The sequence below is a fragment of the Kitasatospora atroaurantiaca genome (assembly GCF_007828955.1).
GTDB lineage: Bacteria > Actinomycetota > Actinomycetes > Streptomycetales > Streptomycetaceae > Kitasatospora > Kitasatospora atroaurantiaca.
In genome coordinates this window covers 7,262,099-7,317,966 of sequence record NZ_VIVR01000001.1, presented here as the reverse complement: position 1 = coordinate 7,317,966, position 55,868 = coordinate 7,262,099, and the positions used below count along the sequence as shown (strand labels likewise).

Genomic DNA, 55,868 nt, shown 5'->3' with positions numbered 1-55,868 from the left:
GTCACCGACGGGCTACGACCCGATCGCCAACCCCGAGAATGCCAAGGCACGGCGTGACACCGTGCTGCGCAAGATGGCGCAGTACGGCACCATCACCCAGGCCCAGGCGGCCGAGGCGATCGCCCGCCCGCTCGACCTCAAGGTCAGCCGTCCGCGGCAGGGCTGCATCACCGCCGACCAGGGCGCGGGCTTCTTCTGCGACTACGTGCACAAGGTGATCGTCAGCGACCCGGCGTTCGGCGCCACTTCGGCCGATCGCCAGGCGCTGTGGAAGCACGGCGGCCTGCAGATCCACACCACGCTCGACCCCAAGGCGCAGGCCGCCCTGCAGAAGTCCGTCACCAGCCATGTGTACGCCTCCGACAAGGCGGCCACCGCGATGACGGTGGTGCAGCCGGGCACCGGGAAGATCGTCGCGATGGGCCAGAGCCGCCCGTACGGGTTCGCCGCCAACCAGACCCAGATCAACCTCAACGTCACCAAGGCGATGGGCGGCGGTCTCGGCTTCCCGACCGGCTCGACCTTCAAGCCGATCGTGGCCGCCGCCGCGCTGGAGAACGGCATCACACCCGCCCAGTCGTACCCCTCCCCCTACAGCATGGCCTGGCCGGCCATGAAGGACTGCAAGGGCGGCAGGTTCCCGGAGAGCGGCGAGGTGCACAACGACGCCAAGTCGCTGTACGGGCCGTTCACCATGGCACCCGCCATGGCGCAGTCGGTCAACACCTACTTCGCCTCGCTGGAGGCGGACACCGGCCTGTGCAACGTGGTGCAGATGGCCAACAGACTCGGCATCACCCAGCAGGCCGGCGGCGAGAAGCTGAGCGCGGTGCCGTCCATGGCCCTCGGCAGCAACGACCTGACCCCGCTGGAGATGGCCAACGTCTACGCGACATTCGCCGCGCACGGCACCTACTGCACCCCGACCGCGATCACCTCGGTGACCACCGCCGACGGCAAGCCGCTTCCCGTCCCGGCGAGCAGGTGCGGCGAGGTGATGTCGGCGCACACCGCCGACGCCCTCACCACGATGCTCAAGGGCGTGGTCCAGGACGGCACCGGCACCAAGGCCGGTCTGGGCGACCGCGACAGCGCGGGCAAGACCGGTACCACCAACGCGGGCAAGCAGGTCTGGTTCGTCGGCTACACCCCGGAGTTGTCGGGCGCCACGGTGGTCAGCGACACCGACCACCCGACCTCGCTGGACGGGCAGAGCATCGGCGGTGAGATCGTCGACCAGGCCTTCGGCGGGACGCTGGCCGGGCCGATCTGGCGCGACGCCATGAGCGGTGCGCTCGAGGACACCACGCCGGGGAGGCTCGCTCAGGTGCCGTTGCAGTAGTCGATGCGGTCCTCAGGTCTATGCCTGTCGCGCCTCCCCGTTGATAATGTGCATGGCAGGCACACCTGAGGCTCAACGACGGGATGCAGCAATGGACTTGACGGACACTCCGATCAGTCGGCGCACCTTCGCCCGTTCGACAGTGGTCCTGGCCGCGGTAGGGGCCGGACTCGGCCCCTCGGTGCAGCCGGCCCGGGCCGCCGACGTACCCGGCGGCGCCGACTGGCTGGGTGCCGTCTCCTCCGACACGTACCTCTCGCAGCTCACCGTCCCGGGCACGCACGACACCTGCTCGCTCTACGGCGGTGCGATCACCCAGACCCAGACCCTCTCGCTCCCCGACCAACTCGCCGCGGGCGTAAGGTTCCTGGACATCAGATGCCGCGCGATCGACGGCGTCTTCGCGATCCACCACGGCTCGTTCTTCCAGCACATCTTCTTCGGTGACGTACTGAACCTCTGCCGGGCGTTCCTGGCCCAGCACCCCGGGGAGACCCTCCTGATGAGGGTCAAGCAGGAGTACTCGACCGTCCCCGCCGCGGACTTCGCGGCCATCTTCGCAGGTTACCGCTCGAAGTGGCCGGACCTGTTCTGGGCCGAGGACCGCGTCCCCCGGCTCGGCGAGGTGCGCGGCCGGGTCGTCGTCCTCGCCGACAGCTCCGGCCTGCCGGGCATCCCGTGGGGCGGCGGGCGCATGGACATCGAGGACGACTACCAGATCGGGACGATCTTCGAGCTCAACTCGCGGAAGTGGCCCGAGGTGTCCGCACACCTCAACGCGGCCCGCGCCTCGAGCGACCCGCAGCGGCTGTTCCTCACCTTCACCTCCTCCTCCGGCTGGGGCCTGTGGCCGCAGCAGGCCGCGCAGGCCATCGCCCCCAAGCTCAGCGGCTACGTCTCGGCCCTGAACGCCGCCACCCGCCCGCACCTGGGCACCGTGCCGATGGACTTCGTCACCCCCGCCACCGTCCGGCCGCTGTACGCGCTGAACTTCGCCGGCTGAGAGCGGCTGAGGGCATCCAGAGCGCCGAGAGCGCGGCAGAGCGGTCCCTGTACTCAGGGCGCGTCGGCCGGGTCCGCCGCGGTCTTCGGGACGTCCGGGTAGCGGAACCAGGAACCCTGGACGGCCCACTGAATCAGCATCAGCACGAAGCCGATCACCAGGGCACCGATGCCGATGACGGTCACGCCACCGGTTTCTCCGAAGATCGGCAGGTCGATCGAGGTGGCGCCGTACTCGGGGTCGGCGTAGACGTCGAAGGCCCCGTAGCAGAAGAAGTACAGCAGGCTCAGCCCGCCGAGGCCCGGGAGCAGGCCCTTGAACACGAAGTCACGGACGCTCCGGGTCAGGACCCGGCGGTAGTACCAGAGGCAGGCGAAACCGGTGAGGCCGTAGTAGAAGGCGATGCCCAGGCCGACCGAGGCGATGGAGTCGGTGAGGACGTTGCCGCTGATCGCCGTCAGCAGGACGTAGAAGGCGATCGAGGCCAGCCCCATGCCGAGGGTGGACCAGGTCGGGGTGAGGAACCTGCGGTGCACCCGCGCGAACTGCGAGGGGATGGCCTTGTGCGCGGCCATCGAGAACGTCGTGCGGGCCGTGGGCAGGATGGTGGTCTGGGTGGAGGCTGCGGACGAGGTCAGCACCATGAAGATCAGCAGCTTGTTGAGGAACCAGCCGAACCCCGTGGTGCCGAAGATCGCATCGCCCAGCCCGGAGAGCACGTCCCCTTCGTTGTCGGGGTTGGCCAGTCCGATGCCCTCCGTGCCGACCCCGGCGAAGGCCTGGGCGGACGTGGAGACCAGGCCGTAGATGAGCAGCAGCAGGACGGTCGAGATGACCGCCGCCCGCCCGGGGGTGCGCGCGCTGTCGGCGGTCTCCTCGTTGACCGAGACGGCGGTGTCCCAACCCCAGTAGATGAACACGGCCGCCAGGATCCCCGAGGTCAGGGCACTGGCCGAGGGCACGTTGAAGGGGTTGAACCAGGAGGCGTCGATGTGGATCGCGGTCTCCGGCGGGTTGCTGCCGTAGGCCTTGACCAGGGCGGTGACCGAGAACAGGATCAGTACCGCGACCTCGATGCACAGCAGCCAGCGCTGCAGGGCGGCGGAGATCTCGATGCCGATGTAGCAGATCAGGGTCATCACGACGATCCACGCCACACCGGCCAGGGTGGTCCAGGTGGTGTTCTCGGCGAGCGAGTCCAGGCCGAAGAGCCGGAAGCCGTAGATGCCGGCGATCTGAGCCAGGTTCGCCATGACGATGATGTCGGCGAAGACGATGCCCCAGCCGCCCATCCAGCCCGTCCGCGGCCCGAACGCCCTGGCGCCCCAGACGAAGGTGGTCCCGCAGTCGGGGTCGGAGGCGTTGAGCTCCTTGTAGGCGTACGCGATGAGCAGCATCGGGATGAACGCCATCATCGTGATGATCGGTGCCTGGAGGCCGACGCCGACCACGATCAGGCCGAGGGTCGCGGCCAGGCTGTACGCGGGCGCGGTCGAGGCCAGGCCGATGGCCACCGAGGAGAAGAGGCCGAGCGCGTTGCCCTTGAGGCCCTTCTCGCCCGCGCCCGAACCGGTCGCCGGGGCCCCCGTGGAAGGTGCCGCATTGCCGGAAGGACTCGACACGAACCCCACCCCGCTCTCTCGCTCGGGCCGAACGCCATGGTGGAATCACGAGATCCCGATCGTACGTCCGCCGGTCGCCGCGCTCCGGACAGGACACGGGGCCGACCGGGGGATTCCGAGGAGCTGACCGCGAGATGTTCGACAGTCACCTGCACATCGTCGATCCCCGGTTCCCGCTGGTGGCGAACGCCGGCTACCTGCCCGAGGCCTTCACGGTCGCCGACTACCTGCAGCGCGTCCGCACCCTCGGGGTCACCGGCGGGGCCGTCGTCTCCGGCTCCTTCCAGGCCTTCGACCAGTCCTACCTGGTCGACGCGCTGGCCCGGCTGGGCCCGGGCTTCGTCGGGGTGACCCAGCTCCCGGCCACCGCCTCCGACCGGCAGATCCTCGACCTGGACGCCGCCGGAGTCCGGGCGATCCGCTTCAACCTCTACCGCGGCGGCTCCGAGGGGCCCGCCCGGCTCGACCGCCTGGCCCGCCGCGTCTTCGACCTGGCCGGCTGGCACACCGAGCTGTACGTCGACGCCGCGGACCTGCCCGGCCTGGAGCCGGTGCTGACCGCGCTGCCCAAGGTCAGCATCGACCATCTGGGCATGTCGGAGGCCGGGCGCGGCGCACTGCTGCGGCTGGTGGAGGCCGGCCTGCGGGTGAAGGCCACGGGCTTCGGCCGGGTCCGCCTGGACGTGCCCGCCACCCTCAGGGCGATCCACGCCGCCGACCCCGGCGCGCTGATGGCCGGCACCGACCTGCCCTCCACCCGGGCCGCGCGTCCGTTCGCCGACGCCGACCTCGCTCTCCTGGTCGACGCCCTCGGGGAGGAGGCCGCCGAGGCGGTCCTGGTCACCAACGCCCGTGACTTCTACGGCGTGGGCGCCTGAGCTGCCAGTATCGTTTCGCATCGGCGATGCCCCGGCCGGCCAGGAGCGGGGGCACGGGACGGGAGGCGCAGTGACCCACCGAAGCAGTGACGAGCAGGACGAGGGCTCCGGCGGGCCGAACACGGTCGCCGAACTGCTGCGCAGCAGGCCGCCCATGGCCCGCGAGCTGCCGCGGTTCGACCTCGACCGGGCGCCCTCCGATCCGGGGAGCCTCTTCGTCGACTGGCTGATCGGCGCCTTCGACGCCGAAGTCCTCGACGCCCAGGTGGTGACCCTGTCGACGGTCGACGCCGACGGCCTGCCCGATGCGCGGGTACTGGTCCTGCGGGACGTCGATGTCGAGGGCGCCGGATGGCTGTTCGCGGTCGACTCCGACAGCCCCAAGGGGCGGCAGCTCACCGCGCACCCCGTGGCCGCGATGACGCTGTACTGGCCGCCGCTGGGCCGGCAGGTCCGGATCCGCGGCACCGTGGCGGCCGCGCCGCCCGAGGTCTCGGCGGCCGAGTTCCTCACCCGCTCGCCCGCGGCCCGGACCGCGGCCCTGGTAGGCCGGCAGAGTCGGTCGCTCCCCTCCCTGGAGACGTACGACGAGGCGGCCGAGGCAGCCCGGCTGCGCCTGGCGGCCGAGCCCGGTGTCATCGCCCCGAGCCACACCGTCTACACGCTGTGGGCACAGGAGGTGGAGTTCTGGCAGGGCGATCCGAACCGTCGTCATGTGCGGCTGCGCTTCACCAGGACGGGCCCTGGCACGGGGTCGGCGGCCTGGACCCGGACCCTGCTCTGGCCCTGAGGTCGAACGGCCGTACGAGCTGTCGACCGGTCAGGAGCCGCCGTTCGCACCGGGTTCCCACTCCCCCGGGTGAACGGGGGCTGCGCCCGGCTGACCGCCGGCGGAAGTGGTGCCAAGACTGGAACCGGGATCAACCCGTGCCGGACGTCGGCCTGCGGTGGTCCCGGAACGACCAGGCACCACCCCCTCAGGAATGGAGAAGACCGTGAAGGACATCCGCAGGGCTCTCGTGCTCGCCGGGGCCGCTTGTGCGCTCGTACTCGGCTCGGCAGGCGCAGCCGGCGCCTCTGCTACCGCCGAGGGCGTGGCGGTCGGTTCACCGGGCGTCCTGTCCGGCAACGTCATCCAGATCCCGATCCACATTCCGATCAACATCTGCGGCAACAGCATCAATGTGATCGGTGCGCTCAACCCCGCCTTCGACAACACCTGCATCAACGAGGGCTGACCTGGCCTGACGCCGTGACGGAGACGGACCGGCGCCGCCCACTGCGGGCGGCGCCGGTCCGCGTTCGTGTCAGGGTCCGCATCCGTGTCCGTATGCGTGTCCCGTGAGGTCAGCGGGCCCGGGCCTCGATCCGCTCCACGATCTGCTCGCACAGCTCATGGGTCTGCAGGGCATCGCGCGCAGACAGCGTCTTGCCCACCCGGACGGCCTCCAGGAAGGAGAGCACGACCTGTTCGATCCCGCGCTGGCGGGCGACGGAGACCCAGTCCCCGCGGCGGCGGACGGTCGGCTGCCCCTTGTGGTCGATGACCTCCGCGAGGTTGACCACCACGCGCTTGGAGTCGCCGCCGGAGACCTCCAGGACCTCCTCGGTGGAGCCGCTCACCCGGTTCATGATGCCGAGCGCGGTGAAGCCGTCCCCGGCGAGGGTGAGCACCAGGTGCTCCAGCAGGCCGTCCTTGGTCCGCGAGCGGACGTCGACGTGCTCGATCTCGCCCGGGACGAGGAACCGGAGGGTGTCGACCACATGGATGAAGTCGTCGAAGACCGCCGAGCGGGGAGCCTCCGGCAGCCCCTCGCGGTTCTTCTGCAGGACGATCAGGTCCCGTGGCCGCTCCGTCGCCAGCAGGTAGCCGGGCGCGTGCCGCCGGTTGAAGCCCACCAGCAGCGAACGGCCGGTCCGCTCGGCGAGTTCGACCAGGTGACGGGCGCCCTCCAGGTGGTGGTCGAGCGGCTTGTCGACGTACACGTCCACCCCGGCCGTGAGCAGCTGCTCGACGATCGGGACGTGCTGCTCGGTGGCGGCGTGCACGAAGGCGGCCCGCACGCCGCTGTCGATCAGCTCGCCGAGGTCGGTGTACCGGTGGGTGATGCGGTACGCGTCGCCGATGCGGTCGAGCTTGGCGCGGTCCCGGGTCATCAGCCGCAGGTCCAGACCCGGCTGGGCGGTGAGCACCGGGAGGTACGCCTTCTGCGCGATGTCGCCGAGGCCGATCACCCCAACCGGGATCGCCGCACTGTCGAGGTCGAGATCGTGGTCGCTCATCGGGACGCTCCTGCCGAGGGTCTGATGGCCGCCCCGCCTCGTTGCGGGGCCCAGCCGCGCCAGCAGCATATGCCAGAAAGGGTGCTGAGCAGTCAGGATGCAGTGAGATCAACGGACATGACACCCGCACCCCGGGGCCGGGGCAGAATGGGCCCATGGCTACTGCGCGATGGAACGGCGAGGTGCTCGCCGAGAGCGACGAGACCACGATCGTGGAGGGCAACCACTACTTCCCTCCCGGCTCGGTCCGGATGGCGCTCCTGAGCCCGTCCGCGACCAGCACGTACTGCTCGTGGAAGGGCACCGCCTCCTACTACACGGTGCGGGTCGCGGACGCGGAGAACCCGGACGCCGCGTGGTTCTACGCCGACCCGAGCCCCGACGCCGCGCACATCGCCGGTCATGTCGCCTTCTGGCGGGGCGTCGAGATCAGCGACTGACGCCGGGTCAGTTCTCCGAGACTCCGCCCGCCGCCTCGGTGAGCGCCTCGAGGACGGGGCGGATCAGCGGGTGCTGCTCGGCGCCGCTGCGCACGGCGGCGAAGACCTTACGGGTGGCGAGCGCGCTGTCCACCGGCCGTACCGACACCTCGGTGAGGTCCGCGCCGCGCAGCGCCGACCTCGGGACGAGCGCGACCCCCGCCCCCGCCGAGGCGAGTGCGACCACCGCACGGAAGTCGTCCGAGGAGTGCACCAGCCGGGGCTGGAAGCCCGCGTACTCACAGGCCAGCAGCACCACGTCGTGGCAGGGGTTGCCCGGGTACGGGCCGATCCACGGCTCGGCCGCGAGGTCGGCGACCGCGATCGGGCCCTCGCCGGCCGCGAGCGGGTGGGCGAGCGGCAGCACCGCCTCGAAGGGCTCGGCGTAAAGCGGGACGCGGGTCAGGCGCTGGTCGTCGGCGCGGGGCGCGCCCCGGTACTCGACGGCCACGGCGATGTCGGCCAGGCCGTCCAGCAGCATCGGGAGGCTGGCGTCGCCCTCGGCGTCGAGGACCTTGAGCCGGACGCCCGGTGCGGTGGTGGCCAGCGCGGAGATCGCGGGAGCGAGCACCAGAGCGATGCCGGTCGCGAAGGAGGCGACCGTCACCTCGCCGGCGACGCCCGCGCTGTACGCGGCGAGGTCGGCCTCGGCGCGCTCCAGCTGGGCGAGAACGGCGTCGGCGTGGGCGAGCAGGATCTCGCCGGCGGCGGTGAGCCGGACGCCCCGGCCCTCGCGGGCGAGCAGGTGGTGGCCGGTCTCCTGCTCCAGCGCGGCGAGCTGCTGGGACACGGCCGAGGGGGTGAGGTACAGCGCGGCGGCCGCGGCCGTCACCGTACGGTGGTCGGCCACGGCCCGCAGGGTCCGCAACCGTCTTGCGTCGATCACGCCGCCATTGTGCCAGCGTGCGGGCGGTACGCGGGCCGGGGGCGGGCCCGGCCGCCGCCCGCCCGGAACGCCCCGCAGATCTCCCGCAGGAAATCCTTCACAACGGCCGATTCTCTGCTACGGTTATAGCAGTTGCAGTTTTGGTACCCATGAACCTATGTGCGCCTGACGGGTTGTAACCGTGAGGCGCATTTTGTTTTTACCGGTTTAGCCGCCGGACTGGGTCATTGCGGCGACACGGGATTCGCGAGGTGCGGATTCCAGCATTGCCCCTGTGAAGGAGAAAAGTATGGCTACCGGTACCGTGAAGTGGTTCAACGGCGAGAAGGGCTTCGGCTTCATCGAGCAGGATGGTGGCGGCGCCGACGTGTTCGCCCACTACTCGAACATCAACGCGCAGGGCTTCCGCGAGCTCGTTGAGGGCCAGAAGGTCGAGTTCGACGTCACGCAGGGCCAGAAGGGCCCGCAGGCCGAGAACATCCGCGTCATCTGATTTCAGTGACGCGTGCGTGGCGCATGCCATGCTCCGCGGGGCTCGCACTTCGGTGCGGGCCCCGTTTTTGCGTTCCACCACTGCTGTCGCGTTCCTCCGCCGCTGTTCTGCCGCCGCTGCGGGGGCGGACATACGTCAGACGGCGCCCACCGGGATGGTGGGCGCCGTCTGACAGCAGGTCTCAGAGCTTGACCAGCTTGGCGAACGGGCTGAGGCATCGCATCTGCTGAGAACCGAAATCGACGAGTACGGCGATTCCCTCCTCAACACCGATGACCCGGCCCAGTCCGAATCGGTCGTGGCTGACCCGGTCACCCAGCTCGAAGTTCTCGATCGGGGCTACCGGCTGGGCACGGAAGGGACTGGTGGGCAGAGAGCGCCGGGCTGCGGCTGTCCTGGTCATTGAGTCCAGTATGCGCCCTCGAAGCCCCCGCGAGCCCGGTGCTCCCGATACCAACTTGGGATCGGATCCCTCGACCATGGTCATCCGCACGCCCGGGAGCCGGCGAACGCGGTCAGTTCTCCAGGGCCGCGCGGGCGTCCACGAAGGCCGCCACGGCCCGCTCGACGTCCTCGGTGGAGTGGGCTGCCGACAGCTGCACCCGGATCCTGGCCTGGCCGTGCGGCACCACCGGGAACGAGAAACCGATCACGTACACGCCGCGCTCCAGCAGCAGCTCGGCGAGTCGGCCGGCCTTGGCCGCGTCGCCGATCATCACCGGGGCGATCGGGTGCTCGCCGGGCAGGATCTCGAAGCCTGCCTCGGTCATCCGGGTACGGAACAGCTTGGTGTTGGCGGCGAGCTTCTCGCGCAGCTCGGTCGACTCCTCGACCAGGTCGAGCACCTTGAGCGAGGCGGCGGCGATCACCGGGGCGAGCGAGTTGGAGAACAGGTACGGGCGCGAGCGCTGGCGCAGCAGAGCCACGATCTCCCGGCGCGCCGCGACGTAGCCGCCGGAGGCCCCGCCGAGGGCCTTGCCGAGGGTGCCGGTGATGATGTCGACCCGGTCCATCACGCCGTGCAGCTCGGGCGTGCCGCGGCCGCCGGGGCCGACGAAGCCGACCGCGTGCGAGTCGTCGACCATCACCATCGCGTCGTAGCGGTCCGCCAGGTCGCAGATCTCGCGCAGCGGGGCGATGTAGCCGTCCATGGAGAACACGCCGTCGGTGACGATCAGGCGCCGGCGGGCGTCCTGGGTGTCCTGGAGCTGCTTCTCGAGGTCGGCCAGGTCGCGGTTGGCGTAGCGGTGGCGGCGGGCCTTGGAGAGGCGGATGCCGTCGATGATGCTCGCGTGGTTGAGGGCGTCCGAGATGACCGCGTCGCGCTCGTCCAGAAGGGTCTCGAAGACACCGCCGTTGGCGTCGAAGCAGGAGGAGTACAGGATGGTGTCCTCCTGGCCCAGGAAGGCCGAGAGGCGGTCCTCCAGCTGCTTGTGGACGTCCTGGGTGCCGCAGATGAAGCGGACCGAGGCCATGCCGTAGCCCCAGCGGTCCAGCGCCTCCTTGGCGGCGGCGAGGATCTCCGGGTGGTCGGCGAGGCCGAGGTAGTTGTTGGCGCAGAAGTTGAGGACCTCGCCGGGGCGCCCGCCAGCGGTGACGGTCACGGCGGCGCTCTGCGGGGTGCCGATCACCCGCTCGGGCTTGAAGAGGCCGGCCTCGCGGATCTCTTCGAGGGTGGCGGCGACGTCGTCGCGCACGGAGTCGAACACGGGGGCTCCTAGGGGGTGTCAGACGGTCCAGTCGAGGATGATCTTGCCGCAGCGGCCGCTGGCGGCCTCGTCGAAGGCGGCCTCGAAGTCGGCGGCGGGGTAGCGGCCGGTGATCACCGGGCTGAGATCCAGCCCGCCCTCGAGCAGCACCGACATGGCGTACCAGGTCTCGAACATCTCGCGGCCGTAGATGCCCTTGAGGGTGATCATCGAGGTCACGATCCGAGCCCAGTCGACCGGGAAGTCCTCGGCGGGCAGGCCGAGCATGGCGATCTTGCCGCCGTGGGTCAGGTTGGCGATCATCGACTGCAGCGCCTCGGGGCGGCCGGACATCTCCAGGCCGACGTCGAAGCCCTCGCGCAGGCCCAGCTGCTGCTGGCCCTCCTCGATGGTGTGCTCGGCGACGTTCAACGCGAGCGTGACACCGACCTTGCGGGCCAGGTCGAGGCGGTACGGGCTGACGTCCGTGATCATCACGTTGCGGGCGCCGGCGTGCTTGGCGACGGCGGCCGCCATGATGCCGATCGGGCCGGCGCCGGTGATCAGCACGTCCTCGCCGACCAGCGGGAAGGAGAGGGCGGTGTGCACGGCGTTGCCGAACGGGTCGAAGATCGCGGCGACGTCGAGGTCGACCGGGACGCGGTGCACCCAGACGTTGGCGGCAGGCAGCGCGACGTACTCGGCGAAAGCGCCGTCGCGGCCCACCCCGAGGCCGATGGTGTTGCGGCACAGGTGGCGGCGGCCGGCCAGGCAGTTGCGGCACTTGCCGCAGACCAGGTGGCCCTCGCCGCTGACCAGGTCGCCCACCGCGATGTCCACGACGGCCGCGCCGATCTCGGCGACCTCGCCGACGAACTCGTGACCGAGCGTCAGGGGCGTGTTGATGGTCTGCTGCGCCCAGCCGTCCCACTTGCGGATGTGCAGGTCCGTTCCGCAGATGCCGGTGCGGAGCACCTTGATCAGCACCTCGCCGGGGCCGATCTCCGGCTTCGGGACGTCCATCAGCCAGAGCCCGGGCTCGGCCTTCTGCTTGACGAGTGCCTTCACGGCGAGGGCTCCTGACGCATGGTGGGGCAGACCTGGTGTGGGCAGGTCGGGGGCAGCCCGGCGGACGGCGCCTGCCGGGGACCGGGCACCTGCAATCTGCCTGGTGGGAGTGGGTGCGGTCCATCGAGGAATTCTTAAGGGCCGCCACAGCTGGGCTTCACGATCGTCCCCGAGCTGCACCCGGGCACCCCCGACGCCGTGCCGGGCACACCCGGATGGCCCACCCGCACGGCTTACCGGCAGGGTGCCGGCCGATCAGGATCGGGCAACCCAGGGGCGCGTGGGGGCACCTCCCGGCCGAAGGCTGGGGGAGAACTGCGCGAAGCGGAGGCTGTTGCCTTCCGATCTCGCGCAGTTCCTCGCGCCCCTCGGGGGTTGCCCCGCTGCCTACCGATTGCCATGAGGCCTTACTCGCCCGACGGGCGGCCGAGGCGGGCTGCTCGGGACTCCAGGTAGCGGCGTTCGGGGAGGCTGGTGGTGCGGCGGGCGGCGGCCCGGTAGGCGGTACGGGCGGCCTCCGGGTCGCCGGCCTGTTCGAGGAGGTGTGCGCGGACGGCGTCCAGGCGGTGGTGCCCGCGCAGGGTGTCGTCCAGCTCGGCGAGCAGGGCGAGTCCGGCCAAGGGGCCGTCGACCATCGCGAGGGCGACAGCCCGATTGAGGGTGACCATCGGGCCCGGGGCGAACCGTTCCAGCAGGCCGTAGAGGCCGAGGATCTGCAGCCAGTCCGTGTCCTCGGCGCGCTCCGCCTCGTCGTGGACGGCTGCGATGGCCGCCTGCAGCTGGTACGGGCCGGGCACGGCGTGCGGAAGGGTGGCGGCGACGAGGTCGGTGCCCTCCTTGATCGCCGCCCGGTCCCACGCCGCGCGGTCCTGCTCGGCGAGCGGGACGAGCGAACCGTCGGTGCGGGTACGGGCCGGGCGCCGGGCGTCGGTGAGGAGCATCAGCGCCAGCAGTCCGGTCGTCTCGCCGTCCTCGGGCATCAGTCGGTGCAGCTCGCGGGTGAGCCGGATCGCCTCGGCCGTGAGGTCGGTGCGCTGGAGGTCAGGGCCGGCACTGGCGGTGTAGCCCTCGTTGAAGATCAGGTACAGCACCTGGAGGACGACCCGCAGCCGCTCGGCCCGCTCGGTCTCGTGAGGCAGGTCGAAGCGGGCCCCGGCGGCCCGGATCCGCTGTTTGGCCCGGCTGATCCGCTGCGCCATCGTCGACTCCGGCACCAGAAACGCATGCGCGATCTCGGCCGTGGTGAGGCCGCCCACCGCACGCAGGGTCAGCGCGAGCTGCGAGGGAGCCGACAGCGCCGGGTGGCAGCACAGGAACAGCAGCGTCAGGGTGTCGTCGCGGTCGGGCGTCTCCCCCGGCGGCGGTTCGAGCGCCGCGACCGCCTCCTCCCGGTGCCGCCGGGCCTCCTCGCTGCGCCAGTGGTCGGCCAGCCGCCGTGAGGCGACGGTGATCAGCCAGCCGCGCGGCGACTCGGGCAGCCCCTCCTGCGGCCACTGACGCGCAGCGGCCAGCAGCGCCTCCTGCACCGCGTCCTCGCAGGCGTCGAAGTGCCCGTACCGGCGCACCAGTGCGCCGAGGACCTGCGGCGCCAGCGAGCGCAGCAGGTCCTCGGCGCGGGCGTCGGCCGTCACATCTCCAGCCCGCCGGACTCCATCACGGCGCGTACCTCGATCGCGGTGAGCCGCGCGTCCGGCAGCTGCGCGGCCAGCTCCTCGGCCCGCTCGGGCGTCTCGCAGTCCACCACGTAGTACCCGGCCAGGAACTCCTTGGCCTCCACGTACGGACCGTCGGTGACCGCCGGGACACCCTCGCGCACCCGCACCGTACGGCTGGTGGAGGGGTCGGCGAGCGCGGCGAAACCGACCAGTTCGCCGGACTCGCGGATCGGCTTCTGGAAGGCGTCGTGCTCGGCCATCACCGCATTCTGCTCGGCCTCGGAGAGGCTCTCGAACACCGCCGGGTTCATGTAGATCATCAGCAGGTACTTCACGGCCGGCTCCTAACGGGCTGCGGGACGGTAGCTGAGCAGGACGTTGCCGGAACCGAAGGCCCTGGTGCCCAGCAGCTCCAGGTGGATCCTGCCACCGGTCGTGCGGAAAAGGGACTTGCCGCCGCCGAGCACCACGGGATTGACCATGATCCGCACCTCGTCGAGCAGCCCGAGCTCCAGCAGGCTCACCGACAGGGCGGAACTGCCGAAGACGGCGATGTCCTTGCCGGGCTGTGCCTTGAGCGCCGCGATCTCCTCGGCGAGATTCCCGCCGATCACGCGCGTGTTGGCCCATTCGGCGCGCTCCAGCGTCCGCGAGACGACGACCTTGGGGATGCTGTTCATCACCCCGGCGACCTTCGGGTCGTTCTGCTGGGCCTCGGCGGTCGGCCAGTAGGCCGCCATGCCCTCGTAGGTGACCCGGCCGAAGAGCAGGGTGTCGACGGAGTCGAGCTGCTCCAGGGCGAAGTCGTTGAACTCGTCGTCCACGACCGGCCAGTCGAACTCCTGGTGGGGGCCCTCGTAGAAGCCGTCGGCGGACGCCACCATGAACAGAAGGATCTTCCTCATCGGAACTCCCGGTGATCTCGTTCGGATGCCTTGCACAAGGGACGTCGGAACCGGTCGACGTTTCTCGACATCCGTCAGCCGAGAAGTTCCGCGAGATCGTAGGAGACCGGTTCCTCCAGCTGTCCGTACGTGCAACTGCCGGGCTCCCGGTCGGGGCGCCAGCTGCGGAACTGGGTGGTGTGGCGGAAGCGGGTGCCCTCCATGTGGTCGTACGCGACCTCCACCACACGTTCCGGGCGCAGCGGGACCCAGGAGAGGTCCTTGGTGCCCGTCCAGCGGCTGACCGCCCCGGGCAGGCGCGAGCTCGCCTGGGCGGCCTCGTCGGCCCAGGCCGCCCAGGGGTGGCCGGTGAGGTCGTCCATGCGCAGCGGCCGCAGCTCCTCCACGAGTTCGCGGCGGCGGGCCATCGGGAAGGAGGCGCAGACCCCGACGTGCTGCAGCTGCCCGGTCGCGTCGTAGAGGCCGAGCAGCAGGGAGCCGACCACCGGGCCGCTCTTGTGCTCGCGGTAGCCGGCGACCACGCAGTCGGCGGTGCGCTGGTGCTTGACCTTGTACATCGTCCGTTCGCCGGGTGCGTACGGCTTGTCGAGGGGCTTGGCGATCACGCCGTCCAGCCCTGCGCCCTCGTACCGGGAGAACCAGGTCCGGGCCACCTCGACGTCGGTGGAGGCGGGCGCGAGGTGGATCGGCGCGGCCGCGCCTGCGAGCGCCTCCTCCAGGGCTGTGCGCCGCTCGGCGAGCGGCTGCCGGTCCAGGGCCGTGGCGCCGAGGGCCAGCAGGTCGAAGGCGACGAAGGAGGCCGGGGTGCGTTCGGCCAGCGTACGGACGCGGGAGGCGGCGGGGTGGATACGCTCCAACAGCTCCTCGAAGCGCAGCCGGCCGTCGCGGGCGATCACGATCTCGCCGTCCACCACGCAGCGCTCGGGCAGCTCCCGGCGGAAGGCCTCCACCAGCTCGGGGAAGTAGCGCGTCAGCGGTTTGGCCGTCCGGCTGCCGATCTCGATCTCGTCGCCGTCACGGAACACGATCGCGCGGAAGCCGTCCCATTTGGCCTCGTACTGCATGCCCGGCGGGATCTCGGCCACCGACTTGGCGAGCATCGGCTGCACGGGCGGCATCACGGGAAGGTCCATGCTCCGATGGTGTCCCGGGCCGAAGCCGCCCGCGCGCCGGACCGGGCGGCCCGGCCTAGCGTGGAGGGCATGGCAGGAGCTGTGGAGCTGGAGGTGGACGGCCGGACGGTACGGCTGTCCAACCCGGACAAGGTCTACTTTCCCGAGCGCGGTTACACCAAGCGCGACGTGGCCGAGTACTACCTGGCGGTCGCGCCCGGTGTGCTGCGCGGGCTGCGCGACCGGCCGACCACGCTGCAGCGCTTCCCGGACGGCGTCGAGGGCGAGTTCTTCTACCAGAAGCGCGCCCCCAAGAGCCTGCCCGACTGGCTGCCGACCGCCCGGATCGCCTTCCCCAGCGGCCGTACCGCCGACGAGATCTGCCCGAACGAACCGGCCGCGGTGATCTGGGCCGCCAACCTCGGCTGCCTCACCTTCCACCCCTGGCCGGTGCGCCGGAACGACACCGAGCACCCGGACGAGCTGCGCATCGACCTCGACCCGCAACCGGGCACCGACTTCCACGACGCCGTCCGGGCGGCGCACGAGCTTCGGGTGCTGCTGGACGAGCACGGGATGCGGGCCTGGCCCAAGACCTCGGGCGGGCGCGGCCTGCACCTCTACGTCCCGCTGGAACCGCGCTGGACCTTCACCGACTGCCGGCACGCGGTGATCGCCCTCGGACGCGAGCTGGAGCAGCGGATGCCGGGCAAGGTCACCACCGCCTGGTGGAAGGAGGAGCGCGGCGAGCGGATCTTCGTCGACTACAACCAGATGGCTCGCGACCGCACCATCGCCTCGCCGTACTCACTGCGCGCCCGGCCGGAGGCGACCGCCTCCACCCCCCTGCGCTGGGAGGAGCTCGACGGGGTCTCACCGAAGGACTTCGACCTGCGGACGGTACCCGAGCGCTTCGCCGAACTCGGCGACCTGCACGCCGACATGGACGAACACTCGTTCACCCTGGACTCCCTGCTGGAGCTCTACGCCCACCAGGGCGCCGCCGACCTGCCGTACCCACCCGACCACCCGAAGATGCCGGGCGAGCCGGCCCGTGTCCAGCCGAGCCGGGCCCGCAAGCACTGAGCCGCGTGACGGGTCGTAGGGTGGGCCCATGCTGGCGAAGATCCTGGCCGAGGCCGCAGGCGGACTGTTCCCCCCGCCCGACGGATCGGTGACGGTGGTGCCGCAGCCCTCCGCACGCGAGGCCGGGGTGATCGCCTTCAGCGCGCACGCGGTGGTCTTCACGGACGAGGACCCGGCCTGGGTGCGCGAGGCCATCGCGGCCTCGCCGGCGGATTCGCTGGCGGCGCCCCTCTCCCCGTTCTTCCTGAGCGCTTTCGCCGAGCGCACCGGGCGCATCATGAACACCATCGACCTGCTGACCGCGGCCACCCGCCTGGCCGGCCGGCCCCCGGTCGCGGTCGAGCCGGTCGAGGACCGCGAGCACCCGCGCATCGTCCGGGCCCTGCTCTTCCGCGAGGACGTCCGCGCCTGGACGGCGCCCGGCGGGGTGGTCATCCTCGGCCGTGGGGTGGCGGGCCGCTGGGAGGCCGCGATCGAGGTCGACCCGGACGCCCGGGGCCGAGGGCTCGGCCGGGCCCTGGCCCTGACCGCGCGTCACCTGCTCCCCGAGGGCGACCTGCTCTGGGCCCAGCAGTCACCGGGCAACGCCAGGAGCGTCCGCGCCTTCCAGGCCGCGGGGTACCGGCCGGTCGCGGCGGAGGCCCTGCTCGTCCACCATGCGGGCTGAGGCCCGCGAACGGCTGCTGCGCCGCTTCGGGCCCGCCGCGCGGCGCCCGTTTGCTGTTCGGGTCAGACGGGGCGTGAGGTGGCCGGCCGTGGCGTGCCGTACCAGCGCCAGGTGGTGAGGCGCGGGCGGCCGGGCAGTTCGCCGCGGCCGGTGGCCCAGAGCAGGGTCGGCCAGCGGTCGGTGTCCGTCGGCGCGTCGGGGAAGAGGCGGGCCAGGACGCGGTCGCAGAGGTCGGCGGGCGGGGCCCAGGCGAGGCCGAGGCCGCCGGCGAGGTCGTGCGTGTGCACCAGGGTCTCCACGACGCCCATGGCGGCGAAGCCCTCCGGGTCGGCCGCGCCGAAGCCGTGGTGGGCGCGGACCTCCGGCGGCGTCGTGCGCACCATCGCCACCAGCAGGGCGCCGCTGGCCTCCAGCACCTGCAGCAGCCCGGCGGGGCCGGCACTGCGATCTGCGAAGATCACGTTCGCGGGGCCGCCCGGCCGCTCGCGCACCCACCGGAACGGCACCTCGCCGTCCATCGGAGGCTTCTCGGGGCCCAGCTGGGCCGCGTAGGCGAACAGGTCGTCGCTGAGGTGCTCGACGGTCTCCCAGCAGTCCCAGTCCAGCGAACCCGCTCTCGCGCTCCAGTCCGCCCCGACCGCTCCCCGCAGGGCGGCGACCGCCAGCCGGACGGCGAGTTCGACATCGGCCGCGGTGACGGGGCCGCTCAGGGAGTCATGCGCTTCGGACATGGCGCGACGGTATCAGCGATCACCGACGGCCGACGGTGCCGCCGAGGTCACGCGCCTGCCGGGGCCGTACGGCTGATGATCCCGACCGCTTCGGCGATCTGAGCATCGGTCAGGTCGCCACGGGCCGTCAGCCGCAGGCGGGAGACACCGTCCGGCACGGACGGCGGGCGGAAACAGCCGACGGCGAGGCCGGCGGTGCGGCAGTCCGCCGCCCACCGGACGGCAGCCTCGGGGCCCGGGGCCCGGACGGAGACCACGGCCGCGTCCGGGGTGCTCGCGTGCAGACCGGAGGCGGTGAGCTGGGCCGACAGCGTACGGGCCACCTCGCGGGCCCGCTCGGCGCGGTGCGGCTCGGCGCGCAGCAGGCGCAGGGCGCCGAGCGCCGCTCCGGCGGCGGCGGGGGCCAGACCGGTGTCGAAGATGAAGGTGCGGGCCGTCTCGATGAGGTGCCGGATCACCCGCCGCGGGCCGAGCACCGCGCCGCCCTGCGAACCGAGGGACTTGGAGAGCGTGACCGTGGCCACCGTGTCGGGCTCCCCCGCCAGGCCCGCCGCGGCCAGGGCGCCGCTGCCGCCGGGGCCGAGGACGCCGAGACCGTGCGCGTCGTCCACCAGCAGGGCCGCGCCGTGGGCGCGGGCGGCGGCCGAGAGCTCGGCCAGCCGGGCGGCGTTGCCGTCGACGGAGAAGACCGAGTCGCTGACCACCAGGGCCCGGCGGTGGGTACGGGCCGCCAGTGCGTCCCCGACGGCCGCCGGGTCGTTGTGGGGGGCCCGGTGGACGTCGCTGCGGGAGAGGCGGCAGCCGTCGATCAGGGAGGCGTGGTTGTACGCGTCCGAGACGATCAGGGTGTCCGGGTCGGTGAGGGCGGTGAGGGCGGCGAGGTTGGCCGCGTACCCGGAGGAGAAGACCAGGGCGGCCTCGGCTCCGCAGAACTCGGCCAGCTCCGTCTCGAGCTCGGTGTGCAGGGCGGTGGTGCCGGTCACCAGGCGGGAGCCGGTGGCGCCGCCGCCCCACCGCAGCGCGGCCTCGGCGGCGGCCCGGGTCACGGCGGGGTGGTGGACCAGGCCGAGGTAGTCGTTGCTCGCCAGGTCCAGGACGGGATCGTCGGCCGGGCGGCTGCGCAGGGTCCTGGTGAGCCCGGCCCGGGCGCGGAGCTCGGCCGCCTCGTCGAGCCAGTCGAAGACGGCGGCGGGAGCGAGGGCCTGCTCGGTCGAGGGCGAGGAGGAGTGGACCATGGTCGCACTCTGTCACCTGGGGTGCGGACCGGGCAATGTGCGTCTGGGCACACCCGCAGCACCCGGGACGGGCCCGTCGGCGGCTGCCCGCTCTGAACGGCCGTCAAGAGGCACCGCCGGAAGGTGGGCAACCGATGCCTCACGTACAGGTTGATGCTCCACGACGCCGGTAATACCGCGCGGAACGGGCATAGACTCCGTCGATCATCGAAGGGGAGGTCAGGTGACCGACGAGACACCCCCCACGGCCGCCCGGCTGACCGTACGGGACGTGCTGGCGCTGGAGCTGGTGGCGCAGTGGGACGCCGAGGTGGTGGCCTGCGCCGGGAAGCTGGACCGGCCGGTGCGGTGGCTGCACGTCGCGGAGGCGCTCGACGTGGGGGTGATGCTGTCCGGCGGCGAGATGGTGCTGACCACCGGGCTGCTGCTGGCCGGCGACGAGCGGGCGCAGGTGGAGTACGTCGAGGCGATGCAGCGGGCGGACGCCGCCGCCGTGGTGATCGGGCTCGGCCGGGCGTTCCGGACCACGCCCGAGGCGATGCGGCGGGCCGCCGAGCGCTGCGGGGTGCCGCTGATCGTGCTGCACCGGCCGGCGCCGTTCGCCCGGCTCACCGAGGAGGTGCACGCGCGGCTGGTGCACGGCCGGTTCGCCGCACTCGACCTCTCCGAGCGGATGCGCACCTCGCTCACCGCGCTCAACCTCTCCGGCGTCCCGCTGCAGCGGCTGCTGGACGAGATCGCCTCCTACAGCAGCGGCCCGGCGGTGGTGGTCAACCTGGCCCACCGGGTGCTGGCGACCTCCGGTGACCGGGCGGCGCTCGACGATCTGCTGCGGGACTGGGACCGGGTCTCCCGGCAGGTCGCGGGCCTGGTGGGCAACGGTCCGGTGACGGTCGGGCCGGACGGCTGGGTGGTGGCGCGGTTGGAGGCCCGGGGCAGCCAGTGGGGGCACCTGGTGCTGTTCGGCCACCCGGGCCCGGCGGAGGCCGGGCAGGTGCTGGCGCAGCGGGCGGCCGAGGCACTGGCGATGCACCGGCTGCTCGGCGACCGCGACCGGGGCTGGGAGGACCAGGCGGCCGAGGCACTGCTGACCGAACTGGCCTCCGGTACGGCCCGGCCCGAGCAGCTGCTCCCCCGGGTCCGGGCGGCCGGTCTGCCCGCCAACCGGCGCATCTTCGTGCCGGTGGTGTTCCGGGCGGCCGGGGATGATCTCCGGGAACTGATCGAGCGGGTCCTGGAGGAGGAGTCGCTGGCCGGTCTGGTGGCACGGATCGGCCCGGACGCGACGGCGGTGCTGCTCAGCGTCCCGTACGAGGGGAACGCCGACGCGGAGGTCTGCCGCCTCGCGGAGCGGGTGCACGAGCGGCTGGCGGCGCGCGGCGTGACGGCGGTGGCGGGCGCGGGGTTCGGCTGCCCGGTGCTGGACGAGGTGCGCCGCTCGTTCGTGGAGGCGGTGCACGTCGCGGACGCGGCCATGGCAGGCCCACCGGCGGGACCGGTGGCCCGGCTGCGCGACGTACGGCTGCGCGGGCTGGTGCGGCTGCTGCGGGACGAGCCGGAGCTGCAGGGGTTCATCGAACGCGAGCTGGGCCCGCTGCTCGGCCGGCCCGTGCTTCTGGACGTGCTGCGGACGTATCTGCGCACCGGCCGGAACAAGTCCCTGGCCGCGCAGGAGCACCATGTCAGCCGGCCCGCGCTCTACCGGCGGCTGCAGAGCATCGAGGAGCTGCTCGGGGTGGACCTGGACGACCTGGAGCAGCTGACCTCGCTGTACGTCGCGCTGCTGGCACACGACGCGCAGCGAGGTCCCTGAGCCGAGGAGCTACCGGAACGCGGCCTGACCGGTGAGGGCCTGACCGATGACCAGGGTGTGCATCTCGGGCGTGCCCTCGTACGTCAGCACCGACTCCAGGTTGTTCATGTGCCGGATCACCGGGAACTCCAGCGAGATGCCGTTGGCGCCCAGGATCGTGCGCGCGGTGCGGCAGATCTCCAGGGCTTTGTTCACGTTGTTGAGCTTGCCGAGGCTCACCTGCTCCGGGCGGAGCCCCACGGTGTCCTTGCGGCGGCCCAGGTGCAGGGCCAGCAGGGTGCCGTTGGTCAACTCCACGGCCATGTCCGCGAGTTTGGCCTGGGTCAGCTGGAAGCCGCTGATCGGGCGGCCGAACTGCGTGCGGTCCCCGGCGTAGGCCAGCGCGGTCCGGAAGCAGCTGCGGGCGGCCCCCAGGGCGCCCCAGAGGATCCCGTAGCGGGCCTCGTTGAGGCAGGAGAGCGGGCCGCCGAGGCCGCGCACCTCCGGGAAGGCGGCCTCGGCGGGCAGCCGTACGCCGTCCAGGACCAACTCGCTGGTCACCGAGGCCCGCAGGGACATCTTGTGCTTGATGGTGACGGCGGAGAACCCGGGGGTGCCGGTCGGGACGACGAAGCCGCGTACGCCCTCCTCGGTCTGCGCCCAGACCACGGCGACGTCCGCCACCGAACCGTTGGTGATCCACATCTTGGTGCCGTCCAGCACCCAGTCGGAGCCGTCGTGCCGGGCCCGGGTACGCATGCCGCCCGGGTCGGAGCCGTGGTCGGGCTCGGTCAGGCCGAAGCAGCCGATCGCCTCGCCGGCCGCCATCCGGGGCAGCCACTCCCGCCTCTGCTCCTCGGTGCCGTGCCGCCGGATCGCGTACATCGCCAGTGACCCCTGCACGCTCACCAGGGAGCGGATGCCCGAGTCGGTGGCCTCCAGCTCGAGGCAGGCGAGGCCGTAGTCGACCGCGCTCATGCCCGCGCAGCCGTAGCCCTCCAGGTGCATGCCGAGCAGTCCGAGGCTGCCCAGCTCCTTGGCCAGCTCGCGGACCACGGGCAGCTCGCCGTCCTCGTACCACCGGGCGATGTACGGCTCGATCGAGACGTCGCAGACCTGGCGGACGGCGGCCCGTACCGCCTTCTCCTCCGGGCTCAGGAGGTCGTCGGTACCGGCCAGGTCGAGTGGGTCGGTCATGAGGAGGCCTTTCGGAGCGGGGGACATGCCGGGTCGGAGAGCCAGCCGCGGACGAGGGCGTCGTCGGCGCCGAGCGCGGGTGGCGGTGCGGGCGGCTGGACCAGGCCGGTGGAGTACGTCGCGGCGTGCCTGGGGGTGGGCGGGCCGCCGGTCGGCGGGGTGACGGTGGGGGCGAGCCCGAGGCTCTCGGCGAGGGCGAAGCCGTCCGCGACCGTGCCCACCATGCCCGCCGGGACGCCGGCCGCGGTGAGGCGCTCCTGCCAGACGGCGGAGTCGGCTTCCGCGAGCAGCTTCTCCAGGGCGGCGACCAGCTCCTCGCGGTGGCCCACCCGGGCCGCGTTGGTGGCGAAGCGCTCGTCCTCGGCCAGCAGCGGCGCCCCGAGGGTGGCCGCCAGACGGGCGAACTGGCCGTCGTTCCCGCAGGCCACCGCGAGCAGCCCGTCGCGACAGCGCAGGGTCTCGTACGGCGCGATCGAGGGGTGACGGTTGCCGAGGCGACCCGGCGGCCGGCCGGTCTCCAGGTAGCTCTGCGCCTGGTTGACCAGGGAGCCCAGCAGGCTGGAGAGCAGGTTGACCTCGACCCGGCAGCCGCGCCCCGTCCGCGCCCGCTCGGCCAGCGCGGCGAGCACGCCGATCGCGGCGTCCTTGCCGGTGAGGACGTCGACCAGGGCGACGCCGGCCTTGGTGGGCCCGCCGTCGGCGTCGCCGGTGATGCTCATCAGCCCGCCGAGCGCCTGGACGACGAAGTCGTAGCCCGGCCGGTCGGCACCGGCCCCGCTGCCGAACCCGGTGACGGAGCAGTAGACGATGCCCGGGTTTCCGGCGGCGACCTGGTCGTGGCCGAGGCCGAGGCGGTCGAGGGTGCCGGGCTTGAAGTTCTCCACCAGGACGTCGGCGCGACGGGCCAGTTCCCGCGCCATCGCGCGGTCCCCGTCGTCCGCGAGGTCGAGCGTGACGCTCAGCTTGGACCGGTTGACGCTCTCGAAGTACGTGGTGCCGGTGGCCGACCACGGCGGACCCCAGGCGCGGGTGTCGTCACCGGAGCCGGGCCGCTCCACCTTGACGACGGTCGCCCCGAGGTCCGCCAGGGTCATGGTGCAGAGCGGCCCGGCAAGCACCCGGCTGAAGTCGGCGACCAGTACGCCCGCCAGAGGCCCACCGCTCGCGACCGGTTCGAAGAGATCCATGGTCAGCCAACCTAGGGCCCGCAGGGCTGGAACTCTCTGGATGTTCCGACCCACAATCTGTGGTACCGGTGCAGAATGCACCGGATCCCGAAGGAGGGACCGATGCCCACCCTCGACGTCCTCGCCCGCGTGCTGGGCGCCGACCTGGCGCCCGTGACGCCTTCGAGCCCGCCACCGCGCGAGGTCACCGGGGTCCACGTCAGCGAGCTGACCGACCCCACGCCCTACCTGACCGGCGGCGAGCTGCTGCTCACCACCGGAATGGGCCTCACCGGCCAGACCGCCCAGGCGCGCGCGTACGTGGCCCGGGTGGCCGGCCACGGGATCGCCGGGCTGGGGATCGGCCTGGGCCCCGTCCACGACACCGTGCCCGACACGCTCGTCCAAGCCTGCGAGGCCGAAGGGCTGCCGCTGCTGGTGGTGCCCGCGCCGACACCGTTCCTGGTGGTCGCCCGCCGGTACTGGTCGCTGCTCGCCGCAGCCGGGCGCGCGGAACTCCACGCGGCGCTCGGCGCCCATCGCGAGCTGGTACGGGCAGCGGCCGGCCCCGATCCCGTCCCCGCCGTGGTCCGCACCCTGGCGAGCGCCGTCGAGGGGTGGGCCGCGCAGTTGAGCCCGGACGGCGAGGTCATGGAGGTCTGGCCGAGGAACCGCCGCGCCACCGCCCGCCAGGTCGTCGCGGAGGTGGCACGGCTGCGGGTGGCCGGGCCGCACGCCTCCGCGACCTTCCCGGTGGGCGGCGAGGACGTCGTCCTGCAGCCGCTGACCAGCCGTGGGCGGCTCAGCGGCTTCGTCGCCACCGGCAGCCCCCGGCCCATGAAGGGGCCCGACCGGCAACTGGTGCTGACCGCCTGCGCCCTGCTCGCGCTGCAGAGCGAGCAGCGCTGGCGCGGGGTCGCCGCCGCGCGGGCCTCGCGGGACTGCGTCGCCCGGCTGCTGATGACCGGGCACATCGACGCGGCCCGGTCACTGGCGGCGGACCTCGGCCTGCCCGCCGTCCCGCCGCGCCTACGGGTGCTCGCGGTCGCCGGGCCGGCCGTCGACGACGTACTCGACGTCCTCGAGCCCTCGCCCGCACCGGACCGACGGCTTCTGCCCGCCGTCGGGGAGACGGACGCGGTCTGGGCGCTGCTCCCGCCCGGGGACGCCGAGGCGGTCCTGAGGGTCATCGCCGAACGGTTCCCCGAGGCCGGGGCCCTGCTCGGCCCCGAAACCGGCCCGGCCGAACTGCACCGGCAGCTGCCGGCGCTGCGCCGCAGCCTGGCGGCCCTCCCGGCGGGCACCGCCCGCGACCTGGCCGACGTACCGGCGGCTCCCTCGCTGGAGCCGCTGCTCGCGTACCGGCGCTCCGACCTGGTGGCCACCGTGGCCGCCTACCTACGGCACCAGGGCCAGTGGGAACGGGCGGCCGCCGAGCTCGGCATCCACCGGAACACCCTGAGGCACCGGATAGCCACCGCGACCCGCCTGCTCGGCGCGGACCTCGACGACCCGGATGTGGCCGCCCACACCTGGCTGACCCTCAGATCGAACGGTCTGGCTTAAGGATTTGGGCAATCGGGTACCCAGGGGCGCGGGGAACTGCACGAAAACCGGAAGGGCACAGGTCGTCGCCTTCCGATCTCGCGCACGCAGTTCATCAAGCAGGGCCCCGCGCCCCTGTGGTCACCCCTCAGCGCCGGGAGCCGGTGCCTGCGCGGCCAGCACCTGGCCGGTGCGTGTCCCGCCGGTCGTATTCGCCGCGGCCGGCCACTCCGCCGCCGTCATGAAGAGGGTCCGGCCGTCCGGGCCGCCGAGCGCGCAGGAGAAACACCCGCGGTCGAGGGCGATCGTCTGCAGCACCTCCCCGCCCTCGCGCACCCGCACACAGCACTTGTTGGGGACATCCGCGTACCAGACCGCACCTTCGACATCGAGGCAGATGCCGTCGGGGGCAGCGCCCTCGAGCTCGGCCCACACCCGGCGGTTCGTCAGTCCGCCGTCAGCCTCGATGTCGAACGCCGTGAGCCGGCTCCGGTAGGACTCGGCCAGGATCAGCGTCGAGCCGTCCGGTGTCACCGCCATGCCGTTGGGGAACGCGACCTTCTCCGCCACCCGGCGTGCCGAACCCTCGGGGGCGACCAGGGCGAGGACTCCGTCGGCGGCCTCCTCACCGGCCATCATGTCGAAGCCGATGCAGTTGACGTAGGCGTTCCCCCGTCCGTCCACGACGACCTCGTTCCAGGGGCGGTCGCAGAGGCCCGCGAGGTCCGCGTGGGGCACCAGCGACCCGTCGGGCTCCCTGCGCAGCAGCCGCCGGTCACTGCCGGCCACGACGAGCAGGCGGCCGTCCGGCAGCCAGTCGATGCAGAACGGGAACGACGACACCCGGAGGACGACTTCACGGTGGCCGTCCAGGTCGAGGGCGATGACTTCGTGCGCTCCCCAGTCGCAGACCCACAGCCGGCCGTCGTGCCAGCGAGGCGACTCGCCGAGCACCAGACCGGTCATCAGGATGCGGGGTTCGGGCACGGGGAGCTCCTCGGTGGGCGGCGACGGCGGCGCTTCCCCCATTGGACGACACCGCCGGCCGAACTCACCTCCGAACACACCGGCCGCGCCGCTAGTGTGGTTCCACCGAGCTGGAGACAGAGGGACTCACCGATGGCCGACTCTCCGTCCGGCACCTTCGTGGAGCTCAACGGCGAGTCGATGTTCGTCGATCCGGGGGATCAGCGAGGACGGGCCCTGCTCGCCGCAGGCGGCGCGCTGCGGAAGTCCATAAGCCGGTTGGCCAGCTGATCGCGGTGGCCGTGGACCTCGGTGAACTCGCTCTCGTCGTCAGGTTCCCGCTTCATCCGATCCATCGGATCGACCTCTCGCGAGTGCGCCCGCCCCGCCCGATTCTCGTCGACACTCCGGGCGTCGGGCTCACGTTTCGCGGAATAACCGGTGGCGTGCCACCTCTCCTCGCGGGCAGGATGATCCGCATGTTCCAGTACGCCATCGCCGAATTCCCCGCAGCCGCGGGCGCGATGGCTGCTGCCCCGGCAGTCGCAGCCGCATTCGACGGCGCACGAAGCTGACCTTCTCCGGGACGTCCCGGGACCTCGGACGGGGAAGGTCGGCCCGTCGAAGAGGTCCCGTCGTCACGACTCCCAGGAAGATCATCACCATGGCCAAGCAGGCCTTCGTGCGGACCAAGCCGCACCTCAACATCGGCACCATGGGTCACGTCGACCACGGCAAGACCACCCTCACCGCCGCCATCACCAAGGTCCTCGCCGAGCGCGGCGGCGGCGCGTACGTTCCCTTCGACCGGATCGACCGCGCTCCGGAGGAGGCCGCCCGCGGGATCACCATCAACATCGCCCACGTCGAGTACGAGACGGCGACCCGCCACTACGCCCACGTGGACATGCCCGGCCACGCCGACTTCGTGAAGAACATGATCACGGGCGCCGCCCAGCTGGACGGCGCGATCCTGGTCGTCTCCGCGCAGGACGGTGTGATGCCGCAGACCGCCGAGCACGTCCTGCTGGCCCGTCAGGTCGGCGTCGAGCACGTCGTCGTCGCGCTCAACAAGGCCGACGCCGGCGACCCCGAGCTGCTCGAGCTGGTCGAGCTGGAGGTCCGCGACCTGCTGACCACGCACGGCTACGACGGCGCGGCGCTGCCCGTCGTCCGGGTGTCCGGGCTGCGGGCGTTGGAGGGCGACCCGCAGTGGTCGGCGGCGCTGCTGGAGCTGCTGGACGCGGTGGACGCCTATGTCCCCACGCCCGTGCGGTACACCGACGCGCCGTTCCTGCTGCCGGTCGAGAACGTGCTCACCATCACCGGGCGCGGCACGGTGGTGACCGGCGCGGTCGAGCGCGGGCGCGTGCAGATGGGCGACCGGGTGGAGGTCCTCGGCTACGGCGCGGACGTGGTGTCCGTCGTCACGGGTGTCGAGACCTTCGGCCGGACGATGGAGTCCGCGGAAGCGGGCGACAACGTCGCGCTGCTGCTGCGCGGTGTGCAGCGCGGGCAGGTCCGCCGCGGGCAGGTCGTCGCCGCGGTCGGCAGCACCTCGGTGCGTACGCGCTTCACCGCGCGGCTGCACCTGCTGTCGACGGCGGAGGGCGGCCGCCGCACGCCGATCACCAGCGGCTACCGTCCGCAGTTCTACCTGCGGACGGGCGACGTGGTCGGTGACGTCGAGCTGCCCGAGGGCAGCGGGCCGGTGCTGCCGGGCGAGACCGTCGACGTGACGGTGACGCTCGGTCAGCCCGTCCCGATCGAGCCCGGCCTCGGCTTCGCCGTCCGCGAGGGCGGCCGGACCGTGGCGGCCGGCACGGTGGAGACCGTCGGCGAATGACCGTTGGAAGGGCCGGAGGCACTCGCCTCCGGCCCTTCCGGCCTGCCGGTCGGGGCTGCAGCAGCGGCCCGTCAGGCCTGCAGCGACTGCGCGGCGGTGGCCGGAGTGTCATGGATCGCGAAGACCTTGGTCAGTCCGCAGCAGCGAAGGAATTCCAGGACCGGCGACTCCGCCAGCGCGACCCCCATGGCCCCGCCCGCGTTCCTGAGCCGCTTGAGCCCGCCGACCAGCACGCCCAGGCCCACGCTGTCCAACCGGCTCACGCCGACCAGGTCTGCGACGAGCAGCCGTTGACCCTGGTCGACCAGGGTGACGAACTCTCCACGAAGCTCCGGCGCGGAGTGGGTGTCGAGCCAGCCGCCCAGGGTGAGGACGGTCACCTGGCCCGACCCCGCGTCGCGGTCGATCGTCAATCCCGGGCATCCCTCCTGCCCGTGCTGTGGCGCTGCCGCTGCCAGTTTCGCCTGCAGGCCCCGCGTCGCGTCCATCGTGCCGTCCGTCGCTCCCGCCACCGCCGCCCAGCGCCGGATCCTGCCGATCTCGGCACCGAGCACGGACCACAGCTCCAGTTCCTCCGCGGCCTGCGGGACGGAGCTGAACACGGGGAACACCTTGCTGAGTCCGGTGATGCGCAAGTCCTTCCGGATGTGGCGGGAGGGGCTCACCAGGGCCACGTCGCCCTCGCGGGCCCGGCAACGCTTCAGCACCCCGACGAGGACGCCGAAGCCGGTACTGTCGAGGAACTCGACTCCCTTGAGATCGAAGATCAGCCGGCTCCCTCCCCGGTCGAGGATCTCGACCGCCGCGGCGCGGAGGATCGGGCTGAGGTAGACGTCGAGGTCCCCCACCACCGTCACGACTGTGGTCATGTCGGATATGTGCTCATAGCTGATGGTGAGGCTCGCGGTCGACGAGTAGATCAGTTCCACGGACTGTCCGTTCGCTGGCTGCGGGTGTGAAGATTCTACGCTGGGCGCCGGGCCGCCCGGCCCCCGGCCGTCATCGGCAGAGAGCGGCTCCAGTCGGCGAGTTGACGCACCATCCGCAGGGCCCGGTCGCTTCCGCCCGGAAGGAACGGCAGCACCGCCACCGCCGGCAGGCAGGCCACGACGACGAGGAGGAACGGCGGCATCAGCAGCGCCACAATGGCGACGGAGCGGAGGGTGTCGCACACCCGACCGGTCAGCGGTACGGGAAGGAGGGGCATCGTGGCCTCCGGAGCTGTGGTGGCGGACGACTGAACCGCCGCCCGGTCGTTCCACCATGGGGCCGCCCGAAGAGCCGTCGACGGACGGCGACGAGTAGCGACGGAAGGCGTCGGCACCACGACCGGCGCGCAGCGAGCACGGGGGGACGAGCGATGAGTGGCGACGAGAAGCGCAGCGGTCCGCGCAAGGCGCGGCCCGTCCCACAGGCACAGGTGCCGCCCGGGCCGCTGCGCACGTTCAAGAAGTACCTCTACCGCCTGTATCTGGACGCCGGGGCACCCGCCCTGGAGGTCATCGCCCACTTGGTGGCAGAGGCTGAGGAACTGCCCGGCGCCCCGGGGAAGGACACGATCTCGCGCCTGTTGAGCACCGAGCGCCTGCCGAGCCAGGAGGACGCGGTATCCGTCGCCGCGGTCCTCGCCGAGCGCGCGGGGAAGCCCGCGGCCGAAGCCATGGCCTCGGCACGGGAGTTGTGGACCGAGGCGTGCGACGCGCCGCCGTCCCCCGTACGCACGGTCCGCCAGTGGGACCCGTTGCGCCTGGGGGTGCACCGGGCCGTTTCCACCGACGGCGCGGACCCGGGGCTGCTCAATGAGTACGTCGTCCGCCGGCACGACCGGATCCTGCGGGACCGCCTGCGGTCGGCCGACTCGGAACGAGGCTCGGATTTCGCGCTGCTGGTGGGCAGTTCCTCCACCGGCAAGACCAGGGCCGCCTTCGAAGCCGTCCTGGACGTCCTGCCCGACTGGCACCTGGTGTCCCCCTCCGGGGGCGCACCGGAGCTGCTCGCCCTCGTGGCCGACGAGAGCCTCGGACCTCGAACGGTGGTCTGGCTCGACCACGCCCAGCGGTTCCTCGCCGGCGAGCAGGGCGAGGAGGTCGCCTCTGCACTGACCGCACTGCTCGAACGGGTCACCCCGCTCGTGGTGTTGGGCACACTGCGGACGGACCACCTGCAACGCCTGACGGCCCGCCCGAACGCCGAGGAGGCGGAGAGCGACCGTTTCCACGTCCGGGCGCTGCTGGCCGCGAACAACGCGGAGATCGACGTACCGGCCACCATGGCGGGGCATCTTCCGGAGTTGGTGGAGAAGGCCGCCCGCGATCCGCGTCTGGCCGACGCCCTACGGGCCTCCGCAGCGGACGGGCGAGTCCTGCAACATCTGACCGGCGGGCCGGAGTTGGTCCGGCGCTACGAGTGCGGCCCGGGCAGGTTCTTCACCGTGATCGAGTACGCGCTGCTCACCGCCGCCGTGGACGCCCGCCGGCTCGGCCACGCCGGTGCCCTGCCGGGGAAGCTGCTCGCCGAGGCGGTCGTGGGCTACCTGCCCACCTCCGCGCGCGTGACCGACGACGGCTGGTTCGCCACCGCCGCCGGCTCGCTCTGCCACCACCTCGACGAACACGGTCGGGGCGAACTCGCCGCCCTCATCGCCGAGCGGGTCGCACCGGGATTCGGCGAGGCGGACGGCTACCGTCCGGACGACTACCTCGACCAGCACCTGCGGCGAAAGCGTGCCCACCTCGCGCCGCCGCGCTCGCTCTGGGAGGCCGCCGCACGTCACGCGCACACGCCCGCCGACCTGTACGCGTTGGGCAGGGCGGCGCAGGACCGCCGCCGCCTGGGGCACGCCGTTCAGCTGTACCGGCGGGCCATGGAGCTGGGGGGCGGACCGGCAAGGGCCGCCCTGGCCGCCCTGCTGGAGGAGACCGGGGAGAGCGCAGCGGCGGAGCGCGCGGTGGCGGGCAGTGCGCGCGCCTGGATCCTGCTCGCCGCCGCCAGGGAGGCGACGCACGATGACTCCGGTGCGGAGCGGGCCTACCGCGAGGCGGCGAACGCAGGGGAACCGCTGGCCTGGGTGGCGCTGGCGCGGAAGCGTGAGCAGACGGGAGATCAGCGCGGAGCGGAGGAGCTCGCCTCCCGGGCGCTGCTCGCGGGCAGCTCACAGGCCTGGCTGGCGCTGGCGCGACTGCGTGAGTCCTCCGCCGACCACGAAGGTGCGATGCGGGCCTTCAAGGAGGCCGCTTGGGCCGGCGAGCTCTGGGCCTGGACAGGACTCGCACGACTGCACGAGCGTAGCGGGGACCGCAGCGCCGCAGAACTCGCCTACCTGGAGGCTGCTTCGGTCGGTGCCTCGGCGTGGACGGACCTGGTCCGGCTGCGTTGGACGGGCGGGGACACCGAGGGCGCCGAGGCCGCCGCGGAGCACGCCGCCGAGGCGGGGGACGGCGAAGGCTGGAGCCTCCTGGCACGCATGCGGGAGATCGCCGGTGACGGGGCCGGGGCGGAGACCGCCTACCTCCGGGCGGCCCGGGTGGGGGTGACGGCCGCATGGGTTCGGACGGCCGGGCTCCGCGAGGCGGCCGGGGACCCGATCGGCGGCAACGCGGCGGCCGAACAAGCCGCCAGACGCGGAGACCCGGGCGCCTGGGCCCTGCTCGCCCGACTCAGACAGCAGACAGGAGATCCCTCGGCGGCCGACGTCGCCGCGGCGCAGGCAGCCCGCGCCGGCGATGCCGAGACCTGGACCGTGCTGGCCCGGATGCGGCAGTTGGCGGGTGACACGCCGGGTGCGGAGCGCGCGGCGACGGAGGCGGCCGAGAACGGCGACCCCCAGGCATGGGCGGTCCTCGCACGGACGCGGGAACGGGCCGGCGACACGCAGGGCGCGGAGCTGGCGGCCGCGCGGGCCGTCGACGTCGGCGGTATCGGTGCGTGGACGGCGCTCGGGCGGGTGCGCGAGCAACTCAAGGACGTGGACGGCGCGGAGCGGGCGTACCGGCGGGCCACGGAGCTCGGCGACGCGGACGCGTGGGGTGCCCTCGGCGGCCTCTACGAGGAGGACTGCTACCGGGCGGGAGCGGAACGCGCCTACCGCGTCGCCGTGGACGCGGGCGACGTCACGGCCTGGGAGGGCCTGGTGCGCGTCCTGCGCAACGGCGACCAGGAGCACGCGAGGTACGGGCTGGAGGCCGACGGAATTCCGGCCGGCCCGTTGGCCCGCTGACCGGGTGCTCGGGATGGCCGCCGGGGTGGTTGATGCTCGCCCGGCGGGGCGGGCCTGGTTGTTACTCGAAGTCGTCGAATGCGTCGCGCAGGTGCGATTCCTCATGGTTGTACGTCGCGCCGTCTTTCCAGAACAGAAGGGTCAAGTGATTCAGCGGGTACACGAAGTCTTCGTCCTGGAAGTGCAGTTGGGTCAGGTACGGCGTGTCGAGCTCGTCGTCCGCTCCCGGGGCGAACATCCGGATCGAGGCCGATGGTCCCCGACGCGTACACCTCGGCGAACAGGGACGGAAGGGGTTCGCCGGCGAATGCGAACGGCTCGTACTTCCACACCACCCCGGTGGCTCGGCACGCCACTTCCCCCAAGTACCAGACGGCGCCCTGGATGAACGCTCCGCGCCGCTGCTCGTCGATGTCCTCCTCGCCGGTGAGGGTCTGCCGCAGGAGGTCTTCGAGCACGTCCAGGGAGGCGGGGCTGAAGTCCCAGCGCTCGGGGGTTCCGGTGGCCTGGGCCCAGTTCTCGAAGCCGGAGGATCGCTCGGACAGCCACATCAGCAGCTCCGGGTGACGCTGGGGGTCCGGGGCGTCGTCTGTACGGTCGGTCATGAGGGTCACCGTAGCGAAGCGGAGGGACAGTGCGGCGAACTGACCGGTGTCGTGAATGAGTTGGGGCTGGCTCAGCCATGGCCGGAATGCCGGCGCAGTCGGACCGGCCACTTGAGCACCGGAGCCTTTTCGGCGGCAGGTGGGGTGTTGTCGGCGGTTGCGGCTGCCCAGAGTGCGATCGTGATGAAGACCATCTGCTCGGGGACCCTGAACCAGAGGGGCGTGGCAGGCTCGCCGTTGAGCGGCACGTCGTCGATGGCGGCGTAGATGTTGGCCGGGAGCATCAGCACGAAGAGCGCGGCAAGGCCGATCCCGGCCGTCGAACGAGTCGCGGCCACGACGAGTCCCAGGGCGCCGAGGAGTTCCAGCACGCCGGTCGCGTAGACCATCGCATGAGGAAACGGCACGAACGGCGGGACCATCGCCACCAGGCCGGCGTGACTGGGCATCACCGTGACGCTCGCGGGGGCGAAGTGCGCGGAGCCCGTGGCCACGAGCATGGCCGCCAGTCCGTGTGCGGCGCCGGCTCGCCAGGTGGCGAACCTCCCGATTCCGAGCGCGCCGAGCAGCCGAAATCCCAGCCAGGGGACCGCGAGAAGCATGAGGGTTCCGAACATGACCATCCTCCAGAGGTGGTGAAAGCGTTAACGCGTACGCGGACACACGCCGAACGAGGCGTACGTGCGCTCCAGCCCGTCGAGGTCGCGGGTCACGACCTGCTGCTTCTGCACGCGCTCCAGCTCGACGGACGGGCCCCGTTCAGCAAGATCGCTGACGTTCTCGGCGTCTCCGACCGTACGGTGGCTCGGCGCTTCGGGCGGCTCAGTGCCACGGGTACGGCCCGCGTGGCCGGTGTGGCCAACAGCCACCGAACCGGCCACGCGCAATGGCTGGTGCGCCTGCGCGTCAATCCTTCCGGCACCGCCGTTCTCGCCCGCGCGCTGGCTCGGCGCCCCGACACCGCCTGGGTGACCGCGGTGTCGAGCGGCACCGAGATCGTCTGTGTCTTCCATGTCGCCGACGGAGGCTCGGCGCCCCTGGCGGCACTGGCCCGTCATCCACAGATCCTCCAGGTGGACGCGCAACGGCTGCTGCGCCACCTGATGGACCGCCGTTGGCTCGGCCGGACCTCGGCGCTGACGGCCGAGCAGATCGCCGCACTGCGTTCACCGGACCTGCACGATGCCGCGCCGGTCCGCCTGACCGACCTCGACCGCCGCCTGCTCCCCGCCCTCGCGGCCGACGGCCGCGCCGCCTACCCGGACCTCGCCCGGAAGTTCGGCTGGTCCGAGTCCGCCGTCCGGCGCCGCCTGGAGGAACTGCGCCGTTCCTGCGTGCTCCAACTCGATGTCGAGGTCGATCCGGCACTGTTCGGCTTCTCCGTCCAGTGCCTGGTCTGGCTGACCGTCAGCCCCCGTCAGCTCGCCGCCGTCGCCCGCACCCTGGCTGCGGACCCCGAAGCGGCGTTCGTCGGCGCGACGACGGGCGCGCACAACCTGATCGTCATCGCCGTCTGCCGAGACGTGGACGCCCTGCACACCTACGTCACCGACCGCATCGGCTCCCTGAGCGGCGTCGATCGAATGGAAACGGCCCTGGTCGCCTCCTACGTCAAACGCGCCGCCCCAACTGCCTGACCGACATAGGGTGGTTCAGGCTGTTCAGGGTCTCCTGGAAGCTGCGGATCAGTGCGGCGAGGCCGGTTTCGAAGGCCTGCGCGCGGAAGTCGGGCGGAGCGTTCAGCAGTGGTTCGAGTCCGGGCGGAATCGCCTCGGCCGGCAGGACCGCGTGGCGCGGGCGTTCGAGGTGAAGGGCCGAGCCGATCAGGAGGTACTCGATGGACTGCACGATGGGCAGTAGGTGCTCCTCCGGCCAGCCGGCGGTGCGGAGTACGGCGAACGCGTTGGCGTAGCCCTGCAGGGCTGCGATGGACCGGGTCGGCCGGGCGGCCAGCAGCGGCACCGTGTTCGGGTGGGCGGCGAGGGCGGCGCGGTACGAGCGGGCCCAGGTGTCCAGGGCGGCCGTCCATGGCTGGACGGCCGGGTTGAGCTCCATCTCGGCGACGATCAGGTCGCAGATTCCGTCGATGATCTCGCCGCGTCCGGAGACGTAGTTGTAGAGCGACGGGCCCTTGACGCCCAGGCGGGCCGCGATCCGGGTGGTCGAGAGAGCGGCGGCGCCCTCCTCGTCGACCAGTGCGAGGGCGGCGTGCATGATCCTTTCCCGGGTCAGCAGTGGCCGTGACGGCCTGCCCATCTGTTCGTCCTCTCGCCTGCCGATTGTTACCCCCCGGTACTGGGCTGCAGATGCTGACCAGTGTACGTTCTGGCCCAGGCAAAACTACTGGCTCTAGTTTTAGGGGGGTGCCCGGTGGATTGCGCCTCCCGTGCGGTCTCCAGCGACTCGCCGAAGCCACCCGGGTTCTTCTGGTGGGGGCCTTGCCGACCTGACGTCTGGCATGGGCCTGACAGTCCGCCGATCGGCGCGCCGACGGCTTCCTCGCCTGCCGCCCTCAGCGCGGGCACCTGCGCAGATGGGGGCCGGCTGCTCAAGATCCGCCGCAAGCCCGAGTATCACACCACCGACCAATTAGCTGACCATCCATCAGATGAAAGGCCGACTTCCAGATATGAGCATCAAGGCAAAGCTTGCCGCCACCGCGGCCCTGACGGCCGTGATCACCGCCGGCCTCGCCACCCCCGCGGTCGCGGCCCCGGCGCACCCGATCGCCGTCGCCCCCGCCGTCGCGGCGAGCAGCAGCACGGTCACCGAGGCGCAGTGGCTGGCCGACGTGAGCTCCGCGATCGCGCCGGCCCGCGCGTACGTCGAGCAGCGCACGGCCGAACCCACTGGCGAGAATCTCGCGATCGTGTTCGACATCGACAACACCACCCTCGCGACGCACTTCCACCCGTTCGCGATGTCGGGCATCGCGCCGGTCGTGCAGCTGGCGCAGTACGCCGAGTCGCGCGGGGTCTCGCTGATCTTCGTCACCGCGCGGCCGGACTTCATAGACCTGGCCACTCGGATCAGCCTGGGCAGGGCCGGCTACACCGTGGACGGACTGCACGGGCGTGACCTGGACGATCTCTTCGAGCCGGTCCAGCAGTTCAAGACGGATCAGCGGATCAAGGTGGAGAATCAGGGCTACACGATCATCGCCAACATCGGCAACAACTGGACCGACCTCAACGGCGGCCACGCCGAGCGGACCTTCAAGCTGCCGGACTACAACGGCCTGCTCTCCTGACCTGCCGACCGGGGCGAGCTTCCCCGCCCCGGGGCCCGGCACACCGGCCGGACCCCGGGGCGGGGTCGGGCAGAGCCCGAGCGTCGGAGCCGGGTTGGGGGCACGATCAGGCCGAGGCCCGACAGGTTCTGGTTCGTCGTCATGCCTGCTCGGAAGCGGCAGCCTGCAGCCCCGGCGGGCGACTCCCCTACACCCGCATGCCCTGGACGTGTCGGGGCTCGATCACCAGCCCGTAGATCACGAGGACCGACATGCCCATGGTGGCCAGCGACCAGAAGGGGAGCGTCGAGAGGAACATCAGCTGGCCCACCAGGCAGAGCGACGCCAGCACGATGCCGGTGATCCGTGCCCCCCTGACCCCCAGGAACACGCCGAGGCTGGCCAGGATCTGTGCGATCCCGGTGACGACCCAGATCCAGCCCCAGGCGGTGTAGTTGAAAATGAGCAGACGGTTGCCGTGATTGGCGGTCGTCTCGTAGTAACCGTGGTTCAGGATCGCGACGAACCCGTTGATGATGTCGAACAGTCCGCTCAGCATCAGGATGATCCCGGCGAAGGCCACCCAGTGGGAACGCTCGAGCGGCGGCACGTTGGCATCGGAAGTCGAGGGCTCTGGCTGCATGAATCCATCAGAACCAGTCGGGTGAGGACGCGCACAGGCTGGTGAGCCGTCAGTGTTCAAGCGTCGGCGCGGTCAACAATGGGGCATGGCATCAAGCCCGGGCCCGAATGAGGGATGCCGCCGCCTGCGTCATCATCAGCAGCTTGGCCCACCGTGGTGACAACCCGGAGCCAGACCTTCTGCCGTGGGCGCCCTGGTGATCGCCCGCGCCATCAACATCCTGCAGTAAAGGAAGCGCGTGGCACGCGTCGTCACTGCCGGGCACCCGCAACGGCTTTCCGGACCGCTCCGCGTGGTACGGCAAGGACGTGACCCTACCGGCCGGCGGGCGACCGGAGATCGGGTGCCGCACCGAGCATACGGAGCACGAGGTCGGCGTACTGCCGCCCCAGGACCGACGGCGAGGTGCGGCTGCGGTCGTCGTACCAGCGCGCGACGTCGATGCCGAGCGACAGCACGGCACGGACGGCGGCCCTGACGTCCCCGACCTGGAAGACGCCGGCCTCGATCCCCTCGCTGACCAGGCCCTGCACGAGTTGCTCGATCCGGCGCCGGATCTTGACAACGACGCGGTACTCCTCCTCGGGCAGGGACTGCAACTCGTACGCCACGACCCGCGCCACGGCGTGCCGGCGGGCGTGCCATGCGGTGAACTCCTCGACCAGGCCGCGCATCCGCTCGACCGGGTCACCGTTCCCGGCGACCGCCCCTTCGACCAGCGCGAGGGTCTGCTCGTGCCCGCTCCGGCCGATCTCGAACAGCAGGGCGACCTTGGACGGGAAGTACACGTACAGCGCCCCCGAGCTCATTCCGGCAGCGGCCGCGATGTCCCGCGTGGTGGTCGCGTGATACCCACGTCGGGCAAAGCACTCCAGACCCGCGTGCATGAGGCGCCGTGCGGTCTCCGGTTGGACGTCCGGCCACAGGTCGTCCGGCAGTGAGGAAGTCATGGCACAGATCCTGCCTCACCCCTACGTAGCCCGCGGACGTACCGCCGTGGTCGGCGGCAGGCGACCGGCTGAAGGCGGAAGTCGGGGGCACTACACCCGCGGCGGGACGGCGGTGGCCGCCAGGTCCGGGATCAGGGCCGCGAGCTGCTGCCGCGTACGGGACGGGTCGGTGTGGAGCACGGTCTGCAGGCCCAGGGCGGCGGCCGCCGCCTCGTTGGGCTCGGCGTCGTCGATGAACACCGCGTCCCCCGCCTCCACTCCGGCCTTGTCCAGGGCGAGACGGTAGATGCGCGGATCCGGCTTGCGCAGCCCGACCTCGCCCGAGATGACGACAGCGTCGAAGAGTTCGGCGAGGAGCGCGCGCGGATAGGTGTTGCCCCAGCTGTTGGACAGCAGCACCGTGCGCAGACCGAGCGCGCGCACGTCCCGCACCAGGGCGAGCATGCGCGGCTCCGGGTCCATCCCGGCGAACAGGCGGGCGAGCAGCCCGTTGGCAGCCACCGGGGAACCGTCGTACGTGACCAGCTCGGCGGCCATCAGGCCTTCGAACTCGGCGACCGCCATCGCGCCCGTCTCCAGCCGGTGGACGGGCGTACCGTCCGCTGCCGAGCGGGACATCCACGCCTTGAGCGTGCGCGAGAACGACTCGGGGCGGATGCCGTCCCGGTGAAGCCAGGCGTCGATGCTGTCGTGTACGGGGGTGGTCAGCACGCCTCCGTAGTCGAACAGCACGGCTTCGGCCTTGGGCAGGTCTGTCATGCGGGGCCTCTCTCCTCATGCTGCCGGCTTCATGCCGCCGGCTGGTCAACGGAACCGTCGCACATCCGAGCCCTCGAACCGGGCCCTCGGTATCCACCGGCACAGCGGGCCCGGGGACGATCCCAGGACCGTACGGTCAGTTCTGGGAGCGCAGTTCGCGGCGCAGGATCTTGCCGCTGACGGTCTTGGGCAGCTCGTCGAGGACCTCGATCTCCCGCGGGTACTTGTAGGCCGCCATGCGCTCCTTGCAGTACGCGAGGAGTTCCTGCGGATCCGGGTCGGTGCCAGGCCGGAGGCTGACGTACGCCTTCACCGTCTCGCCCCGGTAGGTGTCCGGGACGCCGACGACCGCGGCCTCCCGGACGGCGGGGTGGGTGTAGAGGACGTCCTCGACCTCGCGCGGCCAGACCTTGAAGCCCGAGGCGTTGATCATGTCCTTCTTGCGGTCCACCACGTACACCCAGCCGTCGGCGTCCATGAAGCCGATGTCGCCGGTCAGCAGCCGGCCACCGGGCAGGGCGGCGTCCGTCTCCTCCGGCCTGTTCCAGTACCCCGGGACCACCATCGGCCCCTGGACGGCGATCTCCCCTGCCTCACCGAAGGGCAGTTCCCCGCCGTCCTCGCCGAGGATCCACACGGTGGCGCCGGGGATCGGGACGCCGATGGACATGGTGCCGGTGGCGGGGTCGATCGGCGCCTCCAGGGTGGAGGGCACCACGACGCATCCCGCGCTGGTCTCCGTCAGGCCGTAGCCGTTGCGGATGTAGTGGCCGAACCGCTCCCGGAATCCCTCCACCACCGCCGGGGGCAGCGGCGCGCCACCGGAGTAGAGCAGCGCGAACGAGGCGAAGTGGTCCCGGGTGACGTCCGGGCGGGCCGACAGCGCCATGTACGCCGTGGACGGGCCGACCATGTAGGCAGGCCGGTGCTCAAGAAGGGCGTCGAGCACCACGCCGGGCTCGAACCGGTAGGCGAGCGCGAGGGTGCCGCCCAGGTCCATCGCGGTGACCACCTGGCAGACCATGCCGGTGATGTGGAAGAGCGGGGCGAGCGCGAAGATCGTCCCGTGCGCGGGCAGTGCGGTCCCGCCGCCCAGCCCGGCCGCGTTGACTGCGAGGTTCGCCTGCGTGTTGGTTGCGCCCTTCGGGACGCCACTGGTGCCGGAGGTGTAGCTGATCAGCGCGAGGTCATCCCCCGTCAGGCCGGGGTCCTCGACCGGGTCGGTCGTGCTGCGGGCCACCTCGAGGAGGTCGGGGACGGCTTCGTCGCGGCACCGCTCCACGCGCCCCAGGACCCGCTCGTCGTCGCGGGTCTGCAGGTCGAGCTCGCAGGTCGTGAGCACGGTGCGCACCCCGCTGCCGGGCACCACCGCGGACACCGTCTGCCGCCACGAGCGCTCGGAGCAGACCAGCGCCACCGCGCCGCTGTCGGCCAGCACATGGGCGAGTTCGCGCTCGCGGTACATCGGGTTGACCGGCACCACGGCGCCGCCGGCCTTCCACGCCCCCAGCAGCGCGAGCACGAACTGCGGGATGTTCTGCAGCACGATCGCCAGTCGGTCACCCCGGCCGAAGCCCTGGGACTTCAGGTGGGCGGCGATCCCGTCGGAGAGCCGGTCGACCTCCCGGTAGCTGAGCCTGCCGTCGAAGTAGGCGATCGCGGTCGAGTCCGGGACCTCCTCCACCGCGGCTCGGAAGATCTGCAGGACGGTCGACCTCTCAGGCGCGCGCCAGGCCCGCATGGGCTCGTCGTACCGGGCCAGCCAGGGCTTGGACTCATACCTGCTCATGACGGGCGACCTCCTGGATAGTCGTGGCGTGGCGCAACTCAGCGCGGGTCGGAGGCAGCGCGGCGCCCGTAGTGGGTCTCGGGCAGCACGGTGCCGCGGGCCGAGCTGGATCGAAAGGGCAGAGCGTGGTGGCCACCCCGCTGTCCGAAGCTGCGAATGCGGCGTGGAACGGGACCGGGCGGGAGTGTGGGACAGGCGGCTGGACGGCCGAAGTGGACTGATGTGGCCCGGACTTCGCCAACGCGGCTCTCATCGGTACCGCGACCATAGGCGCGGCTCGGAAGCCAGGTCAATGCCTCGACGCGAACTTACCAACCGCTCAGTATCCCGACATGTCCGGGTCTTGACGCAGGCCGCCCGGCTCGATATGACTAAGCAAGCGCTTAGTAACCAGGCTCCTCGGGCGCTGCAACCGGTGTGTCCGCCTGGCTTCCCTGCCGCGCCTGCACGACCGCGCACGCCCCGCGCCGATCACCGACACGCCTTCAGCCCGACGCGTCGGCCCCCCACCCCACTCGCTCAGGCCCCTTCACCGTCTGGAGACCAAGGATGTCCGAGACCCCTTCCCGCGTGGCGATCGTCACCGGAGCCGCGCGCGGCATCGGCGCGGCGGTCGCCCGCCGTCTGGCCGCCGACGGGTTCGCCGTCGGCGTGCTCGACCTCGATGCGGCCGCCTGCGCGGACACTGTTGCCGCGATCGAGAAGGACGGCGGCCGGGCCGTCGCCGCAGGCGCGGACGTCAGCAACGCGGCTCAGGCCGAGGCGGCGGTCGCCCGCATCGCGGACGAGCTGGGCGCCCCCACCGTGCTGGTGAACAACGCCGGTATCACCCGCGACAACCTGCTGTTCAAAATGACCGAGCAGGACTGGGACGCGGTGATCGGCGTACACCTGCGCGGCTCGTTCCTGATGAGCCGCGCCGTGCAGAAGCACATGACCGCGCAGGGCTGGGGCCGGATCGTCAACCTCTCCAGCGTGTCCGCACTCGGCGCCCGCGGCCAGGCCAACTACGCCGCCGCCAAGGCGGGCCTCCAGGGCTTCACCAAGACCCTGGCGATCGAGCTCGGGAAGTTCGGCGTGACCGTGAACGCCATCGCCCCCGGCTTCATCGTCACCGAGATGACCGCCGCGACCGCGACCCGCCTGGGCCTGGGTTTCGAGGACTTCCAGGCCATGGCGGTCGCCGAGATCCCGGTCGGCCGGGTCGGCCGACCGGAGGACATCGCCGCGACGGCGTCGTTCCTGGTCCGCGACGAGGCCTCCTTCGTCTCCGGCCAGGTCATCTACGTCGCCGGCGGACCGCGCGACTGAGTCCCGGCGAACCACCGGAGAAGGAGCAGCACCATGAGGGAAGCAGTCGTCGTCTCCACCGCACGCACGCCGATCGCGAAGGCGTACCGCGGGGCCTTCAACGACACCCAGCCGCAGGAGCTGGCCGCGCACGCCCTGGCCACCGCGATCCGGCGGGCCGGTCTGGAGGGAGGCGAGGTCGAGGACGTGATCCTGGGCTGCGCGCAGCCCGAGGGCGCGTCGGGGTTCAACATCGCCCGCCAGGCCGTACTACGGGCCGGTCTGCCCGACACCGTGCCCGGCATGGTGGTGGACCGCCAGTGCTCGTCCGGGCTGATGGCGATCGCGATCGCGGCCAAGCAGATCATCGCCGACGGTATGGACATCGCCGTCGGCGGTGGCGTGGAGTCCATCTCGCTGGTGCAGAACGAGCACGCGAACTCGCACCGCCGGCTGGACCCGTGGCTGGTCGAACATCGGCCGGACGCCTACCTGCCGATGCTGCGCACCGCCGAGATCGTGGCCGAGCGGTACGGCGTCAGCCGTGACCGCCAGGACGAGTTCGCCCTGCTCTCGCAGCAGCGCACCGCCGCCGCTCAGGAAGCCGGGCGCTTCGACCGGGAGATCGCTCCGCTGACCACCACCAAGCTCGTCCTCGACCGTGCATCCGGCGAGGTCCGCTCGGAGTCGGTGACACTGACCCGGGACGAGGGCAACCGGCCCTCGACCACCCTCGAAGCCCTCCAGGGCCTGCGTCCCGTACTCGCGGACGGCGAGGTCACCGCCCGTGCGAGCGTCACCGCGGGCAATTCCTCCCAACTCTCGGACGGCGCATCGGCGTCCGTGCTGATGGAGGCCCGCGAGGCCCAGCGCCGCGGCCTGGAGCCGCTCGGCGTGTACCGCGGTATCGCCGTGGCCGGCTGCGCGCCGGACGAGATGGGCATCGGCCCGGTGTTCGCGATTCCCAAGCTGCTCAAGCAGCACGGCCTCACGATCGACGACATCGGCCTGTGGGAGCTGAACGAGGCGTTCGCCTCGCAGGCGGTCCACTGCCGCGACGAGCTCGGGATCGACCCGGACCGCTTCAACGTCAACGGCGGAGCCGTCGCCGTCGGCCACCCGTACGGGATGAGCGGCGCGCGCCTCGTCGGCCACGCGCTGATCGAGGGCAAGCGGCTGGGCGTGCGCCACGTCGTCGTCAGCATGTGCATCGGTGGCGGCATGGGCGCCGCGGGACTGTTCGAAGTTGCCTGATTTTCCTGACCAACCGTCAACTCACCTACCAGGAGCAGATATGCGCGTCTTCCCGGACCTCGACGCGTTCGCCGCCGCAAAGGGCGAACGCCTCGGCCTCAGCGCATGGCACACCGTCACCCAGGAGCAGGTCGACCTCTTCGCCGACGCGACGGGCGACCACCAGTGGATCCACATCGACCCCGCGCAGGCGGCGGCCGGGCCCTTCGGCGGCACCATCGCCCACGGCTACCTCACCCTCTCGATGATCCCGGCGCTCAGCGCGGAGATCTTCCGGGTCGAGGGCGTGTCCATGGGAATCAACTACGGCAGCGAGAAGGTCCGCTTCCCCTCCCCCGTGCGGGTCGGCTCCCGGATCCGGTCGAGTGCCGAGCTCATCGACCTCCGTGACGTGCCGCAGGGCAGGCAGGCCGTCGTGAGGCACACCGTCCAGATCGAGGGCGGAGCGAAGCCTGCCTGCGTCGCGGAGACCGTGTCCCTGCTGGTGCCCTGACCAGCTGAGCGAAGTTCGCCCCGACAGCTTGACAGGGGTCCCCGAGCCACCCATTCTGAGCGAGCGCTTAGTAACCGAGAACGGCGGGCCCGCACAAGGGCCTTGGAGCAGAAGCCCGTCAAGAGGCCGGGGGGCCGACGGCGTTGGCTCGCGCACCGACACGGTTCCGTCCTTGACCAGACCGACGACAGCGCAGACACCCGGCAGCAGCAGTCCACGAGCACCCGGCCCGGACCGGCGGCGGAACCCGCCCACGGCCACTCACCGACTGCGCAGCTGCCGGACGCACCTCTCACCACATCACAGGCACTTCTGTGCCCCCCGGAGGAGGCCGCATGTCCGTATCCCCGTCCTCAGTGGACGACAGCGTCAGACCCGACGACCCCGCCAAAGCGTCCACCATCGCCACCCGCCTGTTCCACCGCGAACTGTCGCACTACCCCGAGGCCGCACACCGCTACGCCTACCTGGCGATCGTGGTGGCGACCACCGTCGTCCTGTACTACGAGCTGTACATCCAGTACGGCGTCGCCACCTCGATCATCACGCACTTTCACATGACCTTCGGCTACTTCGTGTGGGTGTCGGTGATCGGCAACGCCGTCGGAGCGTTCGCCTCCCTGGTCGCCGGACTCGCCGACCGCTGGGGCCGGGCGAACCTGGTGGTGTACGGGCTGCTGATCGCCGCACTGCTGCTGCTCTTCGGGCTGCCCCTCGCGTCGGACAAGAACAGCTACCTGGTCCTGTTCGCCGCGGTCAGCTTCGTCGAGGGCGTGGTACTCGTGGCCACCCCGGCACTCATCCGGGACTTCTCCCCCCAGATCGGCCGGGCCGCCGCGATGGGCTACTGGACCATGGGCCCGGTGATCGGCAGCCTGGTCGTCACCGGAGTCACCAGCGCCACCCTCACCTCCTCCACCTGGCAGGACGAACTCCGCTACTCCGGGATCGCCGGCCTGGCCGTCTTCGCCGTCGCCCTCGTCGGCCTGCGTGAGCTGTCCCCCCGGCTCCGCGACCAGCTCATGGTCAGCATGAACGACCGGGCGCTGATCGAGGCGAGGGCCGCAGGAGCCTCGACCGAGCAGCAGCCCAAGGGCCACTGGCGGCAGATGCTCCGCCTGGACGTCATCGGCTCGGCCTTCGCGATCAGCGTCTTCCTGCTGCTCTACTTCGCGGCGGTCGGCAACTTCGTCGTCTACTTCGCCACCACCTTCGGCTACAGCGAGCAGCGCGCCAACGCATTGGCCAACTGGTACTGGGCACCCAACGCCGTCACCCTGGTGGCGGTCGGGCTGCTCTCGGACCGGCTGCGGGTGCGCAAGCCCTTCATGGTCGTCGGCGCCGTCGGCTCGGCCGTCGTCACCGCGGTCTTCGCCGTACTCGCCACGCACCCGGAGACCACCTACTCCACGTTCGCCTGGTTGTGTCTCGGCATCGGCGTCTTCAGCGGGATCGCCTACGCACCGTGGATGGCGAGCTTCACCGAGACCGTGGAGCGGCGCAACCCTGCCGCCACCGCCACGGGTCTTGCGGTCTGGGGATGGATCATCCGGATCGTGGTGGCCGTCTCGGCGGCCTGCGTCCCGATCGTGGTCAGCTCGGTGACCCCGCTGGTGGAACACGGCGCCGAGGTGAAGGCCGCCGCAACGCAGGCGGGTCCGGCGCTGGCCGTCGTCAAGGCACACCCGCAGCTCTTCGCCGAACTGGCCAAGTACCCGGCCGGCGGCGTCCCGCCGCAACTGGCCGCCCAGGCCGTGCAGGAGGTGGGTGCGGCAGACCTGGCCGTGGTCACCAAGGCGCAGCCCCAACTCCAGGTGCTCCAGAAGTACGGTCCCCAGGTCAAGCAGGCAGCAGAGCACAACCCCGGCCAGTGGCAGACCTGGTGGTGGATCTGCGTGGCCGGCCAGGTGGTCTTCCTGCCGTTCGTCTTCGTGATGGCCGGAAGGTGGAGCCCCAAGCGCGCCCGCGAGGACGCCGAAGCACACCAGCAGGCCGTCGAACGGGAGTTGGCGGAGCTCGCCGCCGCACAGGTGTAGCCCTTGGGCCGGAGGCGGCGAACTCAGCGACGCCGCCGAGCACATCACCGCAGTCGCCCCGGCTGTAGGACGGGGCGACTGCGGTGATGTGAGAGCTCAGCGCCGGGTGCGGGCGTTGAGGCTGAGGAGGGTGTACAGGAGGAGGGCGGAGGCGAGCCCGACGGCCCAGCCGTAGTCGGCGAGGGGCTTGAGGAAGGGGATGACGCCATCGGCGGGGAAGGGGCCCTGCTTGGTGCCGTCGGCGCCGACGGTCGAGTACGAGCCGCCGATGGCGAGGAGGCCGCCGACGAGAAGGGCGAGGACTGCGCGAAGGTTCCAGCCGGCCGTGTACCAGTAGCGGCCGGTGGGGCTGTAGAGCTCGTCGAGTGCGAGTTCGGTGCGGCGGACGATCCAGTAGTCGGCGATGAGGATGCCCGCGACTGTGCCGAGCAGGCCGCCGACGACGCCGAGCCAGGTGAAGATGTAGACGTGCGGGTTGGCGATCAGCTTCCACGGCATGATGGCGATCCCCACCACGCCCGTGATCAGCGCCCCGGTACGGAAGTTGATGAACCGTGGCACCAGGTGCGACAGGTCGTACGCCGGGCTGACCACGTTGGCGGCGATGTTCACTGACAGGGTGGCGACCAGGACCACCAGCAGGGCGAAGAGCGTCCCCGCGACGCTGTCCATCTTCGCGGCGAGCGCGATCGGGTCCCAGATCGGGACGCCGTACACCGCCTGCGAGCCCGAGGTGACCAGCACCGACAGCAGCGCGAACAGCGTCATCGTGGTCGGCAGGCCCAGCGCCTGGCCGCGCATCTGCGCCCGCTGGCTGCCGCCGAAGCGGGTGAAGTCCGGGATGTTCAGGGACAGCGTGGACCAGAAGCCGATCATGCCCATCAGTGCGGGGAAGAACACCTTCCAGAAGCCGCTCCCCCACCCGAGGGCCGAAGGCTGCGAGAGCAGCGGACCGAAGCCGCCCGCCTTCACCGCGATCCACACCAGCAGCGCCAGCGCGCCCACGATCACGAACGGCGCCGCCCAGTTCTCGAACCGCCGCAGTGTCTCCATGCCACGCGCGATCACCGCGATCTCGATCAGCCAGAACAGACCGAACGACAGCCACAGCGTCCAAGGCTGCCCGGCGACCTGACCGGCGGTCTGCCAGCCACTGCCGAAGAGCTTCCCGGCCAGCAGGAAGATCCCCTCGCCGCCGATCCAGGTCTGGATCCCGAACCAGGCGCAGGCCACGGCGGCGCGCAGCAGCGCCGGCAGGTTGGCACCGCGCAGCCCGAACGACGCCCGCGCGAACACCGGGAACGGGATCCCGTACTTCGTTCCCGCATGCCCCGTGAGCAGCATCGGCACGAGCACGATGAGGTTGCCCAGGGCGATGGTGAGGACGGCCTGCTTCCAGTCCATGCCGAGCGCGACCAGCCCGGAGGCCAGCGTCCAGGAGGGGATGTTGTGGGCCATGCCGACCCAGAGCGCCAGATAGTTGTAGGTGCCCCAGGTGCGTCTCTCGACGGGCACGGGCACCAAGTCGTCGTTGGCGAAGCGGGGGTCGGTGAGAGCCTCGGCCGGTTCTATCCGGCCGTCGGTTCTGGTGTCGGACATGTACGGCCTCCCGGGCAGGTGGGGGGCCGGCGGCCGCGTGGGCACGGCCGCCGGGTGACGCGGATTCAGCCTGACGCAGGTTCAGTCTGACGAAGGTTCAGCTGAGCGCGGGGATGACGCTCTTTCCGTACGCGTCGATGGTCGCCTCGACGGCGTCGTGCATGGCGTAGACGGCGAAGTGGTCGACGCCCAGGGACCGCAGGTGTTCCAGCTTGGCGAGCTGGGCCTCCGGCGGGCCGATCAGGCAGAAGCGGTCGACGATCTCGTCCGGGACGAAGGCGGTGTCGGGGTTGTCCACCCGGCCGTGGTGACTGTAGTCGTAGCCGTGCCGGTCCTTGATGTACGCGGTGAGCGCCCTCGGGACCATCGAGGAGTGCTCGCCGTAGCGGGAGACGAGGTCGGCCACGTGGTTGCCGACCATGCCGCCGAACCAGCGGCACTGCTCACGGGCGTGGGCCAGCGCCTCGGGCGAGTCGTCCTCGGTGACGTACGCGGGGGCGGCGACGCAGATCTTGACGGCGGCCGGGTCGCGCCCGGCCTCCGCCGCCGCGTCGCGGACGGCCTTGACCATCCACTCCGTCAGGTACGGGTCGGCCAGCTGCAGGATGAAGCCGTCCGCCTGCTGCCCCGTCAGGGCGAGCGCCTTGGGCCCGTACGCGCCCATCCAGATCGGCAGGGAGGCGCCGGGCTTGACCCACGGGATGTGCATGGCGGTGCCGTCGACCTCGGTCTCCCGGCCCTCGGCGAGCTCCTTGATGGCGTGCATGGCGGCGGAGAGCCTGGCCAGGGTGGCGGGGCTGCGGCCCGCGACGCGCATCGCGGAGTCGCCGCGGCCGATGCCGCAGACGGTGCGGTTGCCGAACATGTCGTTGAGGGTGGCGAACAGGGAGGCGGTGACCTCCCAGGTGCGGGTGGCGGGGTTGGTGACCATCGGGCCGACGATCAGGCGTTCGGTCTGCGCGAGGATCTGGCTGTAGATGACGAAGGGCTCCTGCCAGAGCACCACCGAGTCGAAGGTCCACCCGTGGGTGAACCCGGCGGCCTCGGCGCGCTTCATGCGCTCCACGAGCAGCTGGGCCGGCGGGTCGGTCTGGAGCACAAGGCCGATGTCCACGGCGTGCGCCTCTCTTTCGAAGGATCAGACGAGGTACTGACAGGTGGCACGCGGCTGGAAGCGGCCGTGGCCGGCCCGGCCCAGGTAGCGGTCGCCGTCGACCACGACGGTGCCCCGGGAGAGCACGGTGCGGGCCTTGCCGGTGAGCTGCCTGCCCTCGTACGCGGAGTAGTCGACGTTCATGTGGTGGGTGGCGGCCGAGACCGTCTGCACGGCGGCCGGGTCGTAGACGACGATGTCGGCGTCGGCGCCGGGGGCGATGGTGCCCTTGCGCGGGTAGAGGCCGAACATCCGGGCCGGGGTGGCGCAGGCGATCTCGATCCAGCGCCGGCGCGAGATGTGCCCGTCCACCACGGCCTGGTGCAGCAGGTCCATCCGGTTCTCGACACCCGGCAGGCCGTTGGGGATCTTGGAGAAGTCGCCCCGGCCGAGTTCCTTCTGGCCGACGAAGCAGAACGGGCAGTGGTCGGTGGAGACGACCTGCAGGTCGTTGGTGCGCAGTCCCTTCCAGAGCTCGGCCTGGTGCTCCTTCGGTCGCAGCGGCGTCGAGCAGACGTACTTGGCGCCCTCGAAGCCGGGCTCGGCGAGGTTGTCGGTGGAGAGGAACAGGTACTGCGGGCAGGTCTCGCCGAAGACGTTGAGCCCCTGGCGCCGCGCGGCCGCCAGCTCGGCGACCGCCGATGCCGCCGAGACGTGGACCACGTACAGCGGCGCGCCCGCGACCTGGGCGAGCTTGATGGCGCGGTGGGTCGCCTCGGCCTCCAGGAGTTCGTGCCGGACCTCGCCGTGGTAGCGCGGGTCGGTCTTGCCGGCGGCCAGGGCCTGTTCGACCAGGACGTCGATCGCGATGCCGTTCTCGGCGTGCATCATGATCAGGCCGCCGTTGTCGGCGCCGCGCTGCATGGCCCGGAGGATCTTGCCGTCATCGCTGTAGAAGACGCCGGGGTAGGCCATGAACAGCTTGAAGGAGGTCACGCCCTCCCCCACCAGGAGGTCCATCTCCTTGAGGCTGCCCTCGGTGACGTCGCCGAGGATCATGTGGAAGGCGTAGTCGATCGCGCAGTTGCCCTCGGCCTTGGCGTGCCAGGCGTCCAGGCCCTCGCGCAGCGTCCCGCCGACGGACTGGACCGCGAAGTCGACGATGGTGGTGGTGCCGCCCCAGGCGGCGGCGCGGGTGCCGGTCTCGAAGGTGTCGGACGCCGAGGTGCCGCCGAACGGCAGCTCCATGTGGGTGTGCGCGTCGACGCCACCGGGGATGACGTACTGCCCGGTGGCGTCGATGACGTGCTCGGCCGTCCAGCCCTCGGCGACGCTGCTGCCGGACGAGGCGAGGGCGACGACCTGCTCCCCCTCGATCAGTACGTCGGCCGCCAGCTCCTCGGCTGCCGTGATCACCAGACCGCCGCGGATCACCGTACGGGTCACATTGCCTCCTCTTTCAGGTGTTTGGGCCCATCAGGCTTCCGGTCGGGCATCAGGCTTCGGTGAGCGGACCGTACGCGTCCGGGCGGCGGTCCCGGTAGAAGGCCCACTGCTGGCGGACGGTGTCGATCAGGTCCATGTCCAGGTCGCGGACCACCAGCTCCTCGTCCTTGTCCGAGGCCACGTCACCGACGAACTGGCCGCGCGGGTCGACGAAGTAGGAGGTGCCGTAGAAGTCGTTGTCGCCGTACTCCTCGGTGCCGACCCGGTTGATCGCGGCGATGAAGTACTCGTTGGCGACCGCGGCGGACGGCTGCTCCAGCTGCCAGAGGTACGCCGACAGGCCCCGGCTGGTGGCCGAGGGGTTGTAGACGATCTCGGCGCCGCCGAGGCCGAGCGCCCGCCAGCCCTCGGGGAAGTGCCGGTCGTAGCAGATGTAGACGCCGACCTTGCCGACGGCGGTGTCGAAGACCGGCCAGCCGAGGTTGCCGGGCTTGAAGTAGTACTTCTCCCAGAAGCCCTTCACCTGCGGGATGTGGTGCTTGCGGTATTTGCCGAGGTACGAACCGTCGGCGTCGATCACGGCGGCGGTGTTGTAGTAGAAGCCGGACTGCTCGACCTCGTACACCGGGACGACGATCACCAGCCCGAGCTCCCGGGCCAGCGCCTGCATCCGGACCACGGTCGGGCCGTCCGGGACGGGCTCGGCCCAGCGGTAGTGCTCCGGCTCCTGCACCTGGCAGAAGTACGGGGCGTTGAAGACCTCCTGGAAGCCGATGATCTGCGCGCCCTGCGCCGCAGCGTCCCGGGCGGCCTTCTCATGGGCCGCGATCATCGACTCCGTGTCCCCTGTCCAGGTGGTCTGGAAGAGGGCAGCTCGCACCACTCGGCTCATCGGTCATCTCCTCGCGGAAGGCTCTGTAGACCGCTGAGATTAGGAGTTCCTGGCCGCCAGTTGTAGTGCCACGCTGTAACGCTCTCAGGTTCTTTCCGTTCCGCCACGACAACATCAGAAATTGATTTCCGATAAACATCACAATTAGGGGTTCGAAGCGTTACTTCGGAGTTTCTGTTGGGGCCGGAGTGTTTCGGGCGCAGCAGCCGGGCAGGTGGGGCCTTTGCCCGAGGTGATCCGGAGCAGGCAAGATAGCCGGGTGACCCTCCTGGACCTGATGCCGAAGCCCGCCACCCCCGATGCGCTGTACGAGACCTTCGCCGAGTGGGCGCAGGAGCGCGGCATCACGCTGTACCCCGCCCAGGAGGAGGCGCTGATCGAGCTGGTCTCGGGCAACAACGTCATCCTCGCCACGCCGACCGGCTCCGGGAAGAGCCTGGTCGCGGCCGGTGCGCACTTCGCCGCGCTGGCCGAGGGCAAGCGCACCTTCTACACCGCGCCGATCAAGGCCCTGGTCTCGGAGAAGTTCTTCGACCTGTGCAAGATCTTCGGCACCGAGCAGGTCGGCATGATGACCGGCGACGCCAGCGTCAACCCGACCGCGCCGATCATCTGCTGCACCGCCGAGGTGCTCGCCAACATCGCCCTGCGCGACGGCGCCCAGGCCGACATCGGCCAGGTCGTCATGGACGAGTTCCACTTCTACGCCGAGCCGGACCGCGGCTGGGCCTGGCAGATCCCGCTCCTGGAGCTGCCGCACGTGCAGTTCCTGCTGATGTCGGCCACCCTCGGCGACGTCCGCCGCTTCGAGGAGGACCTGACCCGGCGCACCGACCGGCCCACCAGCGTGGTCCGCTCGGCCACCCGCCCGGTGCCGCTGTACTACGAGTACCGGCGCACCACCATGCACGACACCCTGGAGGAGCTGCTGAAGACCGGTCAGGCGCCGGTCTACGTGGTGCACTTCACCCAGAAGGAGGCGGTGGAGCGGGCGCAGTCGCTGATGAGCATCAACATGTGCTCGAAGGCGGAGAAGGACGCCATCGCCGACCTGATCGGCAACTTCCGCTTCACCACCAAGTTCGGCCGCAACCTCTCCCGCTACGTCCGGCACGGCATCGGCGTGCACCACGCGGGCATGCTGCCCAAGTACCGCCGCCTGGTCGAGCGGCTGGCGCAGGCGGGTCTGCTCAAGGTCATCTGCGGCACGGACACCCTGGGCGTCGGCGTCAACGTGCCGATCCGCACGGTGCTCTTCACCGCGCTGTCCAAGTACGACGGCATCCGGGTGCGCACCCTGCGGGCCCGCGAGTTCCACCAGATCGCCGGCCGCGCGGGCCGGGCCGGCTTCGACACCGTCGGCCAGGTGGTCGCCCAGGCGCCCGAACACGTCATCGAGAACGAGAAGGCCGTCGCCAAGGCGGGCGACGACCCCAAGAAGAAGCGCAAGGTGGTCCGGAAGAAGGCGCCGGAAGGTTTCGTCGGCTGGACGGAGGAGGGCTTCGAGAAGCTCATCGCCGCCGACCCCGAGCCGCTGGTCTCCCGCTTCAATGTCAGCCACGCGATGCTGCTCTCGGTGATCGGCCGCCCCGGCAACGCCTTCGAGGCCATGCGCAAGCTGCTGACCGACAACCACGAGGAGCGCTCGGCCCAGCGCCGCCACATCCGCTCCGCGATCGCCATCTACCGCTCACTGGTGGCCGGCGGCGTGGTCGAGCGGCTGCCGGAGCCGGACGCCGAGGGCCGGATCGTCCGCCTCACCGTCGACCTGCAGGAGAACTTCGCCCTCAACCAGCCGCTCTCCATGTTCGCGCTGGCCGCCTTCGAGCTGCTCGACCCGGCCTCGCCGAGCTACGCCATGGACGTGGTCTCGGTGGTCGAGGCGACGCTCGACGACCCGCGCCAGATCCTCGCCTCCCAGCAGAACAAGGCGCGCGGCGAGGCCATCGGCGAGATGAAGCGCGACGGCATCGAGTACGAGGAGCGCATGGAGCGACTCCAGGAGATCACGTACCCGAAGCCGCTGGAGGAGCTGCTCAACCACGCGTACGACGTCTACCGGCGGGCGCACCCCTGGATCGGCGACCACCCGCTGCAGCCGAAGTCCGTGGTCCGCGACCTGTACGAGCGGGCGATGACCTTCACCGACTACGTCGGCCACTACGAGCTGGCCCGCACCGAGGGCATCGTGCTGCGCTACCTGGCCGGCGCGTACAAGGCGCTCGAGCAGACCGTCCCCGAGGACATCAAGACCGACGACCTCAAGGACGTCATCGCCTGGCTCGGAGAGCTGGTCCGCCAGGTCGACTCCAGCCTGCTGGACGAGTGGGAGCAGCTGGCCAACCCGACCGACCCGCAGACCCCCGAGGTCACCCTGGACGACCGCCCGGCACCGGTCACCGCGAACGAGCGGGCCTTCCGGGTGCTGGTGCGCAACGAGATGTTCCGCCGCGTGGAGCTGTGCGCGCTGGAGCACTACGACGAGCTGGGCGAGCTGGACAGCGAGTACGGCTGGGACGCCGACCGCTGGGCGGACGCGATGGACGAGTACTGGGAGGAGCACGACGACCTCGGCACCGGCCCGGACGCGCGCGGCCCCAAGATGCTCATGATCGAGCAGGATGAGGACTCCTGGCGGGTACGCCAGATCTTCGACGACCCGGCCGGGGACCACGACTGGGGCATCAGCGCCGAGGTCGACCTGCACGGTTCGGACGAGGAGGGCCGGGCAGTGCTGCGGGTCACCGCGGTCGACCGGCTCGGCGGCTGAGGGTCACCGCCGGCGGATCACATCCAGAGGAAGGGCGCCCCGGCCGTGAAGGACACGGCCCGGGTCGCGTCGTTCAGCAGGGTGTCCGGGGTGGCGTTGGCGGTGCGCAGGTCCACGTACCGGGAGGTGGTGACGGTCACATAGTGGCCGACCGCCTTGACCTGGGTCGCCGTCAGCGGCTTGGCGGCGTTCGGCGGGGTCGTGCCCGTGCTCGTGGACGTGCTCGGGGCGGGTGTGGGCGCGGCGTCCGAGAGGACGAAGGCCAGCGCCTCCGGCTTGCCCTGCAGCGTCTGCCAGGCCTTGCCGGCGGCCGCCTCGTCCGCGAAGCGCAGGACGGTGACGCTGCTGACCACCTTCTGGTCGAGGCTGGTGAACCCCACTGAGACGTAGCCCTGGCAGCCGGCCTGGTGCAGCACGTCCTGAGCGCGGTCCTGGAGCGTCTCGGCACAGTCGCCGCCCTGCCGGGCCGCGGTGCGCCTGGCCTTGAAGGCGTCCTGCTCGATGCCGCGCTGGGCCGGGAAGTAGCGTTCGGCGGTGAAGGCCTGAACCTCCGTCAGCGGCTGGGACGGTGACGCGCCGACCGCCGGTACCGTCTTGGCAGCATCCGCACTGGTACGGCCCAGGCCGGGTATCAGGTCGGCGGGGTCGGGACGGGCCACGACCCAGCTGCCGCCGGCGGCCACCGCGGCCAGGGCGCACCACGCCAGCACCCGCCGCCGGCCCCCTCGGGCGCGGTTGGTGTGGGCGAGCGCATCGCCGTCCTGGCCTGCCGGGCGCGGTTCCTGCTCCCCCTGCGTGGTCATGGCGCAGATTGTAAGCAGATCTTCCTTTCCGGTCGGCGGCAGGGCCGTGCACTCACGACCGGCGGCGGGACTGTGACAACTCGCACATCGCGGAGTGGATGTTCTGGCGGGTTCCCTCTGGCGCTACTCAAGGTCGCCCAGGCAGGATCAACCGCATGGATCTGCTCGACACCCTCACCGCCAAGGGCTTGCGCCGGGAACTCCCCACCCGCGAGGAGGCGCTCGCCGTACTCGCCACCACCGATGACGAGTTGCTTGACGTGGTCGCGGCCGCCGGCCGGGTGCGCCGGCAATGGTTCGGCCGCCGGGTCAAGCTCAACTACCTGGTGAACCTCAAGAGCGGGCTCTGCCCGGAGGACTGCTCGTACTGTTCGCAGCGGCTGGGGTCCAAGGCCGAGATCCTGAAGTACACCTGGCTGAAGCCGGAGCAGGCCGCCGAGGCCGCCGCCGCCGGGCTCGCCGGTGGCGCGAAGCGGGTCTGCCTGGTGGCCAGCGGGCGTGGCCCGACGGACCGTGACATCGACCGGGTCGCCGACACCATCGCCGCGATCAAGGGCGCCAACGAGCAGGTCGAGGTCTGCGCCTGCCTGGGTCTGCTCTCCGACAACCAGGCCGAGCGGCTGAAGGCGGCCGGCGCGGACGCGTACAACCACAACCTCAACACCTCCGAGAGCACGTACGGCGACATCACCTCGACCCACACCTACGCGGACCGGGTCGACACCGTCAACAAGGCGCACGGCGCCGGCCTCTCCGCCTGCTCGGGCCTGATCGCCGGCATGGGCGAGAGCGACGAGGACCTGGTGGACGTGGTCTTCGCGCTGCGCGAGCTGGACTCGGACTCGGTGCCGGTCAACTTCCTGATCCCCTTCGAGGGCACGCCGCTGGCCAAGGAGTGGAACCTCACCCCGCAGCGCTGCCTGCGCATCCTGGCGATGGTCCGCTTCGTCTGCCCCGACGTCGAGGTCCGGATCGCCGGCGGGCGCGAGGTGCACCTGCGCTCCATGCAGCCGCTGGGCCTGCACATCGCCAACTCGATCTTCCTCGGCGACTACCTCACCAGCGAGGGCCAGGCCGGCCAGGCCGACCTCGAGATGATCGCGGACGCCGGCTTCGAGGTGGAGGGCGCGGGTCAGGTGACGCTGCCTCAGCACCGCTCCGAGGTCTCCGCCGCCGCCGACTCGTGCGGGACGGGCGGGGGCGGCTGCGGTCCGTGCGGCGGCGCTGCGGCACCGGAGGCCGAGCCTGTGGCCGCCGACGAGGTCCGCAGTGACCTGGTGAAGGTCCGTCGCCGCGGCGCGGGCACCGAGCTGGCGCCGAACGCCTGAGGACTCCCGCCGTGCCGCAGCTCTCTCCGCAGTCCCTGCTCGACCTCGACCGGGCGCACGTCTGGCACCCGTACGGGCCGATGCCCGGCACCGCCACGCCGTACGTGGTGGAGTCCGCCTCAGGCGTCCGCCTGCGGCTCGCCTCGGAGGCCTCCGGCCACCGCGAGCTGATCGACGGGATGTCCTCCTGGTGGGCGGCCATCCACGGATACGGACACCCCGTCCTGGACGAGGCGGTCCGCGACCAGCTGGGGCGGATGAGCCATGTGATGTTCGGCGGGCTCACCCACGAGCCCGCCGTCCGGCTGGCCGCCAAGCTGGTCGAGATCACCCCGGAGCCGCTGCGGCACGTCTTCCTGGCCGACTCGGGCTCGGTGTCCGTCGAGGTCGCGATGAAGATGTGCCTCCAGTACTGGCAGTCGGTGGGCCGGCCGCAGAAGCGGCGGCTGCTCACCTGGCGCGGCGGCTACCACGGCGACACCTTCCACCCCATGTCGGTCTGCGACCCCGAGGGCGGGATGCACCACCTGTGGGGCGGGGTGCTGCCGCGCCAGGTCTTCGCGGGCGAGCCGCCTGCGGGCTTCGACGCGGACGTGGACCCGGCGTACGCGGCCTCGCTCGCCGACCTGATCGAGCAGCACGCGGACGAGCTGGCGGCCGTCATCGTCGAGCCGGTGGTGCAGGGCGCGGGCGGGATGCGCTTCCACTCCCCCGGTTACCTGCGGCTGCTGCGCGAGCTGTGCGACCAGCACGGCGTCCTGCTGGTCTTCGACGAGATCGCCACCGGCTTCGGGCGCACGGGCGAGCTCTTCGCGGCCGACCACGCCGGGGTCTCGCCCGACGTGATGTGCCTGGGCAAGGCGCTGACCGGCGGATATCTGACCATGGCCGCCACGCTGTGCACGAGCGAGGTGGCGGACGGCATCAGCCGGGGCGAGGTGCCGGTGCTGGCGCACGGCCCGACCTTCATGGGCAACCCGCTCGCCGCTGCCGTCGCCAACGCCTCGATCGAGCTGCTCCTCGGCCAG

General features: G+C 71.4%; 53 protein-coding genes and 1 pseudogene (2 of these 54 running past the window's edge). 24 read left to right on the top strand and 30 right to left on the bottom strand.

From position 1 onward, the window contains the following. Together FB465_RS32785 and FB465_RS32780 are read left to right on the top strand one after the other, a co-directional pair. Nucleotides 1–1,342: the 3' portion of a transglycosylase domain-containing protein gene (locus tag FB465_RS32785; protein WP_145796442.1), read on the top strand. Its footprint begins 707 nt before the window's first position; the window shows 1,342 of its 2,049 coding nt (coding positions 708–2,049); its start codon lies beyond the left edge, outside the window; its stop codon occupies nt 1,340–1,342. Nucleotides 1,343–1,433: 91 nt separating this feature from the next. Next, nucleotides 1,434–2,345, top strand: a complete 912-nt coding sequence (locus tag FB465_RS32780) for a phosphatidylinositol-specific phospholipase C (protein ID WP_170290740.1) — start codon at nt 1,434–1,436, stop codon at nt 2,343–2,345. A gap of 53 nt (nt 2,346–2,398) precedes the next feature. Here the strand turns inward: FB465_RS32780 and FB465_RS32775 are convergent, their stop codons facing one another. Further along, a complete protein-coding gene (locus FB465_RS32775) occupies nt 2,399–3,967 on the bottom strand; it encodes an APC family permease (RefSeq protein WP_145796439.1) in 1,569 nt (522 codons plus the stop codon). Nucleotides 3,968–4,101: 134 nt separating this feature from the next. Here FB465_RS32775 and FB465_RS32770 point away from each other — a divergent pair, with 134 nt between their 5' ends. The 3 genes from FB465_RS32770 (at nt 4,102) to FB465_RS32760 (ending at nt 6,083) form a co-directional block, all read left to right on the top strand. After that, nucleotides 4,102–4,845 carry an amidohydrolase family protein gene (locus FB465_RS32770; protein WP_145796437.1) on the top strand — a complete coding sequence of 248 codons (744 nt, stop codon included), beginning with the start codon at nt 4,102–4,104 and terminating at the stop codon, nt 4,843–4,845. Nucleotides 4,846–4,915: 70 nt separating this feature from the next. After that, nucleotides 4,916–5,635: a pyridoxine/pyridoxamine 5'-phosphate oxidase gene (locus FB465_RS32765; protein ID WP_246193020.1), complete on the top strand. Its 720-nt coding sequence runs from the start codon at nt 4,916–4,918 to the stop codon at nt 5,633–5,635. Between the two features lie 193 nt (nt 5,636–5,828). Continuing rightward, nucleotides 5,829–6,083: a chaplin gene (locus FB465_RS32760; RefSeq protein ID WP_145796435.1), complete on the top strand. Its 255-nt coding sequence runs from the start codon at nt 5,829–5,831 to the stop codon at nt 6,081–6,083. A 109-nt stretch (nt 6,084–6,192) separates the two neighbouring features. On the opposite strand, the gene FB465_RS32755 is transcribed toward FB465_RS32760, so the two are convergent. Beyond that, the gene (locus FB465_RS32755; protein WP_342791890.1) at nt 6,193–7,092 is read right to left on the bottom strand and encodes a Gfo/Idh/MocA family protein; all 900 of its coding nucleotides are present in this window, start codon (nt 7,090–7,092) and stop codon (nt 6,193–6,195) included. A 191-nt stretch (nt 7,093–7,283) separates the two neighbouring features. Between FB465_RS32755 and FB465_RS32750 the strand changes: the two genes are divergently transcribed. Then, a complete protein-coding gene (locus FB465_RS32750; RefSeq protein ID WP_145796432.1) occupies nt 7,284–7,568 on the top strand; it encodes a DUF427 domain-containing protein in 285 nt (94 codons plus the stop codon). A 7-nt stretch (nt 7,569–7,575) separates the two neighbouring features. On the opposite strand, the gene FB465_RS32745 is transcribed toward FB465_RS32750, so the two are convergent. Further along, nucleotides 7,576–8,493: a LysR family transcriptional regulator gene (locus FB465_RS32745; protein ID WP_145796430.1), complete on the bottom strand. Its 918-nt coding sequence runs from the start codon at nt 8,491–8,493 to the stop codon at nt 7,576–7,578. 289 nt (nt 8,494–8,782) lie between these two features. Between FB465_RS32745 and FB465_RS32740 the strand changes: the two genes are divergently transcribed. Beyond that, nucleotides 8,783–8,986 carry a cold-shock protein gene (locus FB465_RS32740; RefSeq protein WP_145796428.1) on the top strand — a complete coding sequence of 68 codons (204 nt, stop codon included), beginning with the start codon at nt 8,783–8,785 and terminating at the stop codon, nt 8,984–8,986. A gap of 181 nt (nt 8,987–9,167) precedes the next feature. Here FB465_RS32740 and FB465_RS32735 read toward each other — a convergent pair whose 3' ends face one another. From FB465_RS32735 to FB465_RS32705, 7 genes are all read right to left on the bottom strand, one after another. Next, a complete protein-coding gene (locus FB465_RS32735; protein WP_145796427.1) occupies nt 9,168–9,389 on the bottom strand; it encodes a hypothetical protein in 222 nt (73 codons plus the stop codon). A 112-nt stretch (nt 9,390–9,501) separates the two neighbouring features. After that, nucleotides 9,502–10,695, bottom strand: coding sequence for a glycine C-acetyltransferase (locus FB465_RS32730; RefSeq protein WP_145796425.1), 1,194 nt, complete (start codon nt 10,693–10,695; stop codon nt 9,502–9,504). An 18-nt stretch (nt 10,696–10,713) separates the two neighbouring features. Next, on the bottom strand, nt 10,714–11,742 hold the full coding sequence (tdh, locus tag FB465_RS32725) for an L-threonine 3-dehydrogenase (RefSeq protein WP_145796423.1): 1,029 nt from the start codon (nt 11,740–11,742) through the stop codon (nt 10,714–10,716). Nucleotides 11,743–12,149: 407 nt separating this feature from the next. Continuing rightward, nucleotides 12,150–13,373: an RNA polymerase sigma factor gene (locus tag FB465_RS32720; protein WP_145796421.1), complete on the bottom strand. Its 1,224-nt coding sequence runs from the start codon at nt 13,371–13,373 to the stop codon at nt 12,150–12,152. Then, nucleotides 13,370–13,732, bottom strand: a complete 363-nt coding sequence (locus tag FB465_RS32715; protein WP_145796419.1) for a YciI family protein — start codon at nt 13,730–13,732, stop codon at nt 13,370–13,372. Before FB465_RS32715 ends, FB465_RS32720 begins: the two co-directional genes overlap by 4 nt. A gap of 9 nt (nt 13,733–13,741) precedes the next feature. Continuing rightward, a complete protein-coding gene (locus FB465_RS32710) occupies nt 13,742–14,302 on the bottom strand; it encodes a dihydrofolate reductase family protein (RefSeq protein WP_145796418.1) in 561 nt (186 codons plus the stop codon). A gap of 74 nt (nt 14,303–14,376) precedes the next feature. Beyond that, the gene (locus FB465_RS32705) at nt 14,377–15,435 is read right to left on the bottom strand and encodes an ATP-dependent DNA ligase (protein WP_145796416.1); all 1,059 of its coding nucleotides are present in this window, start codon (nt 15,433–15,435) and stop codon (nt 14,377–14,379) included. A gap of 81 nt (nt 15,436–15,516) precedes the next feature. Here FB465_RS32705 and ligD point away from each other — a divergent pair, with 81 nt between their 5' ends. Beyond that, complete coding sequence (gene ligD, locus FB465_RS32700) at nt 15,517–16,500, top strand: non-homologous end-joining DNA ligase (RefSeq protein WP_145797728.1); 984 nt, start codon at nt 15,517–15,519, stop codon at nt 16,498–16,500. A 28-nt stretch (nt 16,501–16,528) separates the two neighbouring features. Next, nucleotides 16,529–17,167, top strand: coding sequence for a GNAT family N-acetyltransferase (locus FB465_RS32695; protein ID WP_145796414.1), 639 nt, complete (start codon nt 16,529–16,531; stop codon nt 17,165–17,167). A gap of 62 nt (nt 17,168–17,229) precedes the next feature. On the opposite strand, the gene FB465_RS32690 is transcribed toward FB465_RS32695, so the two are convergent. After that, entirely contained in the window at nt 17,230–17,898 is a 669-nt protein-coding gene (locus FB465_RS32690) for a maleylpyruvate isomerase N-terminal domain-containing protein (protein WP_211785905.1), read from the bottom strand. A gap of 47 nt (nt 17,899–17,945) precedes the next feature. Next, complete coding sequence (locus FB465_RS32685; RefSeq protein ID WP_145796412.1) at nt 17,946–19,133, bottom strand: 8-amino-7-oxononanoate synthase; 1,188 nt, start codon at nt 19,131–19,133, stop codon at nt 17,946–17,948. Nucleotides 19,134–19,356: 223 nt separating this feature from the next. Between FB465_RS32685 and FB465_RS32680 the strand changes: the two genes are divergently transcribed. After that, nucleotides 19,357–20,946 carry a PucR family transcriptional regulator gene (locus FB465_RS32680; RefSeq protein ID WP_145796410.1) on the top strand — a complete coding sequence of 530 codons (1,590 nt, stop codon included), beginning with the start codon at nt 19,357–19,359 and terminating at the stop codon, nt 20,944–20,946. Nucleotides 20,947–20,955: 9 nt separating this feature from the next. Here FB465_RS32680 and FB465_RS32675 read toward each other — a convergent pair whose 3' ends face one another. Beyond that, nucleotides 20,956–22,122 carry an acyl-CoA dehydrogenase family protein gene (locus FB465_RS32675; protein WP_145796408.1) on the bottom strand — a complete coding sequence of 389 codons (1,167 nt, stop codon included), beginning with the start codon at nt 22,120–22,122 and terminating at the stop codon, nt 20,956–20,958. Further along, entirely contained in the window at nt 22,119–23,309 is a 1,191-nt protein-coding gene (locus tag FB465_RS32670) for a CaiB/BaiF CoA transferase family protein (protein ID WP_145796406.1), read from the bottom strand. The genes FB465_RS32675 and FB465_RS32670 overlap by 4 nt, the downstream gene beginning before the upstream one ends. Before the next feature lie 102 nt (nt 23,310–23,411). Between FB465_RS32670 and FB465_RS32665 the strand changes: the two genes are divergently transcribed. Continuing rightward, nucleotides 23,412–24,854: a PucR family transcriptional regulator gene (locus tag FB465_RS32665; RefSeq protein WP_170290739.1), complete on the top strand. Its 1,443-nt coding sequence runs from the start codon at nt 23,412–23,414 to the stop codon at nt 24,852–24,854. 120 nt (nt 24,855–24,974) lie between these two features. Here the strand turns inward: FB465_RS32665 and FB465_RS32660 are convergent, their stop codons facing one another. Next, nucleotides 24,975–25,820: an SMP-30/gluconolactonase/LRE family protein gene (locus FB465_RS32660; protein ID WP_246193018.1), complete on the bottom strand. Its 846-nt coding sequence runs from the start codon at nt 25,818–25,820 to the stop codon at nt 24,975–24,977. Nucleotides 25,821–25,952: 132 nt separating this feature from the next. Here FB465_RS32660 and FB465_RS36080 point away from each other — a divergent pair, with 132 nt between their 5' ends. From FB465_RS36080 to tuf, 3 genes are all read left to right on the top strand, one after another. Beyond that, a complete protein-coding gene (locus FB465_RS36080; protein ID WP_170290738.1) occupies nt 25,953–26,090 on the top strand; it encodes a hypothetical protein in 138 nt (45 codons plus the stop codon). Nucleotides 26,091–26,095: 5 nt separating this feature from the next. After that, entirely contained in the window at nt 26,096–26,374 is a 279-nt protein-coding gene (locus FB465_RS36075; RefSeq protein WP_170290737.1) for a hypothetical protein, read from the top strand. 89 nt (nt 26,375–26,463) lie between these two features. Beyond that, a complete protein-coding gene (gene tuf, locus FB465_RS32655) occupies nt 26,464–27,645 on the top strand; it encodes an elongation factor Tu (RefSeq protein WP_145796401.1) in 1,182 nt (393 codons plus the stop codon). A gap of 71 nt (nt 27,646–27,716) precedes the next feature. On the opposite strand, the gene FB465_RS37260 is transcribed toward tuf, so the two are convergent. The 3 genes and pseudogenes from FB465_RS37260 to FB465_RS37250 form a co-directional block, all read right to left on the bottom strand. Then, entirely contained in the window at nt 27,717–28,133 is a 417-nt protein-coding gene (locus tag FB465_RS37260) for an STAS domain-containing protein (protein ID WP_246193375.1), read from the bottom strand. Nucleotides 28,134–28,223: 90 nt separating this feature from the next. Then, a pseudogene (locus FB465_RS37255) lies at nt 28,224–28,565 on the bottom strand (STAS domain-containing protein); the annotation flags it as partial. Nucleotides 28,566–28,609: 44 nt separating this feature from the next. Beyond that, nucleotides 28,610–28,852 carry a dTMP kinase gene (locus FB465_RS37250; protein ID WP_246193016.1) on the bottom strand — a complete coding sequence of 81 codons (243 nt, stop codon included), beginning with the start codon at nt 28,850–28,852 and terminating at the stop codon, nt 28,610–28,612. 153 nt (nt 28,853–29,005) lie between these two features. Between FB465_RS37250 and FB465_RS32645 the strand changes: the two genes are divergently transcribed. After that, nucleotides 29,006–31,861: a hypothetical protein gene (locus FB465_RS32645; protein ID WP_145796398.1), complete on the top strand. Its 2,856-nt coding sequence runs from the start codon at nt 29,006–29,008 to the stop codon at nt 31,859–31,861. A 101-nt stretch (nt 31,862–31,962) separates the two neighbouring features. Here FB465_RS32645 and FB465_RS32640 read toward each other — a convergent pair whose 3' ends face one another. Beyond that, nucleotides 31,963–32,475, bottom strand: a complete 513-nt coding sequence (locus tag FB465_RS32640; protein WP_170290736.1) for a hypothetical protein — start codon at nt 32,473–32,475, stop codon at nt 31,963–31,965. Nucleotides 32,476–32,537: 62 nt separating this feature from the next. Continuing rightward, nucleotides 32,538–33,083 (bottom strand): DoxX family protein, encoded by a 546-nt coding sequence (locus FB465_RS32635; RefSeq protein ID WP_246193014.1) that lies wholly within the window; start codon nt 33,081–33,083, stop codon nt 32,538–32,540. Nucleotides 33,084–33,098: 15 nt separating this feature from the next. Here FB465_RS32635 and FB465_RS32630 point away from each other — a divergent pair, with 15 nt between their 5' ends. Beyond that, nucleotides 33,099–34,103: an Lrp/AsnC family transcriptional regulator gene (locus FB465_RS32630; RefSeq protein WP_246193012.1), complete on the top strand. Its 1,005-nt coding sequence runs from the start codon at nt 33,099–33,101 to the stop codon at nt 34,101–34,103. Here FB465_RS32630 and FB465_RS32625 read toward each other — a convergent pair. Next, nucleotides 34,078–34,680: a TetR/AcrR family transcriptional regulator C-terminal domain-containing protein gene (locus FB465_RS32625; protein WP_246193010.1), complete on the bottom strand. Its 603-nt coding sequence runs from the start codon at nt 34,678–34,680 to the stop codon at nt 34,078–34,080. The genes FB465_RS32630 and FB465_RS32625 overlap by 26 nt on opposite strands. Nucleotides 34,681–35,095: 415 nt before the next feature. On the opposite strand from FB465_RS32625, the gene FB465_RS32620 reads away from it, so the two are divergent. Further along, a complete protein-coding gene (locus tag FB465_RS32620; RefSeq protein ID WP_145796392.1) occupies nt 35,096–35,716 on the top strand; it encodes an HAD family acid phosphatase in 621 nt (206 codons plus the stop codon). Nucleotides 35,717–35,903: 187 nt separating this feature from the next. On the opposite strand, the gene FB465_RS32615 is transcribed toward FB465_RS32620, so the two are convergent. The 4 genes from FB465_RS32615 to FB465_RS32600 form a co-directional block, all read right to left on the bottom strand. Then, nucleotides 35,904–36,338 carry a DUF7144 family membrane protein gene (locus tag FB465_RS32615; RefSeq protein ID WP_145796390.1) on the bottom strand — a complete coding sequence of 145 codons (435 nt, stop codon included), beginning with the start codon at nt 36,336–36,338 and terminating at the stop codon, nt 35,904–35,906. 314 nt (nt 36,339–36,652) lie between these two features. Next, nucleotides 36,653–37,288 (bottom strand): TetR/AcrR family transcriptional regulator, encoded by a 636-nt coding sequence (locus tag FB465_RS32610; protein WP_145796389.1) that lies wholly within the window; start codon nt 37,286–37,288, stop codon nt 36,653–36,655. A gap of 90 nt (nt 37,289–37,378) precedes the next feature. Next, nucleotides 37,379–38,047 (bottom strand): HAD family hydrolase, encoded by a 669-nt coding sequence (locus FB465_RS32605; protein ID WP_145796387.1) that lies wholly within the window; start codon nt 38,045–38,047, stop codon nt 37,379–37,381. A gap of 136 nt (nt 38,048–38,183) precedes the next feature. After that, a complete protein-coding gene (locus FB465_RS32600; protein ID WP_145796385.1) occupies nt 38,184–39,836 on the bottom strand; it encodes an AMP-binding protein in 1,653 nt (550 codons plus the stop codon). A gap of 549 nt (nt 39,837–40,385) precedes the next feature. Between FB465_RS32600 and fabG the strand changes: the two genes are divergently transcribed. The 4 genes from fabG (at nt 40,386) to FB465_RS32580 (ending at nt 44,909) form a co-directional block, all read left to right on the top strand. Further along, nucleotides 40,386–41,147, top strand: coding sequence for a 3-oxoacyl-ACP reductase FabG (gene fabG, locus FB465_RS32595; protein WP_145796384.1), 762 nt, complete (start codon nt 40,386–40,388; stop codon nt 41,145–41,147). 33 nt (nt 41,148–41,180) lie between these two features. Next, on the top strand, nt 41,181–42,380 hold the full coding sequence (locus tag FB465_RS32590) for an acetyl-CoA C-acyltransferase (RefSeq protein WP_145796382.1): 1,200 nt from the start codon (nt 41,181–41,183) through the stop codon (nt 42,378–42,380). A gap of 40 nt (nt 42,381–42,420) precedes the next feature. Further along, a complete protein-coding gene (locus FB465_RS32585; RefSeq protein WP_145796380.1) occupies nt 42,421–42,873 on the top strand; it encodes a MaoC family dehydratase in 453 nt (150 codons plus the stop codon). A gap of 335 nt (nt 42,874–43,208) precedes the next feature. Continuing rightward, the gene (locus tag FB465_RS32580) at nt 43,209–44,909 is read left to right on the top strand and encodes an MFS transporter (RefSeq protein WP_145796378.1); all 1,701 of its coding nucleotides are present in this window, start codon (nt 43,209–43,211) and stop codon (nt 44,907–44,909) included. A gap of 96 nt (nt 44,910–45,005) precedes the next feature. On the opposite strand, the gene FB465_RS32575 is transcribed toward FB465_RS32580, so the two are convergent. The 4 genes from FB465_RS32575 to FB465_RS32560 all read right to left on the bottom strand — a co-directional run bounded on the left by FB465_RS32575 (nt 45,006) and on the right by FB465_RS32560 (nt 49,939). Continuing rightward, nucleotides 45,006–46,508 (bottom strand): NCS1 family nucleobase:cation symporter-1, encoded by a 1,503-nt coding sequence (locus FB465_RS32575; protein ID WP_145796376.1) that lies wholly within the window; start codon nt 46,506–46,508, stop codon nt 45,006–45,008. A 97-nt stretch (nt 46,509–46,605) separates the two neighbouring features. Beyond that, a complete protein-coding gene (locus FB465_RS32570; RefSeq protein ID WP_145796374.1) occupies nt 46,606–47,622 on the bottom strand; it encodes a TIGR03842 family LLM class F420-dependent oxidoreductase in 1,017 nt (338 codons plus the stop codon). 24 nt (nt 47,623–47,646) lie between these two features. Further along, entirely contained in the window at nt 47,647–49,047 is a 1,401-nt protein-coding gene (gene hydA, locus FB465_RS32565; protein WP_145796372.1) for a dihydropyrimidinase, read from the bottom strand. A 49-nt stretch (nt 49,048–49,096) separates the two neighbouring features. Continuing rightward, on the bottom strand, nt 49,097–49,939 hold the full coding sequence (locus FB465_RS32560; RefSeq protein WP_145796370.1) for a nitrilase-related carbon-nitrogen hydrolase: 843 nt from the start codon (nt 49,937–49,939) through the stop codon (nt 49,097–49,099). A gap of 277 nt (nt 49,940–50,216) precedes the next feature. Here FB465_RS32560 and FB465_RS32555 point away from each other — a divergent pair, with 277 nt between their 5' ends. Next, complete coding sequence (locus tag FB465_RS32555) at nt 50,217–52,709, top strand: DEAD/DEAH box helicase (protein WP_425461270.1); 2,493 nt, start codon at nt 50,217–50,219, stop codon at nt 52,707–52,709. A 17-nt stretch (nt 52,710–52,726) separates the two neighbouring features. On the opposite strand, the gene FB465_RS32550 is transcribed toward FB465_RS32555, so the two are convergent. After that, nucleotides 52,727–53,512, bottom strand: coding sequence for a hypothetical protein (locus FB465_RS32550; RefSeq protein WP_145796366.1), 786 nt, complete (start codon nt 53,510–53,512; stop codon nt 52,727–52,729). A 155-nt stretch (nt 53,513–53,667) separates the two neighbouring features. Here FB465_RS32550 and bioB point away from each other — a divergent pair, with 155 nt between their 5' ends. Together bioB and FB465_RS32540 are read left to right on the top strand one after the other, a co-directional pair. Beyond that, nucleotides 53,668–54,840: a biotin synthase BioB gene (gene bioB, locus FB465_RS32545; RefSeq protein ID WP_145796364.1), complete on the top strand. Its 1,173-nt coding sequence runs from the start codon at nt 53,668–53,670 to the stop codon at nt 54,838–54,840. 11 nt (nt 54,841–54,851) lie between these two features. Continuing rightward, on the top strand, nt 54,852–55,868 hold the 5' portion of the coding sequence (locus FB465_RS32540) for an adenosylmethionine--8-amino-7-oxononanoate transaminase (RefSeq protein ID WP_145796362.1). It continues 285 nt past the right edge of the window; 1,017 of the gene's 1,302 nt are visible here — the first part of the coding sequence; it begins with the start codon at nt 54,852–54,854; its stop codon lies off the right edge, out of view.

Excerpts from the sequence above, each read along its gene's own strand:
- FB465_RS32550 (WP_145796366.1), bottom strand. The coding sequence starts at position 53,512 with ATGACCACGCAGGGGGAGCAGGAACCGCGCCCGGCAGGCCAGGACGGC.
- FB465_RS32780 (WP_170290740.1), top strand. The coding sequence starts at position 1,434 with ATGGACTTGACGGACACTCCGATCAGTCGGCGCACCTTCGCCCGTTCG.
- FB465_RS32760 (WP_145796435.1), top strand. The coding sequence starts at position 5,829 with ATGGAGAAGACCGTGAAGGACATCCGCAGGGCTCTCGTGCTCGCCGGG.
- fabG (WP_145796384.1), top strand. The coding sequence starts at position 40,386 with ATGTCCGAGACCCCTTCCCGCGTGGCGATCGTCACCGGAGCCGCGCGC.
- FB465_RS32695 (WP_145796414.1), top strand. The coding sequence starts at position 16,529 with ATGCTGGCGAAGATCCTGGCCGAGGCCGCAGGCGGACTGTTCCCCCCG.
- FB465_RS32770 (WP_145796437.1), top strand. The coding sequence starts at position 4,102 with ATGTTCGACAGTCACCTGCACATCGTCGATCCCCGGTTCCCGCTGGTG.
- FB465_RS32625 (WP_246193010.1), bottom strand. The coding sequence starts at position 34,680 with ATGCACGCCGCCCTCGCACTGGTCGACGAGGAGGGCGCCGCCGCTCTC.
- bioB (WP_145796364.1), top strand. The coding sequence starts at position 53,668 with ATGGATCTGCTCGACACCCTCACCGCCAAGGGCTTGCGCCGGGAACTC.
- FB465_RS32580 (WP_145796378.1), top strand. The coding sequence starts at position 43,209 with ATGTCCGTATCCCCGTCCTCAGTGGACGACAGCGTCAGACCCGACGAC.
- FB465_RS32645 (WP_145796398.1), top strand. The coding sequence starts at position 29,006 with ATGAGTGGCGACGAGAAGCGCAGCGGTCCGCGCAAGGCGCGGCCCGTC.
- FB465_RS32560 (WP_145796370.1), bottom strand. The coding sequence starts at position 49,939 with ATGAGCCGAGTGGTGCGAGCTGCCCTCTTCCAGACCACCTGGACAGGG.
- FB465_RS32750 (WP_145796432.1), top strand. The coding sequence starts at position 7,284 with ATGGCTACTGCGCGATGGAACGGCGAGGTGCTCGCCGAGAGCGACGAG.
- FB465_RS37260 (WP_246193375.1), bottom strand. The coding sequence starts at position 28,133 with ATGGACGCGACGCGGGGCCTGCAGGCGAAACTGGCAGCGGCAGCGCCA.
- FB465_RS32590 (WP_145796382.1), top strand. The coding sequence starts at position 41,181 with ATGAGGGAAGCAGTCGTCGTCTCCACCGCACGCACGCCGATCGCGAAG.
- FB465_RS32635 (WP_246193014.1), bottom strand. The coding sequence starts at position 33,083 with ATGTTCGGAACCCTCATGCTTCTCGCGGTCCCCTGGCTGGGATTTCGG.
- FB465_RS32610 (WP_145796389.1), bottom strand. The coding sequence starts at position 37,288 with ATGACTTCCTCACTGCCGGACGACCTGTGGCCGGACGTCCAACCGGAG.
- FB465_RS32710 (WP_145796418.1), bottom strand. The coding sequence starts at position 14,302 with ATGAGGAAGATCCTTCTGTTCATGGTGGCGTCCGCCGACGGCTTCTAC.
- FB465_RS36080 (WP_170290738.1), top strand. The coding sequence starts at position 25,953 with ATGGCCGACTCTCCGTCCGGCACCTTCGTGGAGCTCAACGGCGAGTCG.
- FB465_RS32665 (WP_170290739.1), top strand. The coding sequence starts at position 23,412 with ATGCCCACCCTCGACGTCCTCGCCCGCGTGCTGGGCGCCGACCTGGCG.
- FB465_RS32670 (WP_145796406.1), bottom strand. The coding sequence starts at position 23,309 with ATGGATCTCTTCGAACCGGTCGCGAGCGGTGGGCCTCTGGCGGGCGTA.
- FB465_RS32690 (WP_211785905.1), bottom strand. The coding sequence starts at position 17,898 with ATGTCCGAAGCGCATGACTCCCTGAGCGGCCCCGTCACCGCGGCCGAT.
- FB465_RS32555 (WP_425461270.1), top strand. The coding sequence starts at position 50,217 with ATGCCGAAGCCCGCCACCCCCGATGCGCTGTACGAGACCTTCGCCGAG.
- FB465_RS32620 (WP_145796392.1), top strand. The coding sequence starts at position 35,096 with ATGAGCATCAAGGCAAAGCTTGCCGCCACCGCGGCCCTGACGGCCGTG.
- FB465_RS32575 (WP_145796376.1), bottom strand. The coding sequence starts at position 46,508 with ATGTCCGACACCAGAACCGACGGCCGGATAGAACCGGCCGAGGCTCTC.
- FB465_RS37250 (WP_246193016.1), bottom strand. The coding sequence starts at position 28,852 with ATGCCCCTCCTTCCCGTACCGCTGACCGGTCGGGTGTGCGACACCCTC.
- FB465_RS32585 (WP_145796380.1), top strand. The coding sequence starts at position 42,421 with ATGCGCGTCTTCCCGGACCTCGACGCGTTCGCCGCCGCAAAGGGCGAA.
- FB465_RS32685 (WP_145796412.1), bottom strand. The coding sequence starts at position 19,133 with ATGGTCCACTCCTCCTCGCCCTCGACCGAGCAGGCCCTCGCTCCCGCC.
- FB465_RS32735 (WP_145796427.1), bottom strand. The coding sequence starts at position 9,389 with ATGACCAGGACAGCCGCAGCCCGGCGCTCTCTGCCCACCAGTCCCTTC.
- FB465_RS32705 (WP_145796416.1), bottom strand. The coding sequence starts at position 15,435 with ATGGACCTTCCCGTGATGCCGCCCGTGCAGCCGATGCTCGCCAAGTCG.
- tuf (WP_145796401.1), top strand. The coding sequence starts at position 26,464 with ATGGCCAAGCAGGCCTTCGTGCGGACCAAGCCGCACCTCAACATCGGC.
- FB465_RS32605 (WP_145796387.1), bottom strand. The coding sequence starts at position 38,047 with ATGACAGACCTGCCCAAGGCCGAAGCCGTGCTGTTCGACTACGGAGGC.
- FB465_RS32740 (WP_145796428.1), top strand. The coding sequence starts at position 8,783 with ATGGCTACCGGTACCGTGAAGTGGTTCAACGGCGAGAAGGGCTTCGGC.
- FB465_RS32675 (WP_145796408.1), bottom strand. The coding sequence starts at position 22,122 with ATGACCGACCCACTCGACCTGGCCGGTACCGACGACCTCCTGAGCCCG.
- FB465_RS32600 (WP_145796385.1), bottom strand. The coding sequence starts at position 39,836 with ATGAGCAGGTATGAGTCCAAGCCCTGGCTGGCCCGGTACGACGAGCCC.
- FB465_RS32615 (WP_145796390.1), bottom strand. The coding sequence starts at position 36,338 with ATGCAGCCAGAGCCCTCGACTTCCGATGCCAACGTGCCGCCGCTCGAG.